The organism is Chromobacterium sp. CCUG 76385, assembly GCF_059916625.1.
Window position 1 is genome coordinate 55707 of record NZ_JAUCGU010000002.1, and the last position, 54716, is coordinate 110422.

The 54716-nt window shown below is 63.6% G+C and carries 57 protein-coding genes (2 of these 57 cut by a window edge); 23 read left to right on the plus strand and 34 right to left on the minus strand.

What is annotated here, in order from left to right; all coding sequences use genetic code 11:
* A protein-coding gene (gene miaA / locus QUG01_RS02085) for a tRNA (adenosine(37)-N6)-dimethylallyltransferase MiaA (protein ID WP_500828668.1) crosses the window boundary here: on the minus strand, positions 1 to 662 show its 5' portion. It extends 316 nt beyond the left edge of the window; the window shows 662 of its 978 coding nt (coding positions 1-662); the start codon lies at positions 660 to 662; the stop codon falls past the left edge of the window.
* Positions 663 to 780: 118 nt separating this feature from the next.
* Between miaA and QUG01_RS02090 the strand changes: the two genes are divergently transcribed.
* The 5 genes from QUG01_RS02090 (at position 781) to greB (ending at position 4632) form a co-directional block, all read left to right on the plus strand.
* Positions 781 to 1299: a GNAT family N-acetyltransferase gene (locus QUG01_RS02090; RefSeq protein WP_500828669.1), complete on the plus strand. Its 519-nt coding sequence runs from the start codon at positions 781 to 783 to the stop codon at positions 1297 to 1299.
* 81 nt (positions 1300 to 1380) lie between these two features.
* The gene (gene scpB / locus QUG01_RS02095) at positions 1381 to 2013 is read left to right on the plus strand and encodes an SMC-Scp complex subunit ScpB (RefSeq protein ID WP_103320201.1); all 633 of its coding nucleotides are present in this window, start codon (positions 1381 to 1383) and stop codon (positions 2011 to 2013) included.
* Between the two features lie 36 nt (positions 2014 to 2049).
* Positions 2050 to 3471 carry a pseudouridine synthase gene (locus QUG01_RS02100; RefSeq protein ID WP_500828670.1) on the plus strand — a complete coding sequence of 474 codons (1422 nt, stop codon included), beginning with the start codon at positions 2050 to 2052 and terminating at the stop codon, positions 3469 to 3471.
* A gap of 88 nt (positions 3472 to 3559) precedes the next feature.
* The gene (locus QUG01_RS02105; RefSeq protein ID WP_500828671.1) at positions 3560 to 4030 is read left to right on the plus strand and encodes an NUDIX domain-containing protein; all 471 of its coding nucleotides are present in this window, start codon (positions 3560 to 3562) and stop codon (positions 4028 to 4030) included.
* 47 nt (positions 4031 to 4077) lie between these two features.
* Positions 4078 to 4632, plus strand: a complete 555-nt coding sequence (gene greB / locus QUG01_RS02110; protein WP_500828672.1) for a transcription elongation factor GreB — start codon at positions 4078 to 4080, stop codon at positions 4630 to 4632.
* Between the two features lie 57 nt (positions 4633 to 4689).
* Here greB and QUG01_RS02115 read toward each other — a convergent pair whose 3' ends face one another.
* The 9 genes from QUG01_RS02115 to minC all read right to left on the minus strand — a co-directional run bounded on the left by QUG01_RS02115 (position 4690) and on the right by minC (position 13842).
* Positions 4690 to 5148, minus strand: coding sequence for a MarR family winged helix-turn-helix transcriptional regulator (locus QUG01_RS02115; RefSeq protein ID WP_500828673.1), 459 nt, complete (start codon positions 5146 to 5148; stop codon positions 4690 to 4692).
* Between the two features lie 64 nt (positions 5149 to 5212).
* Positions 5213 to 5836, minus strand: coding sequence for a hypothetical protein (locus QUG01_RS02120; RefSeq protein ID WP_500828674.1), 624 nt, complete (start codon positions 5834 to 5836; stop codon positions 5213 to 5215).
* Between the two features lie 334 nt (positions 5837 to 6170).
* On the minus strand, positions 6171 to 8186 hold the full coding sequence (locus QUG01_RS02125; RefSeq protein WP_500828675.1) for a M3 family metallopeptidase: 2016 nt from the start codon (positions 8184 to 8186) through the stop codon (positions 6171 to 6173).
* A 43-nt stretch (positions 8187 to 8229) separates the two neighbouring features.
* Complete coding sequence (locus QUG01_RS02130) at positions 8230 to 8817, minus strand: pyridoxamine 5'-phosphate oxidase family protein (protein ID WP_500828676.1); 588 nt, start codon at positions 8815 to 8817, stop codon at positions 8230 to 8232.
* Positions 8818 to 8901: 84 nt separating this feature from the next.
* Positions 8902 to 10965 (minus strand): M3 family metallopeptidase, encoded by a 2064-nt coding sequence (locus QUG01_RS02135; RefSeq protein WP_500828677.1) that lies wholly within the window; start codon positions 10963 to 10965, stop codon positions 8902 to 8904.
* Positions 10966 to 11086: 121 nt separating this feature from the next.
* Entirely contained in the window at positions 11087 to 12025 is a 939-nt protein-coding gene (locus tag QUG01_RS02140; protein WP_043620838.1) for a hydrogen peroxide-inducible genes activator, read from the minus strand.
* 3 nt (positions 12026 to 12028) lie between these two features.
* Positions 12029 to 12286: a cell division topological specificity factor MinE gene (minE, locus tag QUG01_RS02145; RefSeq protein WP_043620835.1), complete on the minus strand. Its 258-nt coding sequence runs from the start codon at positions 12284 to 12286 to the stop codon at positions 12029 to 12031.
* Between the two features lie 3 nt (positions 12287 to 12289).
* A complete protein-coding gene (minD, locus tag QUG01_RS02150; RefSeq protein ID WP_043620832.1) occupies positions 12290 to 13102 on the minus strand; it encodes a septum site-determining protein MinD in 813 nt (270 codons plus the stop codon).
* Positions 13103 to 13125: 23 nt separating this feature from the next.
* Positions 13126 to 13842 carry a septum site-determining protein MinC gene (gene minC / locus QUG01_RS02155; RefSeq protein WP_500828678.1) on the minus strand — a complete coding sequence of 239 codons (717 nt, stop codon included), beginning with the start codon at positions 13840 to 13842 and terminating at the stop codon, positions 13126 to 13128.
* A 389-nt stretch (positions 13843 to 14231) separates the two neighbouring features.
* On the opposite strand from minC, the gene QUG01_RS02160 reads away from it, so the two are divergent.
* A complete protein-coding gene (locus QUG01_RS02160; protein ID WP_103319533.1) occupies positions 14232 to 14798 on the plus strand; it encodes a phasin family protein in 567 nt (188 codons plus the stop codon).
* Between the two features lie 169 nt (positions 14799 to 14967).
* Here QUG01_RS02160 and QUG01_RS02165 read toward each other — a convergent pair whose 3' ends face one another.
* Both QUG01_RS02165 and ppa read right to left on the minus strand, forming a co-directional pair.
* Positions 14968 to 15657, minus strand: a complete 690-nt coding sequence (locus QUG01_RS02165) for a hypothetical protein (protein ID WP_500828679.1) — start codon at positions 15655 to 15657, stop codon at positions 14968 to 14970.
* Between the two features lie 204 nt (positions 15658 to 15861).
* Positions 15862 to 16389, minus strand: coding sequence for an inorganic diphosphatase (gene ppa / locus QUG01_RS02170; protein ID WP_021478635.1), 528 nt, complete (start codon positions 16387 to 16389; stop codon positions 15862 to 15864).
* Positions 16390 to 16510: 121 nt separating this feature from the next.
* On the opposite strand from ppa, the gene coq7 reads away from it, so the two are divergent.
* Entirely contained in the window at positions 16511 to 17131 is a 621-nt protein-coding gene (gene coq7 / locus QUG01_RS02175; RefSeq protein ID WP_500828680.1) for a 2-polyprenyl-3-methyl-6-methoxy-1,4-benzoquinone monooxygenase, read from the plus strand.
* Between the two features lie 61 nt (positions 17132 to 17192).
* Here the strand turns inward: coq7 and QUG01_RS02180 are convergent, their stop codons facing one another.
* Positions 17193 to 18647, minus strand: a complete 1455-nt coding sequence (locus tag QUG01_RS02180; protein ID WP_500828681.1) for a hypothetical protein — start codon at positions 18645 to 18647, stop codon at positions 17193 to 17195.
* A 322-nt stretch (positions 18648 to 18969) separates the two neighbouring features.
* Here QUG01_RS02180 and QUG01_RS02185 point away from each other — a divergent pair, with 322 nt between their 5' ends.
* From QUG01_RS02185 to QUG01_RS02215, 7 genes are all read left to right on the plus strand, one after another.
* Complete coding sequence (locus QUG01_RS02185) at positions 18970 to 20298, plus strand: anaerobic C4-dicarboxylate transporter (protein ID WP_500828682.1); 1329 nt, start codon at positions 18970 to 18972, stop codon at positions 20296 to 20298.
* A gap of 12 nt (positions 20299 to 20310) precedes the next feature.
* On the plus strand, positions 20311 to 22086 hold the full coding sequence (frdA, locus tag QUG01_RS02190; protein WP_500828683.1) for a fumarate reductase (quinol) flavoprotein subunit: 1776 nt from the start codon (positions 20311 to 20313) through the stop codon (positions 22084 to 22086).
* Positions 22083 to 22829, plus strand: a complete 747-nt coding sequence (locus QUG01_RS02195) for a succinate dehydrogenase/fumarate reductase iron-sulfur subunit (RefSeq protein WP_500828684.1) — start codon at positions 22083 to 22085, stop codon at positions 22827 to 22829. The genes frdA and QUG01_RS02195 overlap by 4 nt, the downstream gene beginning before the upstream one ends.
* Positions 22826 to 23224, plus strand: a complete 399-nt coding sequence (locus QUG01_RS02200) for a fumarate reductase subunit C (RefSeq protein WP_500828685.1) — start codon at positions 22826 to 22828, stop codon at positions 23222 to 23224. Before QUG01_RS02195 ends, QUG01_RS02200 begins: the two co-directional genes overlap by 4 nt.
* On the plus strand, positions 23221 to 23586 hold the full coding sequence (gene frdD, locus QUG01_RS02205; protein ID WP_500828686.1) for a fumarate reductase subunit FrdD: 366 nt from the start codon (positions 23221 to 23223) through the stop codon (positions 23584 to 23586). The genes QUG01_RS02200 and frdD overlap by 4 nt, the downstream gene beginning before the upstream one ends.
* Before the next feature lie 217 nt (positions 23587 to 23803).
* Positions 23804 to 24442, plus strand: coding sequence for a hypothetical protein (locus QUG01_RS02210; protein ID WP_103319550.1), 639 nt, complete (start codon positions 23804 to 23806; stop codon positions 24440 to 24442).
* A gap of 180 nt (positions 24443 to 24622) precedes the next feature.
* Positions 24623 to 25330 carry a hypothetical protein gene (locus QUG01_RS02215; RefSeq protein WP_500828687.1) on the plus strand — a complete coding sequence of 236 codons (708 nt, stop codon included), beginning with the start codon at positions 24623 to 24625 and terminating at the stop codon, positions 25328 to 25330.
* A gap of 73 nt (positions 25331 to 25403) precedes the next feature.
* On the opposite strand, the gene QUG01_RS02220 is transcribed toward QUG01_RS02215, so the two are convergent.
* From QUG01_RS02220 to QUG01_RS02230, 3 genes are all read right to left on the minus strand, one after another.
* Positions 25404 to 26432: a DUF475 domain-containing protein gene (locus QUG01_RS02220; protein WP_500828688.1), complete on the minus strand. Its 1029-nt coding sequence runs from the start codon at positions 26430 to 26432 to the stop codon at positions 25404 to 25406.
* Positions 26433 to 26538: 106 nt separating this feature from the next.
* On the minus strand, positions 26539 to 27723 hold the full coding sequence (locus QUG01_RS02225; RefSeq protein WP_500828689.1) for a DUF1615 domain-containing protein: 1185 nt from the start codon (positions 27721 to 27723) through the stop codon (positions 26539 to 26541).
* A gap of 53 nt (positions 27724 to 27776) precedes the next feature.
* Positions 27777 to 28433 (minus strand): peptidoglycan DD-metalloendopeptidase family protein, encoded by a 657-nt coding sequence (locus tag QUG01_RS02230; RefSeq protein WP_500828690.1) that lies wholly within the window; start codon positions 28431 to 28433, stop codon positions 27777 to 27779.
* 87 nt (positions 28434 to 28520) lie between these two features.
* Between QUG01_RS02230 and QUG01_RS02235 the strand changes: the two genes are divergently transcribed.
* Positions 28521 to 29252, plus strand: coding sequence for a substrate-binding periplasmic protein (locus tag QUG01_RS02235; RefSeq protein ID WP_500828691.1), 732 nt, complete (start codon positions 28521 to 28523; stop codon positions 29250 to 29252).
* A gap of 54 nt (positions 29253 to 29306) precedes the next feature.
* Here the strand turns inward: QUG01_RS02235 and ettA are convergent, their stop codons facing one another.
* From ettA to gpmI, 8 genes are all read right to left on the minus strand, one after another.
* The gene (ettA, locus tag QUG01_RS02240) at positions 29307 to 30974 is read right to left on the minus strand and encodes an energy-dependent translational throttle protein EttA (protein WP_500828888.1); all 1668 of its coding nucleotides are present in this window, start codon (positions 30972 to 30974) and stop codon (positions 29307 to 29309) included.
* Positions 30975 to 31092: 118 nt separating this feature from the next.
* Positions 31093 to 31572, minus strand: a complete 480-nt coding sequence (locus QUG01_RS02245; RefSeq protein ID WP_500828692.1) for a DUF456 domain-containing protein — start codon at positions 31570 to 31572, stop codon at positions 31093 to 31095.
* Between the two features lie 3 nt (positions 31573 to 31575).
* Positions 31576 to 33651: a polyphosphate kinase 1 gene (gene ppk1 / locus QUG01_RS02250; protein ID WP_500828693.1), complete on the minus strand. Its 2076-nt coding sequence runs from the start codon at positions 33649 to 33651 to the stop codon at positions 31576 to 31578.
* 71 nt (positions 33652 to 33722) lie between these two features.
* Positions 33723 to 33995, minus strand: a complete 273-nt coding sequence (locus QUG01_RS02255) for an oxidative damage protection protein (protein ID WP_043620766.1) — start codon at positions 33993 to 33995, stop codon at positions 33723 to 33725.
* Between the two features lie 96 nt (positions 33996 to 34091).
* The gene (argA, locus tag QUG01_RS02260) at positions 34092 to 35399 is read right to left on the minus strand and encodes an amino-acid N-acetyltransferase (protein WP_103318661.1); all 1308 of its coding nucleotides are present in this window, start codon (positions 35397 to 35399) and stop codon (positions 34092 to 34094) included.
* A gap of 142 nt (positions 35400 to 35541) precedes the next feature.
* Complete coding sequence (locus QUG01_RS02265) at positions 35542 to 36969, minus strand: S41 family peptidase (protein ID WP_500828694.1); 1428 nt, start codon at positions 36967 to 36969, stop codon at positions 35542 to 35544.
* Positions 36970 to 37012: 43 nt separating this feature from the next.
* Positions 37013 to 38350 carry a murein hydrolase activator EnvC family protein gene (locus QUG01_RS02270; protein WP_500828695.1) on the minus strand — a complete coding sequence of 446 codons (1338 nt, stop codon included), beginning with the start codon at positions 38348 to 38350 and terminating at the stop codon, positions 37013 to 37015.
* A gap of 71 nt (positions 38351 to 38421) precedes the next feature.
* Positions 38422 to 39945, minus strand: coding sequence for a 2,3-bisphosphoglycerate-independent phosphoglycerate mutase (gpmI, locus tag QUG01_RS02275; RefSeq protein WP_500828696.1), 1524 nt, complete (start codon positions 39943 to 39945; stop codon positions 38422 to 38424).
* A 112-nt stretch (positions 39946 to 40057) separates the two neighbouring features.
* On the opposite strand from gpmI, the gene QUG01_RS02280 reads away from it, so the two are divergent.
* Positions 40058 to 40354: an ArsR/SmtB family transcription factor gene (locus QUG01_RS02280; protein WP_043620752.1), complete on the plus strand. Its 297-nt coding sequence runs from the start codon at positions 40058 to 40060 to the stop codon at positions 40352 to 40354.
* Positions 40355 to 40420: 66 nt separating this feature from the next.
* Here QUG01_RS02280 and QUG01_RS02285 read toward each other — a convergent pair whose 3' ends face one another.
* The gene (locus tag QUG01_RS02285) at positions 40421 to 40879 is read right to left on the minus strand and encodes a DUF4442 domain-containing protein (protein WP_500828697.1); all 459 of its coding nucleotides are present in this window, start codon (positions 40877 to 40879) and stop codon (positions 40421 to 40423) included.
* A 277-nt stretch (positions 40880 to 41156) separates the two neighbouring features.
* Between QUG01_RS02285 and QUG01_RS02290 the strand changes: the two genes are divergently transcribed.
* From QUG01_RS02290 to trhA, 7 genes are all read left to right on the plus strand, one after another.
* Entirely contained in the window at positions 41157 to 41771 is a 615-nt protein-coding gene (locus QUG01_RS02290) for a MotA/TolQ/ExbB proton channel family protein (protein ID WP_103318652.1), read from the plus strand.
* A 2-nt stretch (positions 41772 to 41773) separates the two neighbouring features.
* Positions 41774 to 42190, plus strand: coding sequence for an ExbD/TolR family protein (locus tag QUG01_RS02295; protein WP_500828698.1), 417 nt, complete (start codon positions 41774 to 41776; stop codon positions 42188 to 42190).
* A gap of 13 nt (positions 42191 to 42203) precedes the next feature.
* On the plus strand, positions 42204 to 43223 hold the full coding sequence (lpxK, locus tag QUG01_RS02300) for a tetraacyldisaccharide 4'-kinase (RefSeq protein ID WP_500828699.1): 1020 nt from the start codon (positions 42204 to 42206) through the stop codon (positions 43221 to 43223).
* The gene (locus QUG01_RS02305; RefSeq protein WP_071109009.1) at positions 43213 to 43395 is read left to right on the plus strand and encodes a Trm112 family protein; all 183 of its coding nucleotides are present in this window, start codon (positions 43213 to 43215) and stop codon (positions 43393 to 43395) included. Before lpxK ends, QUG01_RS02305 begins: the two co-directional genes overlap by 11 nt.
* Positions 43392 to 44150 (plus strand): 3-deoxy-manno-octulosonate cytidylyltransferase, encoded by a 759-nt coding sequence (kdsB, locus tag QUG01_RS02310; RefSeq protein ID WP_500828700.1) that lies wholly within the window; start codon positions 43392 to 43394, stop codon positions 44148 to 44150. The genes QUG01_RS02305 and kdsB overlap by 4 nt, the downstream gene beginning before the upstream one ends.
* Before the next feature lie 136 nt (positions 44151 to 44286).
* The gene (gene adk / locus QUG01_RS02315; protein ID WP_043627242.1) at positions 44287 to 44943 is read left to right on the plus strand and encodes an adenylate kinase; all 657 of its coding nucleotides are present in this window, start codon (positions 44287 to 44289) and stop codon (positions 44941 to 44943) included.
* Positions 44944 to 45111: 168 nt separating this feature from the next.
* Entirely contained in the window at positions 45112 to 45729 is a 618-nt protein-coding gene (trhA, locus tag QUG01_RS02320) for a PAQR family membrane homeostasis protein TrhA (RefSeq protein WP_500828701.1), read from the plus strand.
* A 68-nt stretch (positions 45730 to 45797) separates the two neighbouring features.
* Here trhA and QUG01_RS02325 read toward each other — a convergent pair whose 3' ends face one another.
* The 9 genes from QUG01_RS02325 to hpf form a co-directional block, all read right to left on the minus strand.
* Positions 45798 to 47390 (minus strand): DUF3369 domain-containing protein, encoded by a 1593-nt coding sequence (locus QUG01_RS02325; protein WP_500828702.1) that lies wholly within the window; start codon positions 47388 to 47390, stop codon positions 45798 to 45800.
* Positions 47387 to 48934, minus strand: coding sequence for a sensor histidine kinase (locus tag QUG01_RS02330; RefSeq protein ID WP_500828703.1), 1548 nt, complete (start codon positions 48932 to 48934; stop codon positions 47387 to 47389). Before QUG01_RS02330 ends, QUG01_RS02325 begins: the two co-directional genes overlap by 4 nt.
* 108 nt (positions 48935 to 49042) lie before the next feature.
* Entirely contained in the window at positions 49043 to 49966 is a 924-nt protein-coding gene (locus QUG01_RS02335; protein WP_500828704.1) for a DMT family transporter, read from the minus strand.
* 72 nt (positions 49967 to 50038) lie between these two features.
* Entirely contained in the window at positions 50039 to 51505 is a 1467-nt protein-coding gene (locus QUG01_RS02340) for an NAD(P)H-hydrate dehydratase (RefSeq protein WP_500828705.1), read from the minus strand.
* A 2-nt stretch (positions 51506 to 51507) separates the two neighbouring features.
* Entirely contained in the window at positions 51508 to 52116 is a 609-nt protein-coding gene (locus QUG01_RS02345; protein ID WP_071109013.1) for a flavin prenyltransferase UbiX, read from the minus strand.
* A gap of 41 nt (positions 52117 to 52157) precedes the next feature.
* Positions 52158 to 53000: an RNase adapter RapZ gene (gene rapZ / locus QUG01_RS02350; protein WP_500828706.1), complete on the minus strand. Its 843-nt coding sequence runs from the start codon at positions 52998 to 53000 to the stop codon at positions 52158 to 52160.
* Complete coding sequence (hprK, locus tag QUG01_RS02355; protein WP_043627218.1) at positions 52981 to 53937, minus strand: HPr(Ser) kinase/phosphatase; 957 nt, start codon at positions 53935 to 53937, stop codon at positions 52981 to 52983. The genes rapZ and hprK overlap by 20 nt, the downstream gene beginning before the upstream one ends.
* Positions 53930 to 54391 carry a PTS IIA-like nitrogen regulatory protein PtsN gene (ptsN, locus tag QUG01_RS02360; protein WP_043627216.1) on the minus strand — a complete coding sequence of 154 codons (462 nt, stop codon included), beginning with the start codon at positions 54389 to 54391 and terminating at the stop codon, positions 53930 to 53932. The genes hprK and ptsN overlap by 8 nt, the downstream gene beginning before the upstream one ends.
* Before the next feature lie 122 nt (positions 54392 to 54513).
* A protein-coding gene (gene hpf / locus QUG01_RS02365; RefSeq protein WP_500828707.1) for a ribosome hibernation-promoting factor, HPF/YfiA family crosses the window boundary here: on the minus strand, positions 54514 to 54716 show its 3' portion. Its footprint extends 124 nt past the window's final position; the window shows 203 of its 327 coding nt (coding positions 125-327); its start codon lies beyond the right edge, outside the window; its stop codon occupies positions 54514 to 54516.

Consider the following 54716-nt stretch of genomic DNA (forward strand, 5'->3'; position numbering starts at 1 on the left):
CCCTGCTCCAGCATCTGGTGGAAGCGTTGGGCGATGCGCGCGTGCAGCCAGCCGCGTTCGCGCGGCACCAGCGCCAGCGGCAGGAAGCGGAAGCTGGCGGCAGCCTCCTTGCCTTGCGCAATCAACTCGGACATGGGCTGGCCGCTGAGCAGGCAAACTTCCAGCGCGCGATGGATGCGCTGCGAATCGTTGGGGTTGAGGCGGGCGGCGGTGGCGGGGTCCAGCGTCGCCAGCCGCGCATGCATGGCGGGCCAGCCCTGCCGGGCGGCGTCGGCATCCAGTTCGGCGCGCAGCGCGGCATCGGCTTGCGGCAGGTCGGACAGGCCTTCCAGCAGCGCCTTGTAATACAGCATGGTGCCGCCGACCAGCAGCGGCAGCTTGCCGCGAGACTGGATATCGGCGATCAGGCGGTTCGCATCGGCATGGAACTGCGCCGCCGAATAGCTTTGCAAAGGGCTGATGATGTCGATCAGGTGATGCGGGCAGGCCGCCATTTCTGCGGCCGTCGGCTTGGCGCTGCCGATGTCCATGTCGCGGTAGACCAGCGCGGAATCGACGCTGATGATCTCCGCGGGAAAACGACGCGCCAGCTCCAGCGCCAGGCCGGTTTTGCCGGAGGCGGTAGGGCCCATCAGCAGAATGGCTTGCGGGGTGTGACTCATGATGTGACTCGCTGCGATACAGGGTGGAATTGTCGCATAGCCGGCGCAGTCATGCGCAAAAGCCTTGACCTCGCCTGCTGGACGTTTACGATGGGAGTATCGGAGCCGGGAGCATGCAATGAGAATCGAAGCCGCCAGCGAAAAACATCTTACCGCGTATCGCCAATACTTCCAGGCTTGCCGCGAGCTGGATTTCGATTATTACCGCGATCTGGCGGATGATGCGGATGCTTGGCTGCGCAAGTTGGTGCGGCATGCCGATGGCGAGGAGATGCCTGCGGGGTGGGTGCCTTGCCAGACCTGGTTTCTGCTGACGCCCGAAGGCGAGATCGTCGGCGCGGCGCGGCTGCGGCATGGCGAAACCCACATGATCCAGGAAAAGATCGGCCATATCGGCTTTGAGGTCTTGCCAAAGTGGCGCGGCAACGGTTACGGCCGCGTGCTGCTGCAATATGTGCAGGCCATCGCCGAACAGCCGGAATGCGGCAACTGGGTGGTGGTGTGCGACGCCGCCAATCCCGCCGCGGTGCGCACCGTGGAAACCTGCGGCGGGCAATTGCTGGAGGATGTGCGGCAAACCGATGGCACGGTGCTGAAGCGCTACAGCCTGACGCCGATAGGCGGTTTGTTTGCGTAGTTTCGCTTGTCGCGAAACTCGTGTAGAATCCACGGCTTCCCGCGCTTTGAAAACCCCTGACTTCCCCGGCACCCCGGTTTAATGTCCACCATTACCGATTTAAAATATCTGAAGATCGTGCTGGAAACGGCTTTGCTGACGGCCCAGGAGCCCTTGTCGGTTTCCCAGTTGAAAAAGCTGTTCACCGAAGACGTCAAGGCTGCGCTGATCAACGATATTCTGGAAGATATCCAGGGAGACTGGCGCGGGCGCGGCATCGAGCTGGTCAAGCTGGCATCTGGCTGGCGCTTTAGGGCCCGAGCCGAATTCACGCCGTATTTGAACCGGCTGAATCCGGAAAAGCCGCCGCGCTATTCGCGCGCGGTGATGGAAACCTTGGCGATCATCGCCTACAAACAACCTGTGACCCGTGGCGATATCGAGGCGATACGAGGCGTATCGGTCTCAACCAACGTGATGCAGACCCTGCTGGAGCGCGGCTGGATCGAAGTCATCGGGCACAAAGACGTACCGGGCCGTCCCGGCCTGTACGCTACGACACGCAAATTTCTGGACGATCTGAGCTTTGTCTCGCTGAACGACCTGCCGCCGCTGGCGGAGTTGGGCAGCTTGGTGGTGCCGGACGTTCAAACGCAGGACCACCGCCCCGATGCGGGCGCAGACGATCTCCCCCTCGACGATGAGGCGGACAATTTAGAGCCAGTCGCGGAATAAGTTTCCGCCAGTTGCTCACATGGAAAGAGCAAACACATGTCTACAAAAGGACAACGTACCCACGCGCGCCAGCCGGTTTCGCGTGTAAAGGGCCGTGAAACTTCCCAGCCGCGCGATAACGCCGGCCGCAGCCAGGGCCAGTCACGCCAGGGCAAGCACCCCGCCGCCGGCGCCCAGCCGCGCTTCCCGCAACAGCAGCCGGGCCAGCAGGCCCGCCGCGGCGGCCCGCGCCAGGCGCGCGACGCCTACGGCAACCCGATCGCACCGGTACAGAATGGCGTGCCGCTGTTCAAGCTGTCTCGTCGCGAGCAGGAGCAGCAGATGCTGGCCGCGGCCAACCGCAAACCGGCCTACACGCGTGACAGCAACGGCGATATCAACGGCAATGTGGCGCTGGATCATGAAAAGCGCTTCGGCAACAAGAACGCCGCGCGTCCGGCCGGTGATCAGGCCGCCAGAGGGCGCAACAGGACCGACGGCGACAAGCCGCAGGCCGAGCAGAACCCGAGGGCCAAGGGCCGCGGCGACGCCAAGCCCAAGCAGCAAGTGCAGCGCGCCAAGAAGCTGCGTCTGCGCAGCCCCAGCCAGGACATCAAGAACAAGGCGCAGAAGCTGAAGGAAGTGCGTGTCGATCTGAACGAGATCGAACCGGTGCGCCTGCAGAAAGCCTTGTCCTCGTCCGGCGTCGGCTCCCGCCGCGAAATGGAAGAATGGATAGAAGCCGGCCTGGTGCTGGTCAACGGCAAGAAGGCCAATCTCGGCGACAAAGTCGGTCCGCACGACAAAGTCACGGTCAAGGGCGATCCGATCAAGCTGAAGTGGCCCGACCGCCTGCCGCGCGTGATCATGTATCACAAGGAAGAAGGCGAAATCGTCACCCGCGACGATCCGGAAGGCCGCGTCACCGTATTCGACCGCCTGCCGCAAGCCAAATCCAGCCGCTGGGTGGCCATCGGTCGCCTGGACGTGAACACCTCGGGCCTGCTGCTGATCACCACCAGCGGCGAACTGGCCAACCGCATGATGCACCCCAGCTTCGAAGTGGAGCGCGAGTACTCGGTGCGCGTGCTGGGCGAGCTGACGCCGGAAATCATGAAGGAAATGACCAAGGGCGTGCAGCTGGAAGACGGCGAGGCGCGTTTCGACCGCATTTTCCAGACCGGCGGCCAGGAAGAGTCGGCCAACCAGTGGTTCAACGTGGTGATCAAGGAAGGCCGCAACCGCGAAGTGCGCCGCATGTTCGAACACTTCGGTCTGACCGTCAGCCGCCTGATGCGCGTACGCTTCGGCAATATCGGCCTGCCGCCGCGGCTGAAGCGCGGCCAGTTCTACGAACTGAACGCCGCCGAAGTGGCCGCCGTGATGAAGTGGTCCAATCTGACCGTGACCGGCGGCAAGAAGACTGGCGGCCAGCGTCGTCCTTCGGCGCGCAAGCCCAAGACTGCGCGCGCCGAGTAAGCGAGATAGCGGCCGGCGTTGGCCGGCCGGCGACGGAACGCGGGCGCGCGCCATCAGGCGGCGCCCGCTTTTTGTTGCGGGAGAGAAAATGGAACAATGGGACCAGGCAAGAGCGGAAGTGTGGCCGCCGCCGGAGCCGCGCCGACAGCGCGCCTCCATCGTCATCATCGAGCATGGCCGCCTGTTGCTGATGCGCCGGGTCAAGCCGGAAAAAGAGTTCTTCGTGCTGCCTGGCGGCAACATCAAGAAGAACGAAACGCCGGCGATGGCCTGCGTGCGCGAAACGCGCGAGGAAACCGGACTCAATGTCTGGCTGGGCGGCCAGGTCTGCGTGCTGGAAGGCAACAGCCGCACCGAGCATGTTTTCGTCGCGCGGGAGCACCGCGGGCTGTTGCGCCTGGGCGGACCGGAGCTGGCCAAGCTGGCGCCGGACAATCACTACGAGCTGGTGTGGCTGGACGCGGCGCAATTGCGCAGGGTCAAGCTGCGGCCCAAGGCGCTGATGCCGTATTGCCTGGCATTGCTGGAGGGCAGGGCGCTGCCGGCAACTGAGGCATAATTGGACTGATGCCGCATCGATGGCGGCCGCATGGAATCGACAAGGCTATGAGCAAGGCATTTACTCGAGAAGACGAGCAGCAGGAAGACGATCTGCCGGCGGAGCGCCGCCTGCCGGCCTCGACCAAGAACTACATCACGCCCGGCGGCTGGCAGCGGCTGAAGGATGAGCTGTACCACCTGGTCAACCGGGAGCGGCCGGAAATCGTGCAGGTGGTCAATTGGGCGGCCAGCAATGGCGACCGCTCGGAAAATGGCGATTACCTGTATGGCAAGCGCCGGCTGCGTGAGATTGACCGCCGCATCCGCTTTCTGACCAAGCGGCTGGAGATCGCCGAGGTGGTGGACCCGGAAACGCGCGAGGAAACCGACCAGATCTTCTTCTCCGCCACCGTGCTGATTCAGCGCGGCGACGGCAGCGAGCAGCGGCTGAGCATTGTCGGCGTGGACGAGATAGATCTGCCGCGCGGCCGCATCAGCTGGATCTCGCCCATCGCGCGCGCCTTGCTGAAGGCGCGCGAGGGCGATAGCGTGCTGTTCCGCGGTCCGGACGGCGATGAGGATATCGAGGTACTGGAAGTCAGCTACCAGCGCATCGATTAACAGCGCCTAAAAGCAACGGCCCGGATATTCCGGGCCGTTTGTCATTTGAAGCTGGGCTCAAGGCAGCATATGTTCGGATAGCCTGCCATTGATCAGAAACCAGTCGCGCGTGGCTTTGTCGCCACAGTCGCCGAATGCGGTTTGCAGCAACCGCTGCTGCTCGCGATGCAGGTTTTCCTCCAGCCGCACGCCTTCCTCGCTCAGCGTCAGCTGTTTGACACGCTTGTCGTGCGGCGCCGCTTGGCTGCAGATCAGGCCCATTTCCATCAGCTGGCGCAGCGGAATGTTGATGGCCTGCTTGGTGACGCCCAGAAACGACAGCAAGTCCTTGACCGATAGCTTGGGATAGCGCGCGACGAAAAACAGGATGCGATGGTGCACGCGCGCCAGGCCACGCTTGGCCAGCATTTCGTCCGGCTTGTTGGTCAGGGCTTTGTAGGCATAGAAGAAAATCTCCACGGCGGCCCGAGTGTCCAGGCTGGTTTCCTCCTCCTTGCGCGCAATGGTAGTGGTCATGATGTTTCCTGTGGTTTGGACAGCTTCAGTTTCGCATAATCTGCGCGGATAGCGGGCGCGGCGTTTAGTTGTTGCGGATCACGACATTCACGCTGGAGCGCGGATGATCGCTGATTTCTCCCACAGCGACAGAGACCCAGGTATTGGCCTTGTGCGCCACCAGGTAGCGGTCGGTTTTCTGATAGATGATGAGGCCCTGGGCCTTCTCCCATACGTCGGTATTGTTGCTGCAAGGCTTGTCGCAAACGAAATCCATTTGATAGCCCTGTTGTCCCAGCTGGTCCTTGTAGGCGGACCATATTTGCAGGGTGCTTTGCGTGGCCGGGTGTTCATATTGGTCCTTGTACACCTGGCCGCGCATCAGCTCTGATTTGGCGACGCGGATGGAACCGTCCTGGTTCAGGTTCGGGCGCGACAGGAAAACAGTCATTTCGTCTAGCTCCTTGTAGACGTGATCGCTTTCCTCCAGCTTGGCCGGCAGAGGCGAGCCGACAGGGGAGGGTTGGGTCAGCCGCAAGCGCGGCGAATTGGCTTGGTCGCCGGTAGGATTGGAGACCACCCCGCTCACACTTTTTACGGTGTCTACGGCTTGAGTCACCGTGCTCAGCACCGATCCGATATCGAAAGCCAGGACTGGGTTCGATGACAATGCCAGGACGGCGAAACAGCTTGCTATGGCAATGCGCATGAAGGCTCCATGTAATTTGTATGCTTATTTAGTGCCTTAGTATCCTTTTTGCAAGACAATATTTCAACGGCATCCCCATGCTTGCCGAGTGGTATGGCAATGGTGTGTTGCGGAGGTGGCCTAGGGGGCGGTTGACGTCTGCTGCGTGGAAGGCGCTGGCGCCGTTTTGGCCGGACGCCTTGCGCGACGACGTGGACTGCCCCGGCTCCTGTAGGCAATCCTGCCCTACGCTTTGTTGTTTCGCGCTGGCAGAGCATGAAATGCGGCGCGCAAAACGCCTCGATTCGTCCCGCAGTGTTGGCCGGCTTTACCGCTCAGCAAACGTCCACTGCCCTTAGTCTTTCAATCCGCGCTTGCGCAGCATAGGGCTGGCGCTGGGCGCATGGCCGCAGAAGGCCTGGAAACTGCGCTGCGGGTCGCGCGCGTTGCCCGCGCTGTAGATGTGGCGATACAGACTGTCCGCCAGTTCCGGGCTGAAGGCGTCGCCGCGCTGTTCGAATACCGAGAACGCTTCCGCCTCCAGCACTTCCGCCCATAGATAGACGTAGTAGCCGGCGGCGTAGCCGCCATTGAACAGATGGTTGAAGTGCGGCAGCGAATGGGCAAGGCCGGCTTCCGGCGGCAGGCCGTAGCGGCGGCACACCTCGTCCTGGAACGCGTCCGCATCGTCTATTCCATCGGTCTGCTGATGCAGTTCCAGATCGAGCAAGGCGGAAATGACATAGCGCACCGTGGCATAGCCTTGCTGGAAGTTTTGCGCCGCCAGAATCTTGGCCACCAGCGCCGGCGGGATGGCGGCGCTGCTTTCAACGTGGCGGGCGTGCTTTTCCAGCACCTCCGGCACCAGCGCCCAGTTTTCCATCAGTTGCGACGGCAGCTCGACATAGTCGCGCGGCACGCGTGTGCCGGACAGGCGCGGGTAGTGCACATGGGACAGCAGGCCATGCAGGCCGTGGCCGAATTCGTGGAACAGGGTGCGCACGTCGTCGAAGCTCAGCAGCGTCGGCTCGCCCTTGGCGAAGTTGGTGTTGTTGACCACGATGGGCAGCGAGACGCCGCCATGCAGGCCTTGCGCGCGGTAGACGCTCATCCAGGCGCCGCCCTTCTTGCCGGGGCGGGCGAAATTGTCGCTGAGAAACACGCCGATGAGCTGCCCGTGGCGGCGCACGTCCCAGCCGCGCACGTCCGGATGGTAGCGCGGCAGGTCGCTGCGCTCGTCGAAACTCAGGCCGAACAGGCGTCCGGCGACATCGAACATCGCCGCCTGCATATTGGCCAGGCTGAAATACGGCTTCACCTCGGCGTCGTCCAGCGCATAGTGTTCCAAGCGCACTTTCTCGGCCAGATAGCGCCAGTCCCAGGGCGCAATGTCTTCGTCTAGCCCGAGCCTGCGCGCCATCGCCTGCAACTGCTGCTTTTCGCGCGCGAACAGCGCCTTGGCCGGCTCCCACGCTTGCTCCAGCAATTGATAAACCGCCTGCGGCGTGCCTGCCATGCGGTCGGACAGCGCATAGTCAGCGTAGTTGGCATAGCCGAGCAGCCTGGCCTGCTGTTGGCGCAGCTGCAGGATGCGTTGCAGCAGCGGACGGTTGTCGCGCGCCGGCCGGGCGCCGCGCGTGGTCCAGGCGCGCCAGATGGCCTCGCGCAGGTCGGCGCGGCTGGAGTGGGTGAGGAAGGCGATGGCCGACGAGCGGGCCAGCGTGGCGACGTAGCCTTCCAGTCCGCGTTGGCGGGCGGTCTCGGCCATGGCGTTGCGCAGCGATGGCGGTAGGCCGGCCAATTCCGCCTCATCGCGCAGCTGCAGCGCGTACTCGGCCTCGTCGGCCAGCACGTTCTGGCCGAAGCGCGCGCTCAGCATCGCCAGTTCTTCGACGCAAGCGGCGAATGCGCGCCGCGCCTCGCCTTGCAGGCAGGCGCCTGCCATCCGGAAGTCGAGGTGCAGCCGCTGCAGCAGCCGGCGTTGCTCCTCGCTCAACTCCAGCTCCGATGCCTGACGCATGAGGGCATCGAGTCGGGCGAACAGTTTCTGGTTCAGATAGATGGCGCTGTGATGGGCGGCCAGCCTGGGCGCCAAGGCGCGCTCCACTGCCTGCAGCTCGGGCGTGGAGTGGGACGCGCAGAGGTTATGGAAGACCAGCGAGACGCGCTGGAGCGGCAAGGCGGCAGCCTCCAGCGCTTCCACCGTATTGGCGAAGCTGGCTGGGCTGGGCTGTTGGGCGATGGCCTCGACCGCTTGGAGATGTTCGGCCATCAATTGCTCCAGCGCCGGCGCGAAGTGCTCGGGCCGGATGAGATCGAATGGCGGCAATTGGTGGGGCGTGTCCCAGGCTTGCAGCAGCGGATTGGGCATTGGGTTTCCTCTAGGGTGTTTTTCTTATCCGGCGGCCATGCGTTCATGGAACCAGAATGGTTTCTCGCCAAGCGCCATCTTGCAACTGGTACAAGCGTCTATCGTGAAGCCGGTCTGACAAGGAAGCCTGACCGATCTCCACGAGGGTGGGGCGCAGCCGCAGCCGCGCGATATGGGAGGGCGCTTTCACTTCGCTTTCCAGCGCTTGTTCCAGCTGGTCGATCTCGTCCAGCAGGGTCTGCCGCGACGGCAGCGGGCTGCTCTGCGGCCGAACGCGCTGATGGTAAAGGTCGGCCAGCCGGCTGGTTTTCGGTTTGGCTTGCCAGTCCCGCCGCACCGTCTCGGTCTGTTCCAGTTCGGCATCGCCGCGCAGCCGGTATTGCACCATGGCGATGGGCCAGAAGCCCGACAGCTCCCATTTGCCGTTGGCTTGCCAGTGGCGGATCTTCGGGCTGTCGGCGTTGACCAGTAAGGTGATGCCGTCTTGGTCCAAGCTGCGCAGCGTGACGATGCGGGAAGCGGGCTGGCGGTCCTCATCCACGGTGATCAGCGTGGCGAAATGGGCGCAGGGGTCGTGTTGTTTGATGGCGGCTTGATGCAGCGCGCTGAGCAGGATGATTGGATCAGTCATGGGGCAAAGTATCCAGAATGGCCGTCAAGACCGCTTGGAATGGAAAAGGCCAGCCTGCCGCGCAGGCCGGCCTTTAGAACGTGTTTACCGCAGGCCGCGGCTCTTCAGCATCGCTTCCGCTTGCGGATCGCGGCCGCGGAAGGCGCGGAAGGCGGCGCGTTGTTCGCGGGCGTCGCCGGCGCTGTAGATGTAGCGATACAGTTTGTCGGCCAGTTCCGGATCGAAGGGATCGCCGGCCTCTTCAAAGGCGGCAAACGCCTCGGCCTCCAGCACTTCCGCCCACATATAGACGTAGTAGCCGGCGGCGTAGGCGTCGCCGGAGAAGATGTGGCCGAAGTGCGGCGGACGGTGGTTCATGCCGGCCGCCGGCGGAACGCCCAGCCGTTCGCGTTCTGCGGTCTCGAAGGCGGCGATGTCGATGCCGTCGGCGTCGTCGCGTTCGTGCAACGCCAGATCGATCAGCGTGGAGGCGGCGTAGCGCACGGTTTCGAAACCCTGGTTGAAGTGGCGCGCGGCCTTGATCTTGGCCACCAGCTCGGCGGGAATGGCCGCGCCGGTTTCGGCGTGGCGCGTGTGTTTCTCCAGCACTTCCGGCACCAGCGCCCAGTTTTCCATCAGCTGCGATGGCAGCTCCACGTAGTCCCACGGGCTGTTGGGGCTGGCCAAGAGCCGGTATTCCACATTGGACAGCATGCCGTGCAGGCCGTGTCCGAACTCGTGGAACAGCGTGCGCACGTCGTCGAAGCTCAGCAGCGTCTGGCCGTGGCCGGCCTTGGCGAAGTTGTTGTTGTTGACGACGATGGGCAGCACCTCGCCGCCGTTGCGGCCCTGCCAGCGGTAGACATGCATCCAGGCGCCGCCGCGCTTGCTTTGGCGCGCGTAGTTGTCGCCCAGGAACAGGGCGATCACCTTGCCCTCGCGGCTGACATCCCAAGCGCGCACGTCCGGGTGATACAGCTTGAGGTCGTGGCGTTCGCTGAAGCTGAGGCCGAATAGCCGGCCCGCCACGTCGAACATCGCCTCTATCATATTCTCCAGGCCAAAGTAGGGCTTGATCTCGGCGTCGTCCAGCGCATAGCGGGCGATGCGCACTTTTTCCGCCAGATAGAACCAGTCCCAGGGCTGGATGTCGGCAGGTTCGCCGAGCTTGGCGGCTTCTTCGCGCAGCATGGCCTTTTCCGACTCGAAGCGCGCCTTGGCCGGTTCCCATACCTGGTCCATCAGCGCGTGCACGGCGGCCGGCGTGCCGGCCATGCGGTTGGCGATGGCGTAGTCGGCGAAGCTGGCGTAGCCGAGCAGCTTGGCTTGTTCGACGCGCAAGGCCAGGATTTGCTTGGCCAGCGGGCGGTTGTCGCGTTGCGGGTGCTCGCCGCGGCTAGTCCAGGCGCGCCAGGCTTGCTCGCGCAGGTCGCGGCGTTGCGAGAAGGTCAGGAAGGGCACGATGGACGAGCGCGACAGGGTGATGGCCCAGCCCGGTTGTTGGCGCGCCTCGGCCGCGGCGCGGGCGGCGTCCAGCAGGAAGGGCGGCAGGCCGGCCAGATCGTTTTCCGTCAATGGCAGCGTGTATTCGCTCTCGTCGGCCAGCACGTTTTGACCGAAGGCAGTGGTCAGCTCCGCCAGTTTGGAAACGACCTCAGCGTAGCGCTGGCGGGCCGGGCCCTGCAGCTTGGCGCCGGCGCGGACGAAGTCGCGGTGGATCAGGTCCAGCAAGCGGCCTTGCTCTTCGCTCAGGCTCAGGCTGTCTCGCTGGGCGTGGATGGCGTCCAGCCGCGCGAAAAAGCCCGCATGCATGTAAATGCGGCTGCGGTGCTCGGCCAGCTTGGACGCCATGACGCGTTCCACTTCTTGCAGAGCGGGCGAGGTTTCCGAGGATGTCAGGTTGTCCAGCAGCAGCTGGGCGCGCTCCAGACGCAGGCCGCTGCGATCAAAGGCGGCGGCGGTGTTTTCAAAAGTGGCAGGTTCGCTCAGCGCAGCCAGGGCATCGATCTGGGCAAGATGTTCGGCGAACAGGCTGTCAAAAGCCGGTTCGAAGTGTTCGGGGCGAATCAGGTCGAACGGCGGGAGCTGGTGGGGGGTGTTCCAGGCTTGCAGCAAGGGATTGGCGTTCATGGCGCTCTTGTCTCTCGGTTGAGTGATAGTTTCGCGCATGACTTTAGCATGGCCGGCCGTGCCGGTGGAGTGTGATCTTGTAATCGCACCGGTGACGATTCTGGTGGAAGCGGGAAAAACCCGCTGCGGCGTAGCCGGGCGGGTTGGGGCAATTACGATATCAGGCGAGTTTGGCTTCGCCTTCCAGCATGACGACGTCGGAGAGTCCGGAACAGAACACGGCCTGTTGCAGGGTTTCTATCGCCTTCTTGCGGAAGAACTGTTTGCGCGTCACCAAGAGCACGCGGCGCTGCGGCGCCGGCTGGCTGAACGGCACGATGGACAGCAGCGATTCGTCGCCGGGGCCGACCGAGGTGGCCGGCATCACGGTGACGCCCATGCCGCTGGCCACCATGTGGCGTATGGTGTTCAGCGAGCTGCCCTGCAGCGTGCTGGCCAGATTATGGCCTTGCGCCGGCCGGCTGGAGAGCTCGCTGCAGGCTTGCAGCACCTGGTCGCGGAAGCAGTTGCCGGGGCTGAGCAGCAGGACGCTTTCCTCGGACAGCTGACAGGGCTGGATGGCCTGCTGCTTTTCCCAGGGATGGCCTTTGGGCGTGGCCACGACGAAGGGTTCGTCGTACAGGGGCCAGGCTTCGATGCCGGTTTCCTCGAAAGGATCGGCGACGATGATGGCGTCCACCTCGCCGCGCTTGAGCATTTCCGCCAGCCGGGAAGTGTAATTCTCTTCCAGGATCAGCGGCATGTCCGGCGCCAGGATGCGCAGCGCCGGAATCAGCTTGGGCAGCAGATAAGGGCTGATGGTGAAGATCACCCCCAGCTTCAGCGGGCCGGCCAGCTCGTTCTGATGCTCGCCCGCCAGGCGCTTGACCGCGTCGGCCTCTTCCAGCACGCGCTGCGATTGCTCGATGATGCGTTCGCCGATCTCGGTGACCGCCACTTCCTGGCCGCCGCGTTCGAACAGGGTCACGCCCAGTTCGTCCTCCAGCTTCTTGATGGCGATGGACAGCGTCGGCTGGCTGACAAAGCAGCTTTGGGCCGCGCGGCCGAAGTGGCGCTCGCGCGCCACCGCCACGATATAGCGCAGTTCGGTCAGCGTCATGGCTTAGCGCTGTTGCTCCGGCAGTACGATGTTGACCTCCAGGACTTCGTAGTCGTCCTGGCGCTCCACTTGCACCTTGATGTCGTCGAGATTGACCGACACGTATTTGGATATCACTTCCATCAGTTCGCGTTGCAAGGCCGGCAGATAGTCCGGCGCGTGGCGGCCGTTGCGCTCGTGGGCCAGGATGATCTGCAGGCGTTCCCTGGCGATGGCGGCGGATTTTTGGCGCTTGCCAAAAATCATATCGATCAATGACATGAATTAACCTCCGAACAGGCGCTTGAGGATGCCCACCTTGGGGGCTTCCAGGAAGCGCATCGGGCGTTGTTCGCCCAGGAATCGCGCCACCACGTCGGTGTACGCGTCGGCCACATCCGTCCCTTTCAGGTGGATGGCCGGAGTGCCGGAGTTGGATGCCTGCAGCACGCTCTGCGATTCCGGAATGACGCCGATCAGCGGCACGCGCAGGATTTCCTTGACGTCCTCGACCGACAGCATTTCACCCTTGTCCACGCGTCCCGGCGCGTAGCGGGTGATCAACAGATGCTCCTTCACCGCCTCGCGTCCTTCTTCGGCGCGCTTGGACTTGGAGGCCAGGATGCCCAGGATGCGATCGGAGTCGCGTACCGACGAAACTTCCGGGTTGGTGACGATCAGCGCCTCATCGGCGAAGTACAGCGCCATCAGCGCGCCCTTCTCGATGCCGGCAGGGGAATCGCAGACGATGTATTCGAAGCCGGCGTCGTTCAGATCCTTCAACACCTTTTCCACGCCTTCCAGCGTCAGCGCGTCCTTGTCGCGGGTTTGCGAGGCCGGAATGATGAACAGATTGTCGCAGTTCTTGTCCTTGATCAGCGCCTGGTTCAGGCTGGCTTCGCCATTGACCACATTGATCAGGTCGTACACCACGCGGCGTTCGCAGCCCATGATCAGGTCCAAGTTGCGCAAGCCGACGTCGAAGTCGATCACGACAGTCTTGTGGCCGCGCAGTGCCAGGCCGGAAGCGAAGCTTGCGCTGGTGGTGGTTTTGCCTACGCCACCCTTGCCGGATGTCACAACGATGATTTTTGCCACGGGGCTTTCCTTTGGAAAATGTTTTACTCGCCGAGCGCGCTCATCACCAGGCGCTCGTTTTCAAGATAGATTTGGGTGGGTTTGCCCAGAATGCTTTCGGGCAAAGCCTGTTCAATGGTGCGGTACACCCCGGCGATGGAGACCAGTTCGGCTTCCATGCTGCGGGTGAAAATGCGGGCTTGCGGGTTGCCGCGCGCGCCGGCCAGCGCGCGCCCCCTCAATGGAGCATAAACGTGTATGTTGCCGTCGGCGATGACTTCGGCGCCGGTATTGACCATGGCCAGCACCACCAGATCGCAACCCTTGGCATAGATCTGCTGGCCGGCGCGGACCGGCCGGTCGATGATCATGCAGGACGACACGGGCGCGGGCGCTTCGGCGGCGGGCTTGGCCGCCGGCTCCTGCACCGTTTGCACCGAGCGGGGCTGGGCGGCGCTGTTGGCGAAGGCCAGGCCGAAGCGGCCAGCCACGGCGGCCAGGGCGTTGTCCGGATGGCGCAGCGCCACGGCGCGGATGCCGCGGCGGCTCAGCAAGGGCAGCAAGCGGCCGAAGTCGAGGTCGGCCGGATTGGGCAGGGCCTCCACATCCAGCACGAAGGCCTCTGCAGGCGCATCGCTGGTGTTGCCGAACCGCGCGTCCAAAGCCTGGCTCAGTTCGTCCAGATTATCGGTGCGCAGCAAGATGGCCAGCAGGTCCAGACTGGCGGATTTGATATCAAAGGCGTTGGCCACAGGGCTCATGAGATGGCTTTAACTGGATAGATTTCTTCTATGGGCGAGTGTACTGGCTTGGCGTCGGGGTTTCAATGGCTGCTTTGCTTGGCGGGTCGTCTGACGCGAGGCGGGCCTATGCTGGCGAGTCTTTAAGCGGGGCCATCTGCGTTGCATCGCAAAAAAACCTCAGTTTGGCATGTCCTGAGGGACAGGCGCGCAATTGTCATCTTTATGGAATGATTGTGTAGTAAAAACTCTGCAGAAATAGCCGTTTAGTTCATTGTGCAATGCAACAAGTTCTTGACCTGCGCAATCCGCTGACGGTAAAGTGCAATTGTTGCGCTGCAACATCATTGCGCGGAACAATAGTTTTGCTGCTGTATCGCTGTGTCCCCGACATTCTAGGAGCTGATTACATGTTTACCACCACGCAAGAACTCTCCGCCCTTGGTCAATCGCAGTTCGACAAGGCTGTTCGTCTTTCCTCCATCGTACTGGCCGGCGCCGAGCGTTTCGCCAGCCTGCAACTGGACCTGTCGCGCAAGCTGCTGAACGACAACGCCCAAGCTTTCAAGACTTTGAGCGAAGTGAAGGACGTCAAGGCCCTGGGCGACGTGCAAAGCGGCCTGGCTCAGCCGGCTCTGGATCAAGCTTTCTCCGCCGCCCGCCACGTGTACGACGCTGCCTTGGCTACGCAAAATGAGCTGACCGCTTTTGTTGAAGAGCAGATCGCCGAAAACAACAAGGCGCTGCAAACCAGCCTGGAGCGTCTGTCGAAGAACGCCCCGGCCGGCTCCGACATCGCCGTTTCCGCGATGAAGACCCTGCTGAACACCTCCACCGCCGCTTTCGAAAGCGTGTCCAAGACCGCCAAGAAGGTGAGCGCCGAGATTGCTGAAGCCGGTGTTGAAGCCGCTACCAATTCGGCCAAAGCCGCCAGCGCCGCCGTAGCTCGCAAAAAGTCCACTACCGCCGCCGCCTGATCTGGCTCGCTGCTCCGGAAGACGCAAACCGCCCCGGCTGATGCCGGGGCGGTTTGTTTTGGGCCATGCGGAGCGGAAAACCATGAGTTCGTGAGTTCTGCAAATCCTGTGGAAACCAGGCGTTCATGATTGGCAGCCGGCCAGTTGATTGCCGCCGTTCATTTCCAGTCTAAGTATGCCCGGCTTGCTGCTGATCTCGTGTTTGCAGAAGCGCGGACAATTCCTGCAGCAGTTTGTCCCAATCCTGTTGCTGCGGCAGCGTCAAAACAATGCTCCGGGCTAGGTTGGCCGCGTAATGGCGCGCGCTTTCCGGCAATGGGGACGGGTAGGGCGGGATGAGTCCGATGCGGTCTGTCAGGTAGCTGGCCGCCAATTGGCGCAATTTGTCGGCCAGCAGCCATTGTTCCCCTAACATCTGCTCCCATTGCAGATTGCGCGGCTGAGCATCGGGAGGCAGTAGGGAGGAGTGGCAGGCATGCAACAGCGCGGCGAATACCCGCTGGCAGAAGCGGGCGCTGTGGAGAGGCCCGCTATGCAGCCAGCATCCGGGCTGCGGCGCCAGGGCGTCCAGCAGCTGCCAGGCGGCGCTGTCCGGCGCCGGCGCGTTGCCGACCAGCAGCATGAAGCCATGCTCGGCGCCGGGCGGTAGCCAGTCCCCGGCGAGCTCCAGCAGATCCATGCCTGCCTGGCGGCAGTAGGCGTGCCGCGCTTCCAGCGCATGATCGCTATCGATGGCCAGGTCCAGCCAGCAGTCGTTCAGTTCGATGCCGACCCAGCCCTCAGGCAGGCGCGATGGCGTGTCGTGTTCCGGCGCAGCCGCCAGCCCTTGCGCTTCTAGCCGGCGCAAGAACCAGGACAAATGGGGCGCTTGTCCCCGCATGCGGTAGGAAACAGCCATGTTTGGGCACCATGGGACCGCCGTCTGGCGGCTCATTCTGATTTAAAGCGTGGCAGAAAGCGTACGCCACAGCAATCCATTATCAGGCTGAATGGCTGATTTGTGCAATGCAGCATTTAAGGGCGTTAAAAAACCGGCCTGCCGGCCGGTTGCGTTTTGCGGCGCTTACTTGCCGAAGCGCTCAATGCCTTCCACCAGTTCGGTTTTGGCGTCTTCCAGCGTGCCCCACCCCTGGATCTTGACCCACTTGCCCTTTTCCAGATCCTTGTAGTGCTCGAAGAAGTGCACCATCTGCGCGCGCAGCAGTTCCGGCAGGTCTTCCAGCTTCTGGATGGACTTGTACATCGGGCACAGCTTTTCCACCGGCACGGCCACCAGCTTGGCGTCCACGCCGCCGTCGTCTTCCATCTTGATCAGGCCCAGGGCGCGACAGCGCACCACCACGCCCGGCGGCAGCGGGAACGGGGTGACCACCAGCACGTCAACCGGATCGCCGTCGCCGGCCAGGGTTTGCGGCACGAAGCCGTAGTTGGCCGGGTACATCATGGAGGTGCCCATGAAGCGGTCCACCACCAGCGTGTTCCATTCCTTGTCGAATTCGTACTTGATCGGAGCGGCGTTGGCGGAGATTTCGATGACGACGTTGAAGTCGCCCGGCATGTCTTTGCCCGGGCCGATGCTTGCGAGGTTCATTGCGCGCAATCCTTCGTGTTGAGTAGATAAACAGGTTTAACCGGCTGATTATATCAGCAGCTGCCGTCGCTGTGCCGGCCAGGTATAATCAGCAGTTTGACGAATTGCTGGAGCCGTGCCGATGCTGGACAAGCTGATCACCGAACTGGACAAGGGCCTGCGCACCTTGTGCGCGCCGGCGCATAGCGGCCGCGCGCATCCGGATCAGGATATCGCCGAGACCGAACTGAGCGCGGCGGAAAAACGGCATGCATTAGGGCTGATGCGGGTTAACCATTGCGGCGAGGTGTGCGCCCAGGCCTTGTATCAGGGCCAGGCGTTGACGGCGCGCGACGCGGCGGCGCGCGAGGCGCTGCGTCAGGCGGCGCAGGAGGAGATCGAGCATCTGGCCTGGACCGAGCGCCGCATCCGCGAGCTGGGCGGCCGTCCCTGCCTGCTCAATCCGCTGTGGTACACCGGTTCCTTGGCCATGGGCGTGGCGGCCGGCGTGCTCGGCGACAAGTGGAATCTGGGTTTTTTGCAGGAAACCGAGCGCCAGGTGGGCGCGCATCTGGACAGCCATCTAAGCGAGTTGCCGGAAGGCGACGCGCGCAGCCGCGCCATTGTCAGCCAGATGCGCGATGATGAACTGCAGCACGCCGAGATGGCGCACGAGCTGGGCGCCGCTGAGCTGCCGGCGCCCTTGAAGGCGGCGATGAAGCTGTCGGCCAGGCTGATGACCGGCAGCAGCTATCACCTGTGATCCAGGCATATGACAAGACCGGTGTTAGCCGGTCTTGTCGCATGGGCAGGGCTGTTTCCGGCTATTTGGCGTCGTCCGCGATCGACCACAGGAAGTCGGTCTGCAGATTGCCCTTGAACATCGGCGCGTTGCGCGGAATGTAGAAGTTGGTGGAGTAGCCTATCGCACTGGCCTTGCTGTCCATCTGCACCGAGGCGCCGGAGTGGCAAGTCATGCAGTTGGTCTGCACACCGACGGTGGCATGGAAGGTCCGCTTGCTGACGGGGCTATAGATGCCGACATTGACCGGCGGGGCGGTGAAGGTGGCGGCGTTGAAGTCTGATTCCAGATACGGGTTGTATACCGTCACCGGCTGGCCCACGCTCTTGCCGCCGTTTATCGGTTGATTCGGCGCCACCATCTGGTAGCCGATGGACATGGCGTAGTGGGCGGCGGGCCATGCCACTTGAGCCGGCCGCGCCGCCGCGGCGGCGCGGTTGCCGGGCAGGGGCGGCTTGGCCGGGTTCGGCGTCCAGAAGTAAGTCTGCCACGTCCATTCGGTGATTTCGCGCGTGGTGACATGCATGGCCATCAGAATCAGCGCATCGCCGACCTCTACCGACTGTTTCAGCTGGGCTTGTACCAATTGCTGAAATTGCTTCACGTTGTCCGCGGTGACCGGGTAGGCGATGAAGTCACCCAGGGCGAAGGTGTTGCTGGCATTCGGGTGGCTACAGGAGGGGTCGGTGCGGTCTGCCTTGGATTTGCCGGGGTTCTTGGCGTCGATGTAGACGCAGCCGGGCCATTTGTCTTCGGAAAAGCCGTTTTTCTCGATGTCCGGCGTCACTTTGGGCGTGCCGGGCCAGGCCGGCATCACGTACAAAGAGCTGCCCTTGATCATGTTCGCCTTGCTCACCAGCTTGTACACGGGCTTGATGGTGACGGCGTTGGATGGGAACGCGGGGATCGATGCGTTGCCGGCATCGTATAGCTTGGTCAGCTCGGCCTTGGAAAACAATTGGTTCTTACGGGCGAACTCCGCGGCAGCGGGATCGTAGGCCACCATTTCAAAAACCGATGTGTCTCGCATGTCGCTGGTTGATGGATTGGCCTTGGCGCTCAGTTCGGCCTTTTTCGCCTGCGATTTTTCCTGGAAACCCGGAACACGCTGGAACTGGCGCGGCACGCGCAATTGCAGCTGCCGCGGCGTGGCCGCCTGCGCCTTCAACTGCTCGGGGTTGGAAGGCAGCGCGGCCACCTCCGCCGGGGTCAGCCAAGTCAGGTAAACCGGGACATTGGGAATGTCGAATTCCGACTGCCCGCTGGGCGCGGTCAACGAGGCCCAAAGCCCCCAGCCGTGACGATAGATCTGCCGCGTGTTGGCCGGCGTGGGCTGGTTGATCCAGTCCATCAGTTGCGACTCGGACTCCGGAAACGAATAGCCTGGAATATGTGGGTCCGGCAGCGGCACGGGGTGTGCGCTTGCCAGATCACTCAGCAGCAGGGCGGCGGGAAGGAGCAGACGGTAATTATGCATTGCGCTTTCTCCATGCGGGAATGAGCGTGAACGCCAATCGGCGAGCGATGCGCAATTCAAGGACGTGCGCATAATGCCTGTTATAGGTTCCCTTGATCCATGGATTTTCATACTAAAGGACAGGTCGTACCGAGAGTCCGTCCCTTGTGTTTTCATGTTTTCCATGCGCTACGGGTATTTCATCCACTAAGTCCTCTTCGCTTGATCAAGGTCTAGCCCCGGTTTCGCCGCAGGCCATATAAACAGGTAATGGGCAAGCGGCTGATGGGTCCGATGTTTCCGGTTTGGCGACAGCGCGGCAAGCAGGCCAAGGAGAGCAGACATGTGGACTTTCTGGATTGAATTCGCGCTGTTGCTGACGGCGATTCTGATCGGCATCCGGCGCGGCGGGGTGGCGCTGGGCATGATAGGCGGGCTGGGCGTCGCCGTGCTGGCCTTCGTGTTCCGGGTGGCGCCGGCCGAGCCTCCGATCACGGTGATGCTGATCATCCTGGCGGTGGTGACGGCGTCGGCCACGCTGCAGGTGGCGGGCGGGCTGGACTTCCTGGTGCAGCAAGCGGAAAAGGTCATGCGCAAGCATCCGCAGCAGATCACCTTTCTCGCGCCCATGTCCACGTTTTTGCTGACCATGTGCGTCGGCACCGGCCACGCGGTGTACTCGCTGCTGCCGGTGATAGCCGATGTGTCGCTGAAGACCAAGATCCGCCCGGAGCGGCCGATGGCGATGGCCAGCGTGGCCTCGCAGATGGGGATCACCGCCAGCCCGGCCGCTGCGGCTGTGACGTCCTTGCTGGCGATGACCGCGCACAGCAGCCAGCCGCTGACGCTGTGGCAGATCCTGATGGTCACGATTCCCGCCGGTTTGATCGGCGTGGCGGCCGCCGCCTTCTGGAGCCTGAAGCGCGGCGCCGAGCTGGATCAGGACCCGGAGTACCAGGCGCGGCTGCAGGACCCGGAATTCCGCGCCTCGATAGAAAAATCGGTGACCACGCTGGACAAGGTGCTGCCGGCGCACGCCAAGCCTGCCGTCATCCTGTTCTTCACCGGCATTCTGGTGGTGGTGTTGCTGGCGCTATTTCCGCACTGGCTGCCGATGGACGAAAAGGGCAAGACGGTGCCGATGACGACGGCGGTGCAGTTCGTGATGCTGGCCTTCGGCGCCTTCATCCTGTTTCTGTCTAACGCCAAGGCGGCCACCATCGCCCGCTCCGAAGTCTTTACCGCCGGCATGATCGCCGTGGTGTCCATCTTCGGCATCGCCTGGATGAGCGACACCTTCGTCAAGGCCAACGAAACCTTTCTGGTCGACAACATCAAGGTGATGGTGGAATACGCGCCTTGGACCTTCGCGCTGGCCATGTTCGCCGTGTCGGCCTTCGTCAAGAGCCAGGCCGCCACCTTGACCATCATGGTGCCGTTCGGATTGGCGCTGGGCCTGAGTCCGCACCAGCTGCTGGCCATCATGCCTTCCTGTTACGCCTATTTCTTCTTCGCTTTTTATCCGAGCGACCTGGCCGCCATCAATATGGACCGCAGCGGCACCACCCGCATCGGCAAATATCTGCTCAACCACAGTTTCATGATGCCGGGCCTGATCGGGGTGGGCGTGTCCACGGTGGCAGCCTACGCATTGACGCATTTTTACTTCTGACAGGGGAATCGCGTGAAGACCTGCCAAGCAGACGTAGTGATTGTCGGCGCCGGGGGCGCCGGCCTGAGGGCGGCCATCGCCGCAGCCCAGTTCGATCCCAAGCTGAAGATCGCGCTGGTGTCCAAGGTGTACCCGATGCGCAGCCACACGGTGGCGGCGGAGGGCGGATCGGCGGCGGTGAAGCAGGATCATGACAGCTTCGACGCCCACTTCCACGACACCGTGGCCGGCGGCGACTGGCTGTGCGAACAGGATGTGGTGGAGTATTTTGTGCGCCAGTGCCCGGAAGAAATGGTGCAGCTGGAGCACTGGGGCTGTCCGTGGAGCCGCAAGGAGGACGGCAGCGTCAACGTGCGCGCCTTCGGCGGCATGAAGATAGAGCGCACCTGGTTCGCCGCCGACAAGACCGGCTTCCACATGCTGCATACCTTGTTCCAGACTTCCATCCAGTTTCCGCAGATTCAGCGCTTTGACGAGTATTTCTGCGCCGACCTGATCGTCGAGGACGGCCAGGCGCGCGGCGTGCTGGCCATCGAGATCGCCAGCGGCGAGTCAGTGTTGATCGAAGCCGGCGCGGTGGTGATGGCCACCGGCGGCGCCGGGCGCGTGTTCCGCGAGAACACCAACGGCGGCATCGTCACCGGCGACGGCATGGCGCTGGCCTATCGCCACGGCGTGCCGCTCAGGGACATGGAGTTTGTGCAATACCACCCCACCTGCATGCCGCGCACGGGCCTGTTGTTCACCGAGGCCTGCCGCGGCGAGGGCGGCTTGCTGATCAACAAGGACGGTTACCGCTACCTGCAGGACTACGGCCTGGGGCCGGCCGAGGACAAACCGCGCAACAAGTTCATGGAGCTGGGCCCGCGCGACCGGCTGAGCCAGGCCTTCTGGTACGAGCAGCAAAAGGGCCGCACCGTCGAAGGGCCGTGGGGCTCTGCGGTGTATCTGGACCTGCGCCATCTGGGCCACGCCAAGCTGCGCGAGCGCTTGCCGCAAATCTGCGAGCTGGCCGAGGAGTTCCTCGGCATCGATCCGGCCAAGGAACCGATCCCGGTGCGGCCGGCCGTGCATTACACCATGGGCGGCATCCTGGTGGATGGCCATTGCGCCGCTCCGATGCCGGGCTTGTACGCGGCCGGCGAGTGCTCCAGCGTCGGCATCCACGGCGCCAACCGGCTGGGCTCCAATTCCTTGGCCGAGCTGTCGGTGTTCGGCAAGGTGGCCGGCGTCGAAGCCGCGCGCTTTGCCCGCGACAGCAAGCCCGCCAAGCGCGAGTTGTTGCTGCAACAGGCGAAGGTGGCCGAAGCGCGCCTGCACGCGCTGCGGGCCAAGGACGGCACCGAGCGCATCGCCGATTTGCGCCGCGAAATGGCGGAAACGATGGAGGCAGGCTGCGGCATCTACCGCATGGAAGACAGCATGCGCGCCACCTGCGACAAGCTGGCCGAACTCAAACAGCGTTTCCGGAACGTCAACGTGGAAGACAAATCCAGCGTGTGGAACAGCGACTGGCTGCTGGCCATCGAGCTGGGTTACCAGCTGGACGTGGCGGAAGCGATGGCGCATTCGGCGCTGCACCGCAAGGAATCGCGCGGCGCCCACCAGCGGCTGGATGGCTATGAGGCGCGTGACGACGTCAACTTCCTCAAGCACAGCCACGCCATTTATCAGCCGGATGCCGGGCCGCGTATCGAGTACGGCGCAGTGAAGATCACCACGTCCCAACCCGGCGTGCGCGCCTATGGCGCGGCGGGGGTGGCCGCAGAAAAAGGAGAACAGGCATGACGGACAAAACCATCCATATCGAGGTGCTGCGCTACCGCCCCGAGCAGGACAAGGAGCCGTGGCTGCAAGGCTTCGACGTGCCGTACAGCGACGACATGTCGGTGCTGCAGGGCCTGCAATACATCCGCGATTATCTCGACGGCACGCTGGCCTTCCGTTGGTCCTGCCGCCAGGCCATTTGCGGCAGCTGCGGCATGATGGTGGACGGCGTGCCCAAGCTCGCCTGCAAGACCTTCCTGCGCGACTATCCGGGCACGGTGCGCATCGAACCCTTGAACCACTTCCCGATCGAGCGCGATCTGGTGGTGGTGCTGGACGACTTCATCGACAAACTCGAGAGCATCACGCCCTATATCGTGCCTAAGGAAGACAAGCCTTTGTCTGAGGGCGAGTACAAGCAGACGCCGGCGCAGATGGACTGGTACGCCCAGTTCAGCGGCTGCATCAACTGCCTGTTGTGCTACGCCGCCTGTCCGCAATACGGCCTGAACTCGGATTTCCTCGGCCCCGGCGCCATCGCGCTCTTGCACCGCTACAACCAGGACAGCCGCGACGGCGCGTCCGAGCAGCGCATGGCGCTGCTGGCGGCGCAAGAGGGCGTGTTCAACTGCACGGCGGTGGGGTATTGCTCGGAAGTCTGCCCCAAGGCGGTGGACCCGGCCAATGCGGTCAACCTGAACAAGACCGAAGTGGCCAAGGACTATTTCCTGCGATTCGTCAGACCTAAGGGAGCATGCAAATGAGCAAGCGCAAGCCTTATGTCCGGCCGATGGACGGCTGGTGGCAGAAGAACCCGTATTTCATCGAGTACATGATCCACGAGGGCACGGCGCTGTTCGTCGCCGCCTACGGTTTTGTGCTGCTGTGCGGCCTGTGGCATCTGTCCCAGGGCGAGGCCGTGTGGAACGGCTTCATCGCCGCGCTGCAAAGCCCGCTGGGGCTGTTGTTCCACCTGATCCTGCTCGCCATGATCGGCTACCACAGCTACACCTGGTTCAAGATCATGCCGCGCACCTTGCCGCCGCTCCTCGTCGGCGGCAAGCGCGTGTCCGCCGCCGCCATCACCGCCGGCGGTTTCGCCGCCACCTTGCTGGCCAGCCTGGCGCTGCTGGGCATCGTCTGGGGGATCTTGCAATGAAAAATCGGCAACTGAAGCGTTCCCATGCGCCCATCTTCTGGGGGCTGTTTGGCGCAGGCGGCATGCTGGCCGCGCTGTTCGGGCCAATGCTGGTCGTCATCACAGGCTTCGCCGCGCCGCTGGGTTGGCTGCCGGCCAAAGCAGCGAGTTACCAAGGCGCGCTGGCGCTGGCGCACAGCCTGCTGGGCAAGGCTGCGCTATGGGTGTTGATCAGCCTGCTGCTGTGGCACGCGGCTCACCGCATCTATCACAGTCTGCACGATGTCGGCATCCATGGCGGCGTGTTGGCCAAGGCCTTGACCTATGGTCTGGCTGCGGCGGGCACGGTGCTGGCCTTGCTGCTGCTGTGCCGGATCGGATAGTGATCCGCATTTAGGCGCGGCGTTTTCTTCGCCGCGCCGGTCTTCCCGTTTTTCCCGTCGTCCTCCGCCTTTGCGCATCTTTTTTCCCCCTTCTATAGTGATGTTGATGCTATTTGCAATCGATGATTGGCATCTGATTTGGCATTGAGTCTGCTATTTGACATGTTGTTGCTGACTGGCATGCGGCGCCGAGTCGGGCCGCGGCGAGGAGGGGGCGATGGCTGTTGGCGCGGTGGGCGGTTCCATTTCAATGCAGTACCTTGCGGTGTCGGCGCCTGGCGTGCTCACGCCGCCTGGTCAAGGCGGCGCGCAGGCTGCGGCGCCGGCGCGGCGCAGTCAGAATGATGGACAAGACGGCGGCTTTGGCCAGGAGGTCGCGCTGGCCTTGCAGCAGTCCGGCATCAATCTGTCCGGCGCGGCGGCCGCGCAATCGCAAGGGCAGTCGGCGGGAGCCGCCGCGCTGCAGGGATCGGATGCGGTAGGCGCCGCGTCCGGAGCCGGCAATGTGCAGCAGGCGCTGCATACTTTTGTGCACGCGGTATATCAGGCGGTGCAATCGGAAGGCCTGTCCAGCGGCGGCGGTTCCGAGCAGGGGCAGTCCGCCAGCGGCTATGGCGATTTCCAAGGCAATTTGCAGAAGCTGTTGCAGGACGTGGACCATGGCGTGCAGAACAATGCCACGTCCGGCATTACGCAGGCGTTCAAAGACCTGCAGCAGTCGCTGGGCGGCAACGCCGTTGCCGGAGCGGCGACGCACGCCACGCTGCACACCTTTTTGCAGAATCTGGTGACCTTGCAGAGCACCCAGTTGCAGAACGCCGGAGGGGTCGGTTCCTTGATCAATACCAGCGCCTGAACAACGCGCGGCGCGGGGTGGTAATGACTATACTGGAGCAGCGCCGGCGGAAGATTGGCTGGAAATTTCCCTTAATTAACAGAAATTTACACTCTGTTTCTTAGTGCGGCTGGCACGGCGCCGATATACCGATATCAGCGCAAGCTGGGCGGGTCGTCGGATCTAGTCAAGGAGAGCATCATGTCAGTCGGGTCTCTGGGCAGCAGCTCAATCTCAGTGCAGTACACGCAGGTGGATATCCAGGAAACGTTTTCGTCTGATCCATCGCAACAGGGTGGCAGCGGCGCGGTTCAGGGACAGGGCGGCGGCGGCCACCACCATCACGGCGGCGGCCAGTTCGCTCAGGATGTGCTGCAGGCCTTGCAACAATCCGGCTTGCTGCAGCCTCCGTCCAGCGGGTCCACACCGGCCAGCGGCAGCGCTGGGACGACTGGCAGCGATGCCGGCGGCGCGGTCGGCGCGGCCGGCGGCAATCAGCAACAGGCGGTTCACGCCTTCATTCACTCCTTGTTCCAGGCATTGCAGCAGGAGGGAGCCGCAGGCGCAAGCGGCAGCGCCGGCACGGGCGGCAGCCAGGACAATGACGGCGATGTCGATCGCGGCGGCGCGGACAACGAGGGCGGTTCCGGCGCGGCCGGCGGCTACGGCGGCTTGCAGAACAATCTGCAGCAGCTGTTGCAGGACATCGCCAACGGCACGCAGAACGGCGCCACCTCCACGCTGCAATCGGCCTTTCAGACCCTGCAGCAGGCCTTGGGCCTCAACAACAACGGCCAAGCGTCCCAGGCATCGCTGCAGTCCTTTCTGCAGAACCTGAGCAAAAATTTGCAGCAAAACCAGTTGGGCACCAGCGCAGGCGTCGGCGCCTTGCTGAGCACCTCTGCCTGATGGTCCGGTTGCCCCGCGCGGGGCGCCGGCTGTTTGGCGCCAAGGGCCGGGCTTGTTCCCGGCCCTTGGCGTTTCAGCGCCGCCGGCGCGCCGGCAGGCTGGTCAGCACGCCCAATCCGATGATGGCGACGCTGATCAGTCCGGTGACCACTTCGCCCAGCTCCACGTGCAGCGCGGAGGCGAACATGATGCCGACCAGCGCGGCTATCGCCCAGAACGCCGAGACTTCCAGATACTTGAACTGTCCGATGACGTCGCGCTCCACCAAATAGATGGTCAGCGAGCGCACAAACATCGCGCCTATGCCCAGGCCGCCGGCAATCAGCCAGAAGTCGCTGGTGATGGCGAAGGCGGCGATCACGCCATCCATGGAGAAGCTGGCGTCCAGCACTTCCAGGTAGACAAAGCCGATCAGGCCATTCCTGGCCGCGGCGGTCTTGATATCCATCCCGCCGAACAGCTGCTTGAACATGTGCAGCACCATGAACACCACATAGCCCCAGAAGCAGCTGCTGATGAAGGCCAGCTTCTGGCCGGCCGGCACCCAGGCCGCCACCATCGCCACCAACACGATGGTGACCAGAGACTGGGCATTTTCCACGCTGCCCAGTTTGGCCAGCAGCGGTTCGATTCCGGGCAGCCAGTGCTCGTCCTTCTCGTGCTTGACGAAGTATTCGATCACCACCATCAACAGGAAGGTCGCGCCAAAGCCCATGATCATCAGATGGCTGTCGTGCATGATCTGCTGATAGCGCTGCGGCTGCTTGGTGGCGACGATGAAGGCTTCGGTCATGGAGACGCCGCCGGCGGTGGCGACGATCAGCAGCGGAAACAGGATGCGCATGCCGAACACCGCCACCGCGATGCCGACGGTCATGAAAATCTGGCGCCAGCGATGGCTCATCACCTTGAGAATGCCGGCGTTGACCACCGCATTGTCGAAAGAGACGCTGGTTTCCAGCACAGCCAGCACCAGGGTGGTGAGCAAAAAGGCGCCGGCGCGCTCGGCGCCGCCTGAGTCAAAGCCGTACCAGGCGACGGCGGCCAGCACGGCGACGCTGAAGGCCAGCGAGCCGCGGAAATACGAAAAAGTGGAAGGCATGGGAATAACCTGAGCAAGTGCGGCGTTGCCGCTATTTTTTTAAATGTAGAACGGCCGGGAAACCGGCCGTTGCATGGGATTATATGACGTCGTCAGCGGCTTGGCATCAGTCGGTGGCGCTCACGCGCGCCAGGCATTGTTGGTAGCGGCCATCCACCCGCTCGGCGAACCACTGCGTAGTCAGCTTGCGGGTGATCTTGGGGCTTTTGAGGTCGATCTGCGGCATGACGGCGCGCGGCAGCGGCTTGCCATGCTGGCGGTCCGCCAACGCGAACACCAGGCGGTACAGCTCGCTCTGGCCGAAGGCCGAATATTTTTCCTGCTTCAAGTCGCGCAGGATGGCGTCCCGGCTCATGCCTAGCTTGCCGGCGAGCGCCAGCGCGGCCTGCTGGCTGCCGGAGGGCTGGCTGTCTTGGTAATTCAACAGATCGCCATCCAGCCCCAGCTTGCGCGCGCCGATGCGGGACAGGGCGGCCTGGAACGCCGCGTTGCGGCTGCTGTAGCGGCCGGCGTTGAAGTCGGCGAAGCGGTAGCGCATGTCCTGGTACGGCGCCGGATATTGCAACAGGATGGCCGCGCCGAAGTAGACCCCGCCGCGGCGGGTGAATACCTGGTGGCGGATGCTGTCACGGTGCGCATACGGGTAGGGCCAGGCCTTGACGTGGGACTCGGCGAACGCCACGCTGACCTGCATCGGCCCGCCGGTGCGGATGGGGTTCTTCATGTCCATCGGCAGCCCCATTTGCTTGGCTTCCCGCGCCATGTCCTCGTACAGTTGGTTCATCTCGCGCTCGGTGCGCAGACCATCTATCCGCGCCTTGTAGCTCTGGCCATTGGGCGAAGTTTTCAGCAGGGCGGTTTTCACCACCGGCAGCGGTACCAGATAGCGGTGGGCGCGTTCCTCTATCTTGCTCCAGACGATTTTCGGCAAGCCCGGCACCGTAGGGTCGGCCTGCCAGCTCGATTCCTGCTCGATCACCGCCGCCAGCGCGCAGGCGTTTTCGGCGGTGGGCGGGATCTGCAGATAGCGGAAGGCGCTGTCGATATCGGCGATCCAGCCCTGGCGGTCGCGCACGCCTGAAGGGACGGATGCCGGGATGAAGTTGCGCGGCGCGGCCGCAGGCTTGGGCGCGGGGGGAGGCGGCGGCTGAACGGGCGCAGGCGGCACGGGTTCGACCGCCGGCGCGGCGGCGGGCGACGGCGCGGAGGCCTGGGCAGGTTGCCTGGGCGGCTGGGCGGCGCAGCCTGCCAGCGCGGCGGCCAGCAGGAGCGGGAGCAAGGTGCGGTTCATGTCGTTGTCTTTGTTGTAAAGGCGGCGGAGCGTTGGCGGGCGAGTCGGCGTCGTCAACGCGGCGGCAGATAGGTAGCCGGATTGACCACCTGGGTGCCCAGCCGCAATTCGAAGTGCAGCTTGACGCGGTTGGCGCCGGAGTCGCCCATGGTGGCGATCTGCTGGCCCGCGCTGACCTGATCGTCCTCTTTGACCAGCAGACGCTGATTATGGGCGTAGACGGTCAGCGTGTCGGCGTTGTGCTTGACGATCAGCAGATTGCCGTAGGCGCGTATGCCCTTGCCTGCATACACCACCTTGCCGGCGGCGGCGGCGCGCACCGGATCGCCGGCCTGGCCCGCGATATCCAGCCCCTTGTTGCGATTGCCGTCGTAATTGGCGATCACCGCGCCATCGGCCGGCCATTGCAGCTTGATGGTCAGCTTGGGCGGCGGCGCGGATGGTTTTTCCGCCGGCTTGGCCGGCGCGGCTTTGGCTGACGGCTTGTTCGCCGCAGCCGCGGATTTGCTGGCGCCGGCCGGCGGCTGGACTCGCAGCAATTGCCCGGCCTGGATGCTGGAGCTGTCGGCCAATTGGTTCCAGCGCGCCAGATTGCCCACGCTCTGCTTGTATTGACGGGCGATGCGGTACAGCGTGTCGCCGGACTGCACACGGTAGTAGCCCGCCGGAGCCGGCGCGTTGGCCGGAGGCGAGGAGGCGCAAGCGGCCAAGCATAAGCTGCTACAAAGAATAAGGGTTCGCAATGACATGGTTGCCATTTTACACCGTCACGGGACGCTGCCGCTGGAGAGGGTGGAATGAAGAAACTGTTTGGGCTGATATTGGGCTGCCTGGGTTCCCTGCCGTTGCATGCGGCCGAGTCATCCATCGTCATCCACCTGTATTCCATCGAGTACCCGCCATTCATCATCGGCGCGGATGTGCCGCCGCGGCAGGGCATCGCGCAGGAGGCCGCCCAGCAGGCCTTGGCTCATGCCGGTCTGCGCGGACAATGGGTGGATCTGCCTTGGAAGCGGGCGCAGATGCAGGCCCAGAGCGAAACGTATGGCTGTTTGGCGCCCTTGACCCGCTCGCCCAAGCGCGAGGAGCAATACCGCTGGGTCGGTTTGCTGGATAGCAGCAGTCAATCGCTGTATGTATTGGCGGATAAGCCGGCTGACATCCGCACGCTGGCCGACTTGAAAGGCAAGCGCGTAGTGGCGCTGCTGGGCTCGTCCATGGCCGAATGGCTGCATCAGCGCGATGTGGCCTTTGCCGAGCTGCCGACCACGGAAGACGCATATCGCGAGCTGAGCATGGGCGTGGCCGATGCCTGGGCCGTGCATAGCCCGGTTGCGCGTTATCTGGTGAAGAAGCAGGGACGCCGCGCCGCGCAAATCCAGGAAGCGCTGCGGCTGCAGGAGACTCGCATTTACCTGGCCTGCGGCAAGCGCATGCCGGAAGAGGTGGCCCAGAGGCTGAGTAATGCGTTCCGCTGGTTGCGCGAGAGCGGCGAGATGGAGCGCATCACCGCGCGTTATCTGGAGTGAGCGGCCTGCCAAGCCCCCGCAGGCGGGGGCTTGGCGTGGCAAGCAGCGTAATGATCAGCGGGTGATAGGCTTGTAGCGGATGCGCTTGGGCTTGGCGCCTTCTTCGCCCAGGCGTTTCTTCTTGTCGGCTTCGTATTCTTGATAGTTGCCGTCGAAGAAGGTCCATTGCGATTCGCCTTCCGCCGCCAGGATGTGGGTGGCGATCCGGTCCAGGAACCAGCGATCGTGCGAGATCACGAACACGGTGCCGGCGTATTCCAGCAAGGCGTCTTCCAGCGCGCGCAGGGTTTCCACGTCAAGGTCGTTGGATGGTTCGTCCAGCAGCAGCACATTGCCGCCCTTCAGCAGGGTCTTGGCCAGATGCAGACGGCCGCGCTCGCCGCCGGACAGCATGCCCACCTTTTTCTGTTGGTCGGCGCCCTTGAAGTTGAAGCGGCCCAGATAAGCGCGGCTGGACATTTCAAACTTGCCGACGGTCAGGATGTCGGCGCCGGCGGCCACGTCTTCGAACACGGTCTTGTCGCCGTCCAGGCCCTCGCGGGTTTGTTCGACGAAGGCCATCTGCACGGTCTGGCCTATCTTGACCGTGCCGCTGTCCGGCTGCTCCTTGCCGGCGATCATCTTGAACAGCGTGGATTTACCGGCGCCGTTGGGGCCGATGATGCCGACGATGGCGCCAGCCGGCGCCTTGAAGCTGAGGTTGTCGATCAGCAGGCGGTCGCCGAAACCTTTGGATACGTTTTCGAACTCGATCACTTCATTGCCCAGGCGCTCGGCCACCGGAATGAAGATTTCCTGGGTTTCGTTGCGTTTCTGGGTTTCGTAGCTGGACAACTCCTCGAAGCGGGCGATACGCGCCTTGGACTTGGCCTGGCGGCCCTTGGGGTTTTGGCGCACCCATTCCAGTTCTTGCTTCATCGCCTTCATGCGCGCGCCTTCGCTCTTGGCTTCCTGCTCCAGGCGGGCTTCCTTTTGCTCCAGCCAGGACGAGTAGTTGCCCTTCCACGGGATGCCTTCGCCGCGGTCCAGCTCCAGGATCCATTCCGCGGCGTTATCGAGGAAGTAGCGGTCGTGGGTCACCGCCACCACGGTGCCGGGGAAGCGGACCAGGAACTGTTCCAGCCACTCGACGGATTCGGCGTCCAGGTGGTTGGTCGGCTCGTCCAGCAGCAGCATGTCGGGCTTGGACAGCAAGAGCTTGCACAGGGCCACGCGGCGCTTCTCGCCGCCGGACAGCGGGCCGATCTTGGCGTCCCACGGCGGCAGGCGCAGCGCGTCGGCGGCCAGTTCCAGCTGGTGCTCGACATTGTCGCCGGCGCCGGCGGAGATGATGGCTTCCAGCTTGGCCTGTTCTTCGGCCAGGGCGTCGAAGTCAGCGTCCGGGTCGGCGTAGGCGGCATACACTTCTTCCAGGCGCTTTTGCGCGCCCATGACATCGCCCATGCCGCTTTCCACTTCCTCGCGCACGGTTTTTTCCGGGTCGAGTTGCGGTTCCTGCGGCAGATAGCCGATGTTGAGGTTAGGCTGCCATTGCACCTCGCCGTCGTATTCTTTTTCCACGCCGGCCATGATCTTCAGCACGGTGGATTTGCCCGCGCCGTTCAGACCCAAGAGGCCGATCTTGGCGCCGGGGAAGAAGGACAGTGAGATGTCCTTGATGATCTGACGCTTCGGGGGGACGATCTTGCTCACGCGGAGCATCGACATCACGTATTGGGCCATGGACTTGTTCACATTGTTTGAATGGACTAAGCGCTGATTCTACCAAAACGGCGTGGCAAGCACAGATGGCAAAGCGGCCGGCGTGCTGCCGGCCGCGATTGAATCGAGCAAATGCCGGTCAGAACACCAATGCCAGCGCGGCGGTGGCCAGCATGGCGAAGGCGCAGGCCACCTTGGCCACGGCGCCGACGATGAAGCCGAGCAAGGTGCCGATGCCGACTTTGCCGGCCTGGAAGGCGTCCTTGCGGGCGAGGAACTCGCCGATCACCGCGCCTATCATCGGCCCCAGAATGACGCCGACCAGGCCGAGAAACATGCCGGCCAGGCCGCCGATGAAGGCGCCCCACAAGGCTTGCCGGCTGGCGCCGGTGGCCTTGGCGCCCAATAGGCCGGCCACAAAATCGACCAGCAGGCCCAGCGCCGCCAGCACGGCCAGTATGCTCAGGCTGATCGCGCCCAGATGCTGGAAGTTGTCCAGCCAGGACGCCAACAGCAGGCCGCCAAACAGCAAGGGCAGGCCCGGGATGGCCGGGATGATGGTGCCGGCGAGGCCGGCGACCATCAGCAGCGCGGCAGCCAGATAAGCTAGCGCGGTCATGGCTTATTCCGCCTGCGGGCCGGTGTACAGGGCCAGCAGCTCCAGCTGCGCGCAATGCGGCTTGCCGCGGCCGGAGCGGCGTTTGTAGCCGCCATCGGGCTGCATTTCCCAGCTGTTGACGTTGTCTTCCAGATACATGCGCAGCGCTTCCTTGATGATGCGGCGCTTCAGCTTGCTGTCCAGAATCGGCACGCAGGTTTCGATGCGGCGGAAGAAGTTGCGGCCCATCCAGTCGGCGCTGGACATCAGCAGGTCTTCCTTGTGGTCGTTGTAGAAGTAGAACACGCGCGGGTGTTCCAGGAAGCGGCCAACGATGGAACGCACCGTGATGTTGTCGGACAGGCCCGGCACGCCGGGCCGCAGCGCGCACACGCCGCGCACGATCAGCTGGATCTTCACGCCGGCCTGGCTGGCGCGGTACAGCGCGTGGATGACCTGCGGCTCCAGCAGCGAGTTCATCTTGGCGATGATCTGCGCCGGCTTGCCGGCCTGGGCGTGCTCGACCTCGCGCTCGATGGACTGCATGATCATGCTGTGCAGGGTGAAAGGGCTCTGGAATAGGTGCTTCAGGCTGCTGGCGCGGCCCAGGCCGGTGAGCTGGACGAAGATGTCGTTGACGTCGCTGGCGATTTCCTCGTTGCAGGTCAACAGGCCGAAGTCGGTGTACATCCGCGCGGTGCGCGGGTGGTAGTTGCCGGTGCCCAGATGCACGTAGCGGTGCAGCCCGTGCGCCTCGCGGCGCACCACCATCAGCATCTTGGCGTGCACCTTGTAGCCGATCACGCCGTACACCACGTGGGCGCCGGCATCTTCCAGCCGGCTGGCCCAGCCGATATTGGCTTCTTCGTCGAAACGGGCCATCAGCTCCACCACCACCGTCACCTGCTTGCCGGCGCGGGCGGCGGCGATCAGCGATTCCATCAGCACCGAGTCGGTGCCGGTGCGATACACCGTCATCTTGATCGCCACCACGTGCGGGTCGGTGGCCGCCTGGGTCAGGAAGTCGATCACCGGCTGGAAGCTCTGGTACGGGTGATGCAGCAGGATGTCGCCCTTGCGGATGGTCTCGAACAGCGGCGGCTTGGCTTTTTTCTGTAGCGCGACCGGCAGCGACGGCGCAAACGGCGCGAACTTCAGGTCGGAGCGGTCCACCAGGTCCGGCACTTGCATCAGGCGCACCAGGTTCACCGGGCCGTTGACGCGGTAGACATCGCGCGCCTGCAGATTGAACTGGGTCAGCAGGAACGATTCCATGTGCTGCGGGCAGGTGTCGGCGATCTCCAGCCGGACCGCGTCGCCGAACTGGCGCTGGCGCAATTCGCCTTGCAGCGCGGTGCGCAGGTTCTTGAAATCGTCGTCTTCGACGGACAGTTCGCTGTCGCGGGTGACGCGGAACTGGTAGCAGCCCTTGACCGCCATGCCCGGGAACAGCTCATGCACATGCGAGTGCAGAATGGAGGACAGGAAGACGAAGCAATGCGCATGGCCGTCGCAGACTTCCGGCGGCAGTTTGATCACCCGCGGCAAAATGCGCGGCGCCTGCACGATGGCGGTGCCGGAGGCGCGGCCGAAGGCGTCGCGGCCTTCCAGCTCCACCGCGAAGTTCAGCGATTTGTTTAAGACCTTGGGGAAGGGGTGGGACGGATCCAGCCCGATCGGCGTCAGGATGGGCATCAACTCGCGGAAGAAATAGCTCTGCACCCACTCGCGCTGCTGCTCGGTCCATTCGTTGCGGCGCAGGAAGATGATGCCCTCCTCACGCAAGGCCGGGAACAGCACCTCGCTCATCACCGCGTACTGCTCGCGCACCAGCTGATGGCAGGCGCGGGCCACCTTGGCCAGTGCCTGCTCCGGCGTGGAGCCGTCTGCCAGGATGCGCTCCGGCGTGGCATGGGCCGCATCCTGCAGCCAGGCGATGCGCACCTCGAAGAATTCGTCGAGGTTGGAGGAGACGATGCACAGGAACTTCAGCCGCTCCAACAGCGGAAGATTCGGGTCTTCCGCCTGGGCCAGCACGCGGCGGTTGAATTCAATCAATCCCAGTTCACGATTCAGCAGCAGGTCTTGCGGTTGTGACATACGGTGTGAGAGCCAATATTTTCGAGAGATGGAGACAATAAAGCCCTCGCTTGGAGGGCTGGATGACGAGATTAGTTCTGCGGCGGCGTATAACCCGCCGGGGCATCGGCGCCGGCGCCGAAGAAGTAGGCCTCCAGTTGCGACGCCAGGTATTGGCGGGCGCGGGCGTCGGCCAGGCTGAGGCGGTTTTCGTTGATCAGCATGGTCTGGTAGCGCAGCCAGCCTTGCCAGGCTTCCTTGGACACGCTTTCGAAAACGCGCTTGCCCAGCTCGCCCGGCAGCGGCGGGAAGTCGAGGCCTTCGGCTTCGCGGCCCAGCTTGACGCAATTGACGGTTCTGCTCATGGCTTAATCCTTGCTTGTATTCTGATTGGCATAGCGGGCTATTGTGTCACAGCGGGCGCGAGCTTCCAACCTTGGCTGCATCATGGGCGCAAGGGGTTACAGCTGTTTTACAAACACCTTGGAACGGCGCTGAAAATTGTAGAACTGCTGGCGCGCCAGCGGCAGCGAGCTCTTGTCCGCCTCGGCGAAGCCGCGCTCGACAAACCAGTGCGAGGTCTGGGTGGTCAGCACGAACAGCGACTGCAGGCCGCGGGCCCGCGCCTGGTACTCCACGTGCCGCAGCAGCATCTCGCCGAAGCCGCCGTCGCGTTTCTCCGGCGACACCGCCAAGCAGGCCAGCTCGGCGGTGTCGGCCTCCGGAAACGGATGCATCGCCACGCAGCCATAGACTTTGCCATCGTGCTCCAGCACCGCGTATTCGCCGATTTCCACTTCCAGCCGTTCGCGGCTGCGCCGCACCAGGATGCCTTGTTCTTCCAGCGGCTGGATCAGCGCCAGAATGTCGCCTACATCTTCAATGCTGGCATGGCGCACCCGCACCAGCGGATCGCGGGCGATCATGGTGCCGTTGCCGCCGCGCGTGAAGTGTTCCAGCAGCAGCGCGCCATCCTGATGGCGGCTGATCAAGTGGGCGCGCGGAATGCCGTCGCGGGTGGCGCGGATGCAATAGGGCAGGTAGGCGGCCACGTCCTCGGGCAGGCTGCCCGATTGCAGCATTTCCTCGGCCTGCTGCGCGGTCAGCGAGCTGATCAGCTGGCCGTCGCGCTCCACCACGCCACGGCCTTCCACTACGTAGATCAATTTTTCCGCCTTCAGCGCGATGGCGACGTGGGTAGCCAGCTCTTCCATGGTCAGGTTGAAGCTCTCCCCGGTCAGCGAATAGCCTACCGGCGTCAACAGCACCAGTTCCCCGCAATCCAGCCGCTGGCGGATGGCGGCGGCATCGACGCGGCGCACCTGGCCGGTGTACTGCATGTCCACGCCGTCCAGCACGCCCAAGGGCTGCGCGGTGACGAAATTGCCGCCGGCCACCCGCAAGTGGGCGCCATGCATAGGCGAGTGCGGCATGCCCATAGACAGCCGCGCCTCCACATCGTGGCGGGTGGCGCCGGCGGCCTGCTTGACCACATCCATGGTGGCGGCGTCGGTGACGCGGCGATCGCGGTGGAACAGGCGGGCGATGCCGTGGCGCTTCAGCAGCGCTTCGATCTGCGGCCGGATGCCATGCACCAGCACGATGCGCACCCCCAGGCTGACCAACAGGTTGATGTCCTGGGCCATGCTGGAGAAGTCGCCGTCAACCAGGCTTTCGCCGCCCAGCGCCAGCACAAAGGTCTTGCCGCGATAGGCGTTGATGTAGGGGGCGGCTTCGCGGAAAGTCAGAACGAACTCGCGGGTTGGCATGATGGGGAACGGCTCCGGCGGAAACGGTGATTCAACCGGATAGCGTAGCAGGAATGACGCTGTTTTGCAGGATGGATTTACGGTATTTGGGCAAGGAAAACAAAAACGCTCCCGGAGGGGAGCGTTGTCAGAGCATGCGGGCTTAGTTTGCGCGCTTTTGCAGAATTTGCTGCACCTTGAGCACGTTCAGCGCCTGCGACAGCTGGTAGTCGTTCTTCACATTCGGTTCGCGCGGGCCAAAACCGGCATCGTCCGGCTTGTCCTGCGGTTTGCCCTTGTCCTGCTGCTGAACTGGCGCGGCGACCGGCTTAGCCGCCGGTTTGACTTCCGGCTTGGCGGCCTTGGCCGGTTTGTCGTCGCCATTCGGATTGGCCAGGTGGTTCTCCAGATCGGCCTCGCGCACGCGCAGCGCCTGGTCTGCGGCGGTCAGGGTGGCGTCTTCCACCACCACGTCCGGCACGATGCCCTTGGCCTGGATGGAGCGGCCGCTAGGCGTGAAGTAGCGGGCGGTGGTCAGCTTGATGCCGCCCTGGCTGCCCAGCGGCAGAATGGACTGCACCGAGCCCTTGCCGAAGGTTTGCGTGCCGACCAGCACCGCGCGCTTCTGGTCCTGCAGCGCGCCGGCGACGATTTCCGACGCCGAGGCGGAGCCGCCGTTGACCAGCACCACCATAGGCACGTTGCGCGCCTCGGCCGGAAGCTTGGCCAGCGGGTCCGTGCCGTTCTGGCGGGCGTAGTTCTGCAGCGTGGCCGTCAGGCGCATCTTGGCGTCCGGCGTGCGGCCTTCGGTGTAGACCACCAGCTTGTCCTTGGGCAGGAAGGCCGCGGCCACGCCGACGGCGCCGTTGAGCAGGCCGCCCGGATCGTCGCGCAGGTCCAGCACCAGGCCCTTCAGCGGCTGCTTGTTGTCCTTGTACAGTTTTTGCAGGCCGGCCGCCAGGTCTTCCGCCGTGTGCTCCTGGAATTGGGCGATGCGCACGTAGCCGAAGTCCGGCTCCAGCATCTTGTACTTGACGCTCTTGGTCTTGATGATGGCGCGCGCCAGCGTGAAGACCAGGGGCTTGGTTTCGTTCTTGCGGGCGATGGTCAGCGTGACCTTGCTGCCCGGCTTGCCGCGCATCTTCTTCACCGCGTCGTTCAGCGACAGGCCGCGCACCGGGGTGTCGTCGATCTTGATGATCAGGTCGCCGCTCTTGATGCCGGCCTTCTGCGCCGGAGTGTCCTCGATAGGGGACACCACCTTGACCAGGCCATCCTCGGCGCCGATTTCGATGCCGAGGCCGCCGAACTCGCCCTGCGTGCCTTCGCGCAGTTCCTTGAATTCATCCGGCGTCATGTAATCGGAGTGCGGGTCCAGTCCGGTCAGCATCCCCTTGATCGCTTCGTCGATCAGCTTCTTGTCGTCCACCGGCTCGACATAGCTCTGCTTGATCAGGCTGAACACCTCGGCGAAGGTGCGCAGCTCGTTCAACGGCAGCGGAGACGCTTCCTTGTCGGCCAGCGCCTGCATGCTGAGGGTGAGGACGCCGCCTGCCATGGCTCCGGCCACCAACCAGGCGATTTTTTTCATTCTTTGGCTGCTCATGCTGTGCAAATTCTCCGTACCCGGCACCTTAGCGTGTCCAGGCCTGCGGGTTGAGGGGGCGACCCAGGTGCCGTATCTCAAAGTACAATCCGGCATCCCCGTTGTCCAGTGTACCAGTGTTGCCAAGTGTTTCACCGGCCTTGACGCTGCTGCCGGATGATTTTGCGATCGCCGACAGGCCGGTGTAGACCGTCATGTAGTTGCCGCCGTGGTCGATGACCACGGCCTTGCCGAATCCTCGCAACTGATCGGCATATACTACCGTGCCGTCGGCCACGGTGTGTACTGGCTGGCCAACCGCGGTGCGAATGAAAATGCCTTTCCAGGTGGTGCCTTCGCGGCGCGGCTTGCCGAACGCGCCGGCGATCTGGCCGGCCACCGGCAGCTTCATCTTGCCCTGCAGGCTGGCGAAGGCGCGGCCGGCCGCGCTGCCGTCCGCCACGTCGTCGACCTGTTCGGCCGGTTCTTCCTTGACCACCACCTGTTTTTTCGCCTCTTCCGGCACCGGCTTGCCCTGTTTCTTGGCGTTTTCCGCCAGTTGGCGGCGGCGTTCGTTTTCCTTGCGGGCGGCTTCGCGCGCCGCAGCCTGTTTGGCCTTGCGCGCCTCGGCCGCCTTGCGCACCGCTTCCGCGCGGCGGCGCTGGATTTCGCGGTTGATCTGGGCGATCAGGTTGGTCAGGCGTTTCTCGTCCTCCTGCAGCTGGGTCAGCTTGCTCTGGCTTTGCTTGATTTCGCCGGAAACCTTGTTCAATTGCTGCTGCTGCTGGGTCTTGTCCTTTTCCAGGTCGTTCTTTTCCTGGGCCTTGCGGCTGGACATGCTGTTCAAGCGGGCCAGTTCCTGTTCCAGCTGGGCGGACAGCGTTTCCAGCTGCTGCTGCTGGGCGAGCAGTTGCCGCACCAGCTGCTGCTCGGCTTGGGCGATGTGCTGATAGTAGGTCAGGTCGCGCGCGTTCTGATTCGGATCGTCGGCGTTCATCATCAGCTTCATCGCATCATGCTGGCCGTTCTTGTATTGACGGACCAGCATCTGGCCTACGCGCTGGCGGGTTTCGGCCAGGGTGCGGCGGGTTTGGTCTATCTTCGCGCGCAGCTCGGCCAGTTGCTGTTCGGAGCGGTTTTGCTTTTCTTCCAGCGTGGCAAGGGCCTGCTGGGTTTGGTTGATCGCCTGCTCGGATTCCTTGATGGCGGATTGCGCCTCCTTCTGCACGGACTGCTTCTGCGCCAGATCCTTTTTCAGGCTGTCGATTTCCTTGCGCACGGTTTTCAGATCCTGCTGATGCGGCGCGGCCGACAGGGCGGAAGAGGAGGAGGTGTTGGCCGCCTGGGCGGCACCGGCCAGCAGGGCCAGCAGGAGATAGCGTTTCATTCCCTTGATGTTCTTTCGCTTGAGGCAACAACGGCGGCCATGCCAGGCATGGCCGCCGTTTGTCGGGGCGATTATTGGAAGTCGATCAGCGATTGACCGGTCATTTCCACGGGTTGTTCCAGACCCATCATGGCCAGCAGCGACGGCGAGATGTCGCGCAGCGAGCCGCCGTCCCGGATTTTCGCCGGGCGGCCGATGTACAGGAACGGCACTTTGTTGGTGGTGTGCTGCGTGTGCGGCTGGTGGTGCTCGCCGTCGTACATTTGTTCGCAGTTGCCGTGGTCGGCGGTGATCAGCACTTCGCCGCCGGCCGCCAGCATGGCTTCCACGCAGCGTTCGATGCAGCCGTCCAGCGTCTCCACGGCTTTGACCGCGGCGTCGAACACGCCGCTGTGGCCCACCATGTCGCCATTGGCGTAGTTGCAGAAAATGGCCTGGTACTGGCCGGATTGGATCGCCGCGACGATCTTGTCGGTCACCTCGCCGGCGCTCATTTCCGGCTGCAGGTCATAGGTGGCCACCTTGGGCGACGGCACCAGGATGCGGTCTTCGCCCGGATACACCTGCTCTTCCCCGCCGTTGAAGAAGTAGGTCACGTGCGGATATTTTTCGGTCTCCGCGATGCGCAGCTGCTTCATGCCTTGGGCCGACAGGTATTCGCCCATGCCGTTGCTGATCTTCTGCGGCGCGTAGGCCGTCGGCAGCGCCGAGTAGGCCTCGCCATAGGAGGTGAGGGTGGCGAAGTAGCCGAACTTGGGCTGGCGAGCCGCGAAGCCGTCGAAGGCCGGGTCGGTCAGAGCCGTGGTCAGCTGGCGCGCGCGGTCGGCGCGGAAGTTCATGAAGATCACGACGTCGCCGTCCTGCATCTTCACCGGCGCGCCGATGCCGGTGGCCTTGACGAACTCGTCGTTCTCGTCGCGGGCGTAGGCGGCTTGCAGCGCCGCGAGACCGGTTTCGGCATGGAACAGTCCCTCGCCCTCCACCAGCAAGCGGTAAGCCGGCTCGACCCGCTCCCAGCGCTTGTCGCGGTCCATCGCCCAGTAGCGGCCGGTGACGGAGACCAGCCGCGCGTTCGGGCATTCTGCCAGCGCGGCGTCCAGGCGCTTGAGGTAGGTTTCGGCGCTGCGCGGCGGCGTGTCGCGGCCGTCGAGGAAGGCATGGACGTAGATCTTGGGCACGCCGGCGGCCTGGGCGGCGCGGATCAGCGCATGGATGTGGTTCTCATGGCTGTGCACACCCCCATCGGATAACAGGCCGAACACATGCAAGGCAGAGCCTTGAGCTTTGCTCATGGCTTGTTGCAGTGTGTCATTCGATGCGAAGCGACCGTCCTCGATGTCGCAGTCGATGCGGCTGATGTCCTGCTGCACGATGCGGCCGGCGCCGATGTTGAGGTGGCCCACCTCGGAGTTGCCAAACTGGCCGGAGGGCAGTCCGACAAAGTTTTCCGACGCATTGATGGTGCCATACGCGTACTGCTGGCGCAGGCGGTTCCAGTTGGGCATGTTGGCATGCAGGATGGCGTTGTCGTCGCCTTCCGTGCGGTGGCCGAAGCCGTCGAGGATTAATAGCAACACCGGGGTGATCGATTTCATGGCATTCGCATTCAGAATATTAGAAAACCTTGATAGTATCGAATTTTGCCGATACTATTGTCACGCAGTCAAATCAATAAAATTCAAGCTACATTAGGTTAGGAGAAACGCTTTGCTGTTCAACGACGACCAGATCGAGCAGACCTCGCGCGCGATGAAAGCCATGTCGCATCCGCTGCGTCTGAAGATCATATCGGTGCTGGAAGACCGGGAAGTGAGCGTGCAAGACATTGTCGAGCAGGTTGGCACCTCCCAGAGCAATATTTCCCAGCACCTCGCTATTATGCGGGACAAGGGCGTTTTGCGCACGCGCAAGGATGCCAACCGTGTCTTTTACCGCGTAGGCGACATTCGCACGCTGGAAGTGCTGAAGATGATGCGCGAAGTGTTCTGTGGTTTCGGGGAGTAATCCGCAGCCGGGCGCGCAAAAAAAAAGCCGCTTGAAAAGCGGCTTTTTTTGTTGATGGCGGCGGCTTCAGCGCAGATGGGGCTTCTTGCGCACGTATAGGGTCTTGTGCACCGTAGCCACCAGCTCGTCGTCGGCGTCGCGGATTTCCACCGTCATTTCCGGCAGATGTTTTTCGCCGTCGGCGGTCAGGTCGCGGATTTCCGCCAACTGCTCGTCTTGCAGCTTGAACAGCGCCCGCACCACGCCGCGGCCCGGCTTGACGTAGTCGATGCGGCCGCATTTGTCCCATACGTAGTAATCATTGCCCAGCTGGCGCAGCAGCATCAGCATGTAGAATGGGTCGGTCATCGCGTACAGGCTGCCGCCGAAGTGGGTGCCGACGTAGTTGCGGTTGCCGAAGCCCAGCTTCAGCCGCACCTCCGCCTGGCGGAAGTCCGGCGACAGCTTGTGGACGCGGATGCCGGCGCCGAGGAAGGGCGGCCATAGATTGAACAGCAGCTTGATCAGCCAGATGGGAAGGTTCATATTTCATTCAAACGATTGTTTGGATACCTCATCGTCGGCAAAGCTTTGAGCCTTGTCAATGCTGGCTTTCAAGACTGCGGCAGGCGCCGGGAAATTTATCCACAATAATCGCGGAATAACTTTGTGGATAAGTTGTGGAATGGGCCGATGGGCGGGGCATTTGGCTGGTCATGCCCAAAAAAGCGGCAATGCCCGGGAATTTTTCCGGGTCTGAGGTTGCCTCAGTCCGATTGAGGTAATAAAGTCTCACGTTTGTATCGATTACGGAGAAAGCTTCGTGTGGGCTATCGTTGAAGCGGCCGGCTGGCCGATCTGGACCATTATCGCGGCCTCGGTCGTGTCGCTGGCCATCATTCTGGAACGCCTGTACACGCTGCGGCGCGGCGCGGTGGTGCCGTCTGGCCTGCTGGCCCAGACGCTGCAGGAATACCGCCGCGTCGGGGATCGCGACGAACTGCTGCAGAAGCTGCACGGCCATTCGCCGCTGGGACGCTTGTTCGCCGCCGGCCTGCGCAATGTCCACGGCAGCCGCGAAGTGATGAAAGAATCGATCGAAGACGAAGGCCGCCAGGTGGCTTACCAGCTGGAGCGTCTGCTGACCTCGCTGGGCACCATCGCCGCCATGGCCCCGCTGCTGGGTCTGTTGGGCACCGTGATCGGCATGATCGAAATCTTCGGCTCGCAAAACGCCAGCGGCGCCAATCCGCAGCAACTGGCGCACGGCATTTCCGTCGCCTTGTACAACACGGCCTTCGGCCTGATCGTCGCCATCCCCAGCATGATGTTCTACCGCTACTTCCGCTCCAAGGTGGATGGCCTGCTGGTGGAGATGGAAGCGCAGGCGATCAAGCTGGTGGAAGTGGTGCACGGCGAGCGCAAGAACGGGAGCTGAGCATGAACTTTCGTCGCGGACGCGGCCGGGACGAGCCGGAGATCAACTTCATTCCCTTGATCGACGTGCTGCTGGTGATCCTGATTTTCCTGATGGTCACCACCACCTATTCCCATTTTTCCGAGCTGAAGATCAATCTGCCGTCCGCCCAAGGCGAACAGCAGAAGAACAAGACGACCGAGATCAATGTCGCGGTGGCGGCCGACGGCGCGATGGCGGTCGGCGACGCCAAGCTCGCCAGCGGCGACAAGGCCGGCTTGCTGGACAGGCTGAAAGCCGCCGCCGCCGGCAAGCGCGATGTGGTGGTGGTGGTCAACGCCGACGCCAAGTCTACCCATCAGTCGGTGATCACCGTGATGGAGGCGGCGCGCGAGGCGGGCCTGTCGCAACTGACTTTCGCTACCCAGAACCTGCAGTGAAGCCGAAAGCGGCATGAATCTGATTGAGCAACACTGGTACCGGCCGCGCGGCTGGTTGACAGCCCTTCTGGCGCCGCTGGAAGGGCTTTTTGCGCTGCTCGCCGCACTGCGCCGGCAGGCGTTCCGCCGCGGCTGGAAGGCGAGCGAGAAGCTGCCGACGCCGCTGGTGGTGATCGGCAACATCAATGTCGGCGGCGTCGGCAAGACGCCGTTGACGCTGGCGCTGCTTGGCGCGTTCGCCGCGCGCGGCGTCAAAGTCGGCGTGATCAGCCGCGGCTATGGCGGCAGCGCGGCGACGCCGACCGAGGTGAAGCCGGACAGCGATCCGGCGCAAGTCGGCGACGAGCCGCTGCTGCTGGCGGCCGCCGGCGCGCCGGTGGTGGTGGGGCGCGACCGTGTTGCCGCCGGCCGCCATCTGCTGGCCTTGCACCCTGATCTCGAACTGATCCTCAGCGACGACGGCCTGCAGCACTACCGTCTGGCGCGCGACCTGGAAATCGTGGTGTTGGATGGTCGGCGCGGGTTGGGCAACGGCCGGCTGCTGCCCAACGGCCCGCTGCGCGAGCCAGCGTCCCGCTTGCGCAGCGTGGACGCCGTCGTCGTGAATGGCGAGGGGGGATGTCTGCCCTTGCCGGACGGCTTGCCGCGCTTCGCCATGACGCTGAGTCCTGGCCTATGCCATGCGCTGGACGACGCCTCGCGCACGCGCGGCGCGGCGGATTTCGCCGGCTTGCGGGTGGCGGCGCTGGCGGGCATCGGCCATCCGCAGCGCTTTTTCGGCACGCTGGCAGCGATGGGCGTGGCGGTGGAGCGTCGCTTGTCCTTCCCCGATCACCATCCTTTCGCGGCGGGGGATATCCCAGCCGACGCCGACGCGGTGATCGTCACCAGCAAGGACGCGGTCAAGCTCGCGCGCGTGCTTCATGAGCCGGCGCAGCGTGCTAGACTATGGGTTTTGCCGGTTCAGGCCATGCTGGCGCCTGATCTGTGCGACTGGATACTAGCCCGCTTGAAGATGGAACATGGACGCTAAATTTCTGGAAATTTTGGTATGCCCGCTGTGCAAGGGCCCGCTGGTGTTCGACAAAAGCAAGGACGAATTGATCTGCAAGGGCGACCGCCTGGCCTTCCCGATCAAGGACGGCATCCCGATGATGCTGGAGTCGGAAGCGCGCGAGCTGCCGCCGGAAGAAGAAGTGAAATGAGCGGATTCATCGTGGTGATCCCGGCCCGGCTGGCCTCCAGCCGCCTGCCGGGCAAGCCGCTGGCCGACATCGCCGGCAAGCCCATGGTGGTCCGCGTGGCCGAACAGGCGGCGAAGAGCCGCGCCGCTCGGGTGATCGTCGCCACCGACCACGCGGATATCGTGGTCGCCTGCGCCGCGCATGGCGTGGAGGCGGTGCTGACCCGCGAAGACCATACCAGCGGCACCGACCGCCTGGCCGAGGTGGCCGCCAAGCTGGCGCTGCCGGCCAACGCGCGCGTGGTCAATGTGCAGGGCGACGAGCCGCTGATCGATCCGGCGCTGATCGATCGCTTGGCCGAGCTGCTGGAAGAGACCGACGCGCCGGTGGCGACGCTGGCGCATGCCATCCACGACGTGGCCGATCACTTCAATCCCAATGTGGTGAAAGTGGCGCTGGACAAGCATGGCCGCGCCCTGTATTTCAGCCGCGCGGCCATTCCGTATGCCCGCGACGCCTATGCCGCCGACCGCTCGGCGCTGCCTGCCGGCTTGCCGGTTTATCGCCATATCGGCCTGTACGGCTACCGCGCCGGCTTTCTGGCCGACTATGCCAATCTGGCGCCGGGCCCGCTGGAGCAATACGAAGCGCTGGAACAATTGCGCGTGCTCTGGCATGGTTACAGCATCATGGTGGCGGTGGCGGGCGAGGCGCCGGCCGCCGGAGTGGATACGCCGGAAGACCTGGAACGGGTGCGCCGGCTGTTCTCGGCCTGAGGGGCTAACACGCTGACAACACGGTTGAGCCGATTCGCGTCGCCTGCGTGGGCGCGGCTTGGTTCGTGCTTGGTGAGAGTTTTTGTCGGCGTCTCAACATACAACACATAATTCAAAACAGACTGGAGTCAAACACATGCGATTGATCCTGTTGGGCGCGCCGGGCGCCGGCAAAGGCACCCAAGCCAACTATATCCGCGAGAAATTCGGCATTCCGCAAATCTCCACCGGCGACATGCTGCGCGCCGCGGTCAAGGCCGGCACGCCGCTGGGCCTGGAAGCCAAGGCCATCATGGACGCAGGCGGTTTGGTTCGCGACGACATCATCATCGGCCTGGTCAAGGAGCGCATCGCTCAGGCCGACTGCGCCAACGGCTTCCTGTTTGACGGCTTCCCGCGCACCATTCCGCAAGCCGAGGCGATGATCGCCGCCGGCGTGGACATCGACTATGTGGTGGAAATCGACGTGCCGGATGCCGCCATCGTCGAGCGCATGGCTGGCCGCCGCGTGCACCTGGCCTCCGGCCGTACCTATCATGTCACCTTCAACCCGCCGAAAGTGGCCGGGAAGGACGATGTGACCGGCGAAGACCTGATCCAGCGCGATGACGACCAGGAAGAAACCGTGAAGAAGCGCCTGTCGGTTTACCACGAGCAGACCGCCGTGCTGGTCGGCTTCTACGGCAAACTGGCTGCCGGCGGCAGCGCCAAGGCGCCGAAATACGTCAAGATCGACGGCACCCGCGCGGTGGAAACCGTGCGTGACGATGTGCTGAAGGCGCTGGGCGCCTGATCCGGCGGCAGTCCTGAAGCGCAAGCGGGCCATGGGCCCGCTTTTTGTTTGCGCAAAACGCTGGTTTCAGGCCGGAGGAAGAGGGACAATGGAACCCGGCGGAGCCATGGCGGCTCCAAGCAATTTGCGCGACGAGGCCGGCCGAGGGGGCCGGGCGGGGATAATAATATGTATCACGGGGAACGTTTCAACGGCTATTCCCATTTGGCCGGCACGGTGCTGGCGATAGTCGGGTTGGTGGTATTGGTGGTGGAAGCGGCGTCGCAACGCGATCCGTGGAAGATCGTCAGCTTCAGCCTGTATGGCGGCACGCTGGTGACGCTGTATCTGATTTCTACGCTGTATCACAGCTTCCAGGGCCGAGCCAAGGCCATTCTGCAGAAGTGCGACCACTCCGCGATCTATCTCTTGATCGCCGGCAGCTACACGCCGTTCGCCTTGGTGACGCTGCGCGGCGCCTGGGGCTGGACGCTGTTCGGGCTGAGCTGGGGCTTGGCCTTGTTCGGCATTGTGCAGGAGCTGACGCTGGGTCGGCGCACCCGCATTCTGTCGATGATTCTATACGTGGCGATGGGTTGGCTGGTGCTGATCGCCATCGAGCCGCTGATCGAGGCGCTGGCGCCGGGCGGGCTGTTCTGGCTGGCGCTGGGCGGCGTGTTGTACAGCGTCGGCATCTACTGGTTTTTGAACGACGAAAAGATCCGCCACGGGCACGGCATCTGGCACTTGTTCGTGCTGGGCGGCAGCATCTGCCAGTATATGTGCGTGTTGAACTACGTCGCCTGACGGATTGGCGTCGGAATCCATAAAAACGGCAGCCATAACAGGCTGCCGTTTGCTTTGCTTGAAACCGGCTAGTCGCCAAACTTGACCGGCAGCCTGTCCTCTTCCACCAGCCGGCTCAGCGCAGAGACCACCAGCGGGTCGAACTGGCTGCCGGCGCGGCCGTGGATGTATTTCATGGTCTCTTCCATGCTCCACGGCTCCTTGTACGGCCGCTTGTTGAGCAGCGCGTCGAACACGTCGACCACGGCGACGATGCGCGCCGACAACGGAATGTCCTGGCCCTTCAGCTTGCGCGGGTAGCCGTTGCCGTCATAGTGCTCGTGGTGGCCGCCGGCGATCTCCGAGCCCAGGGCCAGGTAACTGGCGCCGTCGACCATCTTCGCCGACTTGGCGAGGATTTGCGCGCCGATGGCGGCGTGCTGTTCCATGATGGCGCGTTCCTCCGGGTCCAGCTTGCCGGGTTTCAGCAGAATATGGTCCGGCGTCGCCACTTTGCCGATGTCGTGCAGGATGCTCGCCATGCCCACCATGTCCAGGAACTCGCGGGTCATCAGTTCCGGATAGTGATTGTTCATCAACATTTCCTGCGCGATGGCATCGGTCAGCTTCTGCACCCGCAGCACGTGCTCGCCGGTGTCGGTGTCGCGGAATTCCGCCAGGTCCGCCAGCGCCACCACGGTGGCTTCCTGCGCGCTGCGCAACTGGTTGTACAGGTAAAGGTTGTCGTAGGCGGCGGAGATGCGTTGGCAGAACACATCCAGCAGGTCGCACTCCACCGAATCCAGCGGCCATTGCGGCATGAAGTGCACGGCAAACTCGCGCCGGTTGCGCGAGGAAATGTACAGCACGTCGTAAGGATGCTGATAGATGCTGCGCTTTTCGCGGAATACCTGCAGGAAGATGGCCTGCAGCTTCGGTTCGCCGGACAGGTCGCCCTTGTCCGCCAGATATTCGTAGGCGCCGGAAACGGCCAGGATTTCCAGCTCCGGCCGGCCGACGTGGTTCTCGTTGCGTACGCACAGGATGCCGTCGGTGCCGATGTCGAGCAGGGCGCTGATCTGGCGCAGCACGCCGGAGGCGAACTCGCGCAGCGAATGCAGCTGGTACAGATCCGACGCGCTTTCCAGTATCTTGGCCAGCCCCTGGCGGTTCTTTTCCAGCGACACCATGTTTTCATAGGCGCGCAGCGAGGCGATGGTGGTGGTGAACAGCTTCTGCGTGGTCAGCTCGGTTTTGGTCTTGTAGTCGTTGATATCGTAATTGAGGATGACTTCCTGCTCCGGCGCCTGGCCGGGCTGGCCGGTGCGCAACACGATGCGAACCACGCCATTCGCCAACTCTTCGCGGATGCGGTGCACCAGCCTGAGGCCGGCATCCTCGCTTTCCATCACCACGTCCAGCATGATCAGCGCGATGTCGGCATGCTGTCTCAGCAACTGGAAGGCCTCGCCGCCGCTATAGGCGCTGAGCAGTTCCAGAGGGCGCTCCTTGTAGCTGATGCCGCGCAGCGCGATGCGGGTGGCGGTGTGCACGTCCTTCTCGTCGTCGACGATCAGCACCTTCCACGGCTTTCGCATCTCGGAAGGGCGGGCCGGGACGTCGGCGTCGCTGTCGTCCAGCAACCAGTTGTCTTCGTCGGGAGGCAGGGTTTCGCTGCTCATGCCACATTCTCCTTATGCTGGACTGTCGGGGCGATGCACGGCATTTCCAGTTTGAAGCGGGTGCCTTGCCCCAGCTCGCTGTGCACTTCAATGTTACCGCCCAGCCGCTGCCGTACGATGTTATAGACGATGTTCAGGCCCAGTCCGCTGCCGCCGCTGCCGCGACGCGTCGTGAAGAACGGGTCGAAAATGCGGCCCAGGTTTTCCGCCGCGATGCCCTTGCCGTTGTCGCTGACCGTCAGGGACACATGTTGGTCGTCGTGGCGATGGGCTTCTATCAGGATGACGCCGGCTATTTCGCCGCTTTCGTAGCCGTGAATCAGCGCGTTCACAACCAGATTGGTCAGTACCTGGGCCAAGGCGCCAGGATAGCTATCCAGCAGGATGTCTTCTTCGCATTGTATGTCGATATTGACCTTGGTGTGCTTGAAGCGCGGTTTCAAGCTGGTGATCACTTCGTTCAGGTAGTCGTGCAGGTGGAAGCTGCGGCGCGCCTCGCTGGTCTGGTCCACGGCCACCTGCTTGAAGCTGTGGATCAGGTTGGCGGCGCGCTCGGAATTGGCCAGGATCAGCTCGCAGCATTCCTGCGCCGTTTCCAGATAGCTCTGGAAATCGCTTTTCTTGACGTTGCCGCTCTCCAGCTTGCCGGTGATGTGCGAGGTGGCGGTGCCCAGGTGCGAGGCGGCGGTCAGCGTGATGCCCACCGGCGTGTTGATTTCATGGGCGACGCCGGCGACCAGGCTGCCAAGCGAGGCCATCTTTTCCGCCTCCACCAGGGTTTCTTGCGTGGCGATCAACTGGCTGTAGGCCTGCTGGGCTTTTTCCTTTTCCTCGCGGGCGATGGCCTCCGCCGCCGTCCGTTTCACCAGGTCGGCGGCGGTGCGGGCCACGATGCGGTTGAAGCCGTTGACGATGCCGCCGATTTCGTCGTCCGCCAGATGGGTGATCTGGGCGCCGCTGGCGTCCGGCGCGCGGATGGCGGTGTTCAGCGCCTGCTGCAGTTTGGCCAGCGGCTGGAAGATGAAGCGTTGCAGGTTGAACGACATGATGAAGAAGATCATGCCGTCCAGCAGCAGGATCTGGGCGATGATGGTGATCAAGTGCTGGTTTTCCCGCGCGCGCAAGGCCTCGTGCGACAGGTAGACGGTGGCGGTGCCCAGGTGTTCCTTGCCCTGATAGATGATGGGTATGCCGAGCACATCGTCCGCCTTGGGATGCTCGTTGGGCAGCATGTCGCGCAGATTGCCGTTGTTGTCGCGCGTGCGCCCCAGGTTCAGGCCGCTTTCTCCCTTGACGTTGATGGCGATCACCGATGGCCAGCTCAATTCGCTGTCCAGCGCCAGCCTGACGTTTTCATCATCCAGCTGCCAGATGCCATGGGGCAGGGAGAGCGACAAACGGGAACGCACGGCTGCGCGTTGGGTTTGGAAATCGCTCTGGTCTATCCCGTAGTCGTGTAGGTAGAAATACAGGCCGGTGCTGCCCAGAATGACAGTGATCCAGGCCATCAGCCATAGCATAAGCCTTGTCTTGATGCTTTTCATGGTGCCTGCTTTGTCGTGCCCTCACAGTCAATCGTAGGCAGATCGGGCGTGAATTTCCATGAGTGATCGAATCGGAGGCCGCAACCCTTGACGCGTTTCCGTGCCGGCTCAGCTCTGGCCGTCCGCCAACTGCGCGCGCGCGCGGCGGCCCAGCGGCAGTTTTTGCGCCGCCAATCCGCCCAGTATCAATGCCAGTCCCAGCAGCGTCGACGGCAGAATGGCCTCGCCGACGATCAGGTGGATCAGCAGCAGCGAGACCAGCGGCGACAGGAAAATCAGATTGGCGATGCTGGCGGTGCTGCGCGTCAGCTTCATCGCCGTCAGCCACAGCACGAAGGTGAAGCCCATTTCCAGCGCGCCGACATAGGCGGCGCCGGCCAGCCCCTGCCAGGCCGGCAGCGCCAGTTGGCCGTGCCAGGCGCACCAGGCCAGGCTCAAGGGCAGGCTGCAGGCGAAGTTCAGCGTCAGGCCGAGCACCGGTTCGCGCGCGTCGCGGGTATTGAAGATCCAATAGCCGGCCCACAGCAGCGTCGAGCACAGCGCCAGCAGCACGCCCAACTGGTTGGAGAAGTGCAGCTCCAGCAATTGGCCGCGGGTGCCGATCACCAGCACGCCGAGGTAGCAGATCAGCGCCGCGGCCGCGTCCTGCAGCCGCAGCGCCTGTTTCAACAGCGGCACGGCCAGCAGCGTCATGGTCAGCGCCCAAGTGTAGTTGATCGCCTGCGCCTCCTGCGCCGGGAGCAGGGAATACGCCTGGAACAGCACCAGATAGTAGGCGAACGGGTTGACGGCGCCGAACAGCAGCGAGCTTTTCCAATGCGCCCGGAACGCCGCGGCCAGTTCCGGCAGGCGGCGCTGCCAGGCCAGGATGGACAGCAGGGCCAGCAGCGAGGCGATGCTGGCGTACAGCAGCAGTTGCATCGGGCTGAGGTATTGCAGGCTGAGCTTGAAGGCGCTGGCGACGGTGGACCAGGCCAACACGGCGCCCAGACCGAAGGCATAGGCTTTTTTCTGGTTATGCTGGAGCGACAAGACAACTCTCCGGAGGGTGGGTGTGCCTGGTCGATGTTAACCACAAACCGCCGTCGGCGGCAAAGGCGGCGTTCAGCGCGCGGCGAGCAGCCTGTTGGCGACGCGGCTGATTCGCTCTGCCGTGGCGGAGGCGGCCAGGCCTATCGGTCCGCCGGCTTCGAGACGATAGTCGTCGCCGGCCAGCCCGTGCAGGCATACCGCCAGCGCCGCGGCTTCAAATGCCGGCAGGCGCTGCGCCAGCAGGGCGGCGAGCAGGCCGGTCAGCACGTCGCCCTGGCCGGCCGCGGCCAATTCCGGCCCGCCGCTGGCATTGACCAGGTAGTAGCCGTCAGGCCGAACAATCAGGCTGCCGGCGCCTTTCAGGACGACGACGCAGTGGAAACGCGCCGCCAGCGCGCGCGCATGCCGCACCCGGTCGGCCTGAAGGGCCGTGGTGTCCAGCCCCAGCAGACGCGCCGCTTCCGCCGGGTGCGGCGTGAGGACGGTCGGGAAGGGGCGGGCGGCCAGCTTGGCGGCCAGCGCGGGACGGGCGGCCAACAGATTCAGCGCGTCTGCGTCCAGCACCAGGGGCTGGGTTTGCGCCAGCGTCTGTTCCAGCACTTGCTCGGCCCAAGGCTGCTGCCCCAGGCCGGGGCCGACGGCGATGATGTCCGCGCTCGGCAGCGCAGCCATTTCGTCGACCGGGCGTATCATCAGTTCCGGCGTGGTCGGGTCTACCGGCAGCCGGTCGTCCAGCGGGCACAGATAGACTTTGCCCGCGCCGCCGCGCAGCGCGCTGCGTCCGGCCAGCAGGACCGCGCCCAGCATGCCCGGCGCGCCGCCCAGGATGCAGACGCTGCCATAGCTGCCTTTGTGGCTGTCGCGCGAGCGGGCCAGCGGCGAGACGTCGGGCGCATTCAGCGCGCCTTCGGCTGGCGGGTATAGATTGGCAGGGCAAGCCAGCAGCGCCAGCGTCACCGCGCCGGCCAAGTCGGCGCCAGCGCCGCCAAACAGGCCCGGCTTATGGCAGAGGAAGGTCAAGGTGTGGTCGGCGCGCAGGGCGGCGCCCAGCGGCTGGCCGGTATAGGCATCCAGGCCGCTGGGGCAGTCCAGCGCCAGCTTGGGGCAGGCCAGGGCGTTCAGCGCATGTATCAGCCGCTGCCAGCCTGCGTCCAGCGGCCGCGACAGCCCGATGCCGAACAAGCCGTCGATCAGCAGGGCCGGCGCCGGATAGTCATCCGGCAGGATTGGCCAGATGGCGAGGCCGGCCTGCTCCACCGCCAGGCGGGCCACGCGGCAGGCCGCGCTGGCCGGCGGCGACGGTTGCAGGACGTCCACCCGGTAGCCGCGCTGATACAGCGCCAGCGCGGCGTACAAGGCGTCGCCGCCGTTGTTGCCGGGGCCGGCGCACACCAGCAGGCGGGAGGAGGCGGGGAGGCCATGAACCACCCAATCGGCGGCGGCCTGCGCCGCGCGGCGCATCAGATCGAGCCCGGCGGCTTCGGCGGACTGCTCCAGTTGACGCAGCCCTTGCAGGCTGAGGATAGGGCCGCCGTCCATGCTTATTCTCCCCAGCGCGGCGTCAGCGTCTGCTCCACGCCCAATTGATCCAGCACGCGCGAGACGACGAAGTCCACCATGTCGTCCACGCTCTTGGGATGAGTATAGAAGCCGGGGGAGGGCGGCAGGATCACCACGCCCAGGCGCGCCAGTTCCAGCATGTTTTCCAGATGGATGGCCGATAGCGGCGTTTCGCGCGGCACCAGCACCAACTTGCGCTGCTCTTTGATGCAGACGTCGGCGGCGCGTTCGATCAGATTGTCGCTCATGCCGTGGCGGATGGCCGCCAGCGTGCCCATGGAGCACGGGCACACCACCATGGCGTCGGGTGGGTTGGAGCCGGAGGCGGCCGGCGCGAACCATTCCTCGCGGCCGTAAACTTCCAGCAGTTCCGGCGCGGCTGGATAGCGTTGCAGCAGCCAGGCTTTCATCTCCGCCGGGCGCGATGGCAGCGTCAGTTCCATTTCCTGCTTGGCCACGATCTGCGCGGCTTGGGAGTAGAGAACCCACACCCGGATGCCTGCGGCGAGCAGGGTTTCGATAAGGCGCAGGCCGTAGGGCAGGCCGGAGGCGCCGGTCAAGGCGACGGTGACGGTTTGGCGGCGGGACATCGGGCAGTCTCCAGGGGCGGGCGTTGCCGCCTGTCTCCTGTTCAGTGGTCGGGATGCAACTGGCGGTGGCGCACCAGCACTTGCTGGTCGGCGAAGGCGCGGGCCAGGCTTTCAATGATGAAGACAGAGCGGTGCTGGCCGCCGGTGCAGCCGACCGCCACCGTCAGATAGCTGCGGTTTTCCTTGCTGTAGCAGGGCAGCCACTTGGCGATCAGCGACTGGATGTCGGCGATCATGTCGGCCACTTCAGCGTGCTGGGCGAAGAAGTCGACGATGGGCTGATCGCGCCCGGTCAGCGGGCGCAGCAGCGGATCGTAATACGGATTCGGCAGGCAGCGGGCGTCGAAGACGAAATCGGCGTCCTGCGGCACCCCATGCTTGAAGCCGAAAGATTGGAAAATCAACGTCAGCCGGCTGCTGTCGGCGTCCACCAGTTCGCGTATCCAGCTGCGCAGCGCGTTGGCCGACAGTTCGCTGGTGTCGATGCGGGTGCCGAGTTCCTGCACGCCGCCCAGCATTTCCTGTTCGACCTGGATGCTCTCTTCCACGGTGATGCCGGAGCCGGCCAACGGGTGGCGGCGGCGGGTTTCGGAGAAGCGCTTGACCAGCGTGGCGGGCTTGGCTTCCAGAAACAGCAGGCGCACGTCTATGCCTTGGCCGCGCAGCTGCGTCACGACTTGCGGCAGCGCGCCCAGCGACGGGCCGGAGCGGGTATCGACGCTGATGGCGATGTCGCTGTAGCCGAACTCTTCATACATGGCCATGGCTTCCGGCAGCATATTGGCCGGCAGATTGTCCACGCAGTAAAAGCCGGAGTCTTCCAGCGCGCGCAAGGCCACGGATTTTCCGGAGCCGGACAGGCCGCTAATCAATATCAGGCGCATTTTCCTGGTCTCGCAAGAAATTGGTGTGTCGTTCGATGAACTCGCGGGTGCTGTCGATGCCGCGCAGCTGCAGGATGTAGTTGCGCACGGCGGCTTCCACCAGCACCGCCAGGTTGCGGCCGGCGGCCACCGGCAGCACCACTTTGCGCACGGTCACGCCTATGATGTCCTGGGTCTCGGACTGGATGTTCAGCCGGTCCAGCGCCTGCATGGCCTGGTCGTTGGCCTTCACCAGATGGATGATCAGTTTCAGCACCTTCTTGGGGCGGACGGCGGTCTCGCCGAAGATGGTGCGGATGTTCAGGATGCCCAGGCCGCGCACCTCGAGAAAGTCGCGCAGCAGCGGCGGGCAGCGGCCTTCCAGCGTGTCCGGGCCGATGCGGTACAGCTCCACCGCGTCGTCGGCGACCATGCCGTGGCCGCGCGAGATCAGCTCCAGCGCCAATTCGCTTTTGCCCATGGCCGAGTCGCCCATGATCAGCACGCCGATCTCGAACACGTCGAGGAATACGCCGTGCAGCACGGTGGACACCGCCAGCGCGCGCGCCAGATAGATGCGCAGCACGTCCATCAGGTACGGGCTTTCCAGCGTGCTGGTCATCAGCGGCACGTTGTGGCTGTGGCAGTAGTCGCGCAGCAGCCGCGGCACCGGCTGGCCGTTGGCCACCATCACCACCGACATGCTCTTGTGGAACAGCTGGTCCAGCGCGGTCTTGGCGGCCGACTGTTCCAACTTGTTCAGGTAGTCGACTTCCGCCAGGCCCAATACCTGGACGCGGTTGGGGTGGATGAAGTTCAGGTGGCCCACCAGCGCCAGCGTGGGGCGCTGGTCGTCGTTGCCGATGACGTTGTCGGAGCCGCCGGTGCCGGCGACCCAGGTCAGGTTCAGCTTCTGCTGATTTTCCTGATACAGGCGGCGTACGGTAATGCTAGGCATTAGGGGTCCAATCGCAGAGCTGCTGGTAGAGCTCGTCGCGCAATCCGATGCTCAGCATTTTCTCGCGCATCTGCCGGCTGGAGAACAATTGCGCCAATTCCGACAGCACCTGCAGATGCAGATCGGTGGCATGCTCCGGCACCAGCAGCACAAACAGGCACTGCACCGGCTTGCCGTCCGGCGCGTCGAACGGGATCGGGGCCTTCAGCCGGATGAACACGCCGGTGGCTTCCTTCAGGCCGCGCGCGCGGCCGTGCGGGATGGCGACGCCTTGGCCCAGCCCGGTGGAGCCGAGCTTCTCGCGGCTGAACAGGCTGTCGAAGATTTCGCTGCGGGCGATGCCGCGCGTGTTTTCCACCAGGAGACCGACCTGCTCGAACACCCGCTTCTTGCTGGAGACATCCAGATCCAGCAATACATGGTCCGGAGTCAGTATCTTGCCGATGAGATTCATATTGGATTATGCATGCGGCTCTTTGATAAACCCGGAATTCTACGTTGCCTTGATAGTACTGAAAACCGGCAAGCGCAAAGAAAAACGGGAACCGCCCGGTTCCCGTCCTTTTCAACTAGGCGTCACAGCGAGGGCTGCTGGACTTCGCCGGAGCTTTGCACGCGGTGTTCGGTCAGCTTTTCCTTGTGCTTCAGCACTTGGCGGTCCAGCTTGTCCATCAACAGGTCGATGGCGGCGTAGAGGTCGGCTTCGGTAGCCTCGATGTGGATGTCCTTGCCGGACATGTGCACATTGACTTCAGCCTTTTGAACCAGTTTGTCTACCG

Excerpts from the sequence above, each read along its gene's own strand:
- QUG01_RS02200 (WP_500828685.1), top strand. The coding sequence starts at position 22,826 with ATGAGCAAGCGCAAGCCTTATGTCCGGCCGATGGACGGCTGGTGGCAG.
- kdsB (WP_500828700.1), top strand. The coding sequence starts at position 43,392 with ATGAGCGGATTCATCGTGGTGATCCCGGCCCGGCTGGCCTCCAGCCGC.
- QUG01_RS02330 (WP_500828703.1), bottom strand. The coding sequence starts at position 48,934 with ATGAAAAGCATCAAGACAAGGCTTATGCTATGGCTGATGGCCTGGATC.
- frdD (WP_500828686.1), top strand. The coding sequence starts at position 23,221 with ATGAAAAATCGGCAACTGAAGCGTTCCCATGCGCCCATCTTCTGGGGG.
- lpxK (WP_500828699.1), top strand. The coding sequence starts at position 42,204 with ATGAATCTGATTGAGCAACACTGGTACCGGCCGCGCGGCTGGTTGACA.
- QUG01_RS02285 (WP_500828697.1), bottom strand. The coding sequence starts at position 40,879 with ATGAACCTTCCCATCTGGCTGATCAAGCTGCTGTTCAATCTATGGCCG.
- greB (WP_500828672.1), top strand. The coding sequence starts at position 4,078 with ATGAGCAAGGCATTTACTCGAGAAGACGAGCAGCAGGAAGACGATCTG.
- QUG01_RS02295 (WP_500828698.1), top strand. The coding sequence starts at position 41,774 with ATGAACTTTCGTCGCGGACGCGGCCGGGACGAGCCGGAGATCAACTTC.
- QUG01_RS02305 (WP_071109009.1), top strand. The coding sequence starts at position 43,213 with ATGGACGCTAAATTTCTGGAAATTTTGGTATGCCCGCTGTGCAAGGGC.
- QUG01_RS02345 (WP_071109013.1), bottom strand. The coding sequence starts at position 52,116 with ATGTCCCGCCGCCAAACCGTCACCGTCGCCTTGACCGGCGCCTCCGGC.
- minC (WP_500828678.1), bottom strand. The coding sequence starts at position 13,842 with ATGAGCCCTGTGGCCAACGCCTTTGATATCAAATCCGCCAGTCTGGAC.
- QUG01_RS02225 (WP_500828689.1), bottom strand. The coding sequence starts at position 27,723 with ATGAACCGCACCTTGCTCCCGCTCCTGCTGGCCGCCGCGCTGGCAGGC.
- QUG01_RS02325 (WP_500828702.1), bottom strand. The coding sequence starts at position 47,390 with ATGAGCAGCGAAACCCTGCCTCCCGACGAAGACAACTGGTTGCTGGAC.
- QUG01_RS02195 (WP_500828684.1), top strand. The coding sequence starts at position 22,083 with ATGACGGACAAAACCATCCATATCGAGGTGCTGCGCTACCGCCCCGAG.
- QUG01_RS02105 (WP_500828671.1), top strand. The coding sequence starts at position 3,560 with ATGGAACAATGGGACCAGGCAAGAGCGGAAGTGTGGCCGCCGCCGGAG.
- ppa (WP_021478635.1), bottom strand. The coding sequence starts at position 16,389 with ATGAACCTCGCAAGCATCGGCCCGGGCAAAGACATGCCGGGCGACTTC.
- QUG01_RS02185 (WP_500828682.1), top strand. The coding sequence starts at position 18,970 with ATGTGGACTTTCTGGATTGAATTCGCGCTGTTGCTGACGGCGATTCTG.
- ptsN (WP_043627216.1), bottom strand. The coding sequence starts at position 54,391 with ATGAATCTCATCGGCAAGATACTGACTCCGGACCATGTATTGCTGGAT.
- QUG01_RS02090 (WP_500828669.1), top strand. The coding sequence starts at position 781 with ATGAGAATCGAAGCCGCCAGCGAAAAACATCTTACCGCGTATCGCCAA.
- QUG01_RS02220 (WP_500828688.1), bottom strand. The coding sequence starts at position 26,432 with ATGCCTTCCACTTTTTCGTATTTCCGCGGCTCGCTGGCCTTCAGCGTC.
- ettA (WP_500828888.1), bottom strand. The coding sequence starts at position 30,974 with ATGGCCCAATACGTGATGTCGATGCTCCGCGTGAGCAAGATCGTCCCC.
- QUG01_RS02270 (WP_500828695.1), bottom strand. The coding sequence starts at position 38,350 with ATGAAACGCTATCTCCTGCTGGCCCTGCTGGCCGGTGCCGCCCAGGCG.
- scpB (WP_103320201.1), top strand. The coding sequence starts at position 1,381 with ATGTCCACCATTACCGATTTAAAATATCTGAAGATCGTGCTGGAAACG.
- QUG01_RS02215 (WP_500828687.1), top strand. The coding sequence starts at position 24,623 with ATGTCAGTCGGGTCTCTGGGCAGCAGCTCAATCTCAGTGCAGTACACG.
- hprK (WP_043627218.1), bottom strand. The coding sequence starts at position 53,937 with ATGCCTAGCATTACCGTACGCCGCCTGTATCAGGAAAATCAGCAGAAG.
- trhA (WP_500828701.1), top strand. The coding sequence starts at position 45,112 with ATGTATCACGGGGAACGTTTCAACGGCTATTCCCATTTGGCCGGCACG.
- QUG01_RS02265 (WP_500828694.1), bottom strand. The coding sequence starts at position 36,969 with ATGAAAAAAATCGCCTGGTTGGTGGCCGGAGCCATGGCAGGCGGCGTC.
- QUG01_RS02140 (WP_043620838.1), bottom strand. The coding sequence starts at position 12,025 with ATGACGCTGACCGAACTGCGCTATATCGTGGCGGTGGCGCGCGAGCGC.
- argA (WP_103318661.1), bottom strand. The coding sequence starts at position 35,399 with ATGCCAACCCGCGAGTTCGTTCTGACTTTCCGCGAAGCCGCCCCCTAC.
- ppk1 (WP_500828693.1), bottom strand. The coding sequence starts at position 33,651 with ATGTCACAACCGCAAGACCTGCTGCTGAATCGTGAACTGGGATTGATT.
- QUG01_RS02160 (WP_103319533.1), top strand. The coding sequence starts at position 14,232 with ATGTTTACCACCACGCAAGAACTCTCCGCCCTTGGTCAATCGCAGTTC.
- QUG01_RS02130 (WP_500828676.1), bottom strand. The coding sequence starts at position 8,817 with ATGACTGATCCAATCATCCTGCTCAGCGCGCTGCATCAAGCCGCCATC.
- QUG01_RS02125 (WP_500828675.1), bottom strand. The coding sequence starts at position 8,186 with ATGCCCAATCCGCTGCTGCAAGCCTGGGACACGCCCCACCAATTGCCG.
- QUG01_RS02255 (WP_043620766.1), bottom strand. The coding sequence starts at position 33,995 with ATGAGCAGAACCGTCAATTGCGTCAAGCTGGGCCGCGAAGCCGAAGGC.
- QUG01_RS02120 (WP_500828674.1), bottom strand. The coding sequence starts at position 5,836 with ATGCGCATTGCCATAGCAAGCTGTTTCGCCGTCCTGGCATTGTCATCG.
- QUG01_RS02100 (WP_500828670.1), top strand. The coding sequence starts at position 2,050 with ATGTCTACAAAAGGACAACGTACCCACGCGCGCCAGCCGGTTTCGCGT.
- adk (WP_043627242.1), top strand. The coding sequence starts at position 44,287 with ATGCGATTGATCCTGTTGGGCGCGCCGGGCGCCGGCAAAGGCACCCAA.
- QUG01_RS02135 (WP_500828677.1), bottom strand. The coding sequence starts at position 10,965 with ATGCGCGAAACTATCACTCAACCGAGAGACAAGAGCGCCATGAACGCC.
- QUG01_RS02115 (WP_500828673.1), bottom strand. The coding sequence starts at position 5,148 with ATGACCACTACCATTGCGCGCAAGGAGGAGGAAACCAGCCTGGACACT.
- QUG01_RS02245 (WP_500828692.1), bottom strand. The coding sequence starts at position 31,572 with ATGACCGCGCTAGCTTATCTGGCTGCCGCGCTGCTGATGGTCGCCGGC.
- minE (WP_043620835.1), bottom strand. The coding sequence starts at position 12,286 with ATGTCATTGATCGATATGATTTTTGGCAAGCGCCAAAAATCCGCCGCC.
- QUG01_RS02180 (WP_500828681.1), bottom strand. The coding sequence starts at position 18,647 with ATGCATAATTACCGTCTGCTCCTTCCCGCCGCCCTGCTGCTGAGTGAT.
- QUG01_RS02340 (WP_500828705.1), bottom strand. The coding sequence starts at position 51,505 with ATGGACGGCGGCCCTATCCTCAGCCTGCAAGGGCTGCGTCAACTGGAG.
- coq7 (WP_500828680.1), top strand. The coding sequence starts at position 16,511 with ATGCTGGACAAGCTGATCACCGAACTGGACAAGGGCCTGCGCACCTTG.
- QUG01_RS02235 (WP_500828691.1), top strand. The coding sequence starts at position 28,521 with ATGAAGAAACTGTTTGGGCTGATATTGGGCTGCCTGGGTTCCCTGCCG.
- gpmI (WP_500828696.1), bottom strand. The coding sequence starts at position 39,945 with ATGAAATCGATCACCCCGGTGTTGCTATTAATCCTCGACGGCTTCGGC.
- QUG01_RS02210 (WP_103319550.1), top strand. The coding sequence starts at position 23,804 with ATGGCTGTTGGCGCGGTGGGCGGTTCCATTTCAATGCAGTACCTTGCG.
- rapZ (WP_500828706.1), bottom strand. The coding sequence starts at position 53,000 with ATGCGCCTGATATTGATTAGCGGCCTGTCCGGCTCCGGAAAATCCGTG.